Origin of the sequence: Actinomadura rugatobispora, from assembly GCF_042656285.1 — a bacterium.
In the GTDB taxonomy this organism is placed as follows: Bacteria; Actinomycetota; Actinomycetes; order Streptosporangiales; family Streptosporangiaceae; genus Spirillospora; species Spirillospora rugatobispora.
On sequence record NZ_JBHSON010000023.1, the window covers coordinates 1 to 54789 of the forward strand.

The following is a 54789-nucleotide window of genomic DNA, read 5'->3' on the forward strand; positions in this document are numbered from 1 at the left end:
GTGCGGGCCGGCCGGCGGCCGGGTCCGAGGGCGTGCCGGCGGCGGCGCCGGGGCCGGTGGTGGTCAACGGGCGGGCGCAGCCGCCGCGGGTGCTGGTGCCGCGGGCGGCCACGGGCCGGTACTGGATGGTGCCGGTGGCCGCGGCGCCGCCGGCCGGCACGGGCATGCTGGTGCCGTACGCGGTGGAGGTGGAGCGGGGGCTGCCGTTCCGTTCGGGGCGGTTCGCGGCCGAGGTGCACCGGGTGCTGAACGATCCGCGCGGGTGGGGCAGGGGCGGCCGGCTCAGGTTCGCGCGGGTGGCGCGGGGGCCGGTGCGGTTCACGGTGTCGCTGTCGAGCCCGGCGCTGACCGACCGGATGTGCCTGCCGGCGCGCACGCACGGGTGGCTGTCGTGCCACAACGGGGGGCGCGCGGTGATCAACGCGCGGCGCTGGGGGCTGGGCGCGGCGCCCTACGGCGGTGATCTGGCCGGGTACCGGGAGTATCTGATCAATCATGAGGTGGGGCACGCGCTGGGGCACGGGCACCGGGGGTGCCCGGGGCCGGGGCGGGCGGCGCCGGTGATGGTGCAGCAGACCATGTCGCTGTACGGGTGCCGGGCCAATCCCTGGCCGTTCCCGCGGGGCTGACCGCGCCGTCGCCCGGGGGCCTAGACTCGGGGCCACACCATGCGCATGATCAAGAGGGCGGGCTCCCACGAGCTGGAGGTCCGCAGGTCCCGGTTCGTCTGCACGCTGGCGCGCGTCCCCGACGAGGGCGCGGCGGCGCGGTTCATCGCCGATCATCGCCGGGCCCACCGCGACGCGACGCACAACTGCACGGCCTACGTGGTGGGCGAGCACGGGGAGATCACCAAGAGCAGCGATGACGGGGAGCCGGCGGGGACGGCGGGGGTCCCGATGCTGGAGGTGCTGGTCCGGCGGGGGCTGACGGGCGTGGTGGCGGTGGTGACGCGGTATTTCGGCGGGGTGAAGCTGGGCGCGGGCGGGCTGGTGCGCGCCTACGGGCAGGCGGTGTCGGCGGCGGTGGACGCGGTGGGCGTGGTGGAGCTGCGGCCGGTGGTGACGGTGACGGTGCGGGTGGAGCACGCGGTGGCGGGCCGGTTGCTGGGGGATCTGCACGGTGCGGGCCGGGTGCCGTCCGATGTGCGCTACGCCGGCGAGGTGGAGCTGGACGTGGCGGTCGAGGTGGCGGAGGCGGCGGCGTTCGAGGCGTGGGTGGCGGAGGTGACGGCGGGGCGTGCCCGGACCCGCCGTGGCGCGCTGGGTCATGTCGAGGTCCCGGTCCCCTGACGGGCCGCGCGGGCGGGGGAGCGGCGGCCGAGGGCGAGGCCGGCGACCAGGACGCCGGCCAGGGTCACGGCGGCGGCCAGGTGGTAGGCGGTGCCGAGGCCCTCGGTGAGTTCGCCGCGCAGGGCGTCGCCGTCGAACCCGGCCGTTCCGGCGGCGGACACGGCGACCATGAGGGCGGTGCCGACGGCCAGCCCGGTCTGGTGGGTGACCGAGGCCATGCCGGAGGCGACGCCCTGGCGGCCGGGGGCGACGCCGGTGCCGGCGGCGATCCACATGCAGGTCCAGACGATGCCCATGCCCAGGCCGGTCACCATGATCGCGGGCAGGACGGCGGTGAAGGGCGCGCCGGGGGAGAGGGTCAGGCCGAGCAGGGCCAGTCCCGCGGTTCCGGTGAGCAGCCCGGCGGCCAGGGCGGTGCGCATGCCGGTGCGGGCGATGAGGCGTTCGGCGGCCTTGGTGCCGGCGATGTTGAGCAGGGTGAGGGGCAGGTAGGCCAGTCCCGCGCGCAGGGGGTCGTAGCGCAGGACGTCCTGCAGGTAGACGGTGAGCAGGTAGTAGTGGGCGCCCAGTCCCGCGCCGAACACCGCGGTGATGGCCATGGCGGCGACCAGGCTGGGGTTGGCGAACATGCGCGGCGGCATGAGCGGGTCGCGGCCGCGGGCCTCGATGACCGCGAAGGACGCCAGCAGGGCCAGGCCCGCGCCGGTGGCGGCCAGGACGGGCGCGGAGGTCCATCCCCAGGCGGGGCCCTGGGCCAAGGCCAGGACCAGCAGGGTGATCCCGGCGGTCGCGGTCAGCGCGCCGGGCAGGTCGAAGCGCCGCGGCCGCTCCTCGCCGTGGGCCTCGTCGGGCGGCAGCAGCGCGAACGCGGCGGCGAGGGCGGCCAGGGCCAGCACGACGAAGATGTAGAAGGTCGACTCCCAGCCGAATGCGTCGGTGAGGACGCCGCCCAGCAGCGCCCCGGCGGCCAGGCCGCTGCCGCCCATGGCGGCCCAGACGGCCATGGCGCGGTTGCGTTCGGGGCCCTCTGCGAACAGGGTGCCGACCAGGGCCAGGGTGGCGGGGAACAGCAGCGCGGCGCCCAGTCCCTGCACGGCGCGCACGGCGACCAGGAGGGCGGGGGTCTGGGCGAGCCCGCCGACCAGTGAGGACACCGCGTACAGCAGCAGGGCCAGGACGAACATGCGGCGCCGTCCCAGCAGGTCGGCGGCCCGTCCGCCCAGCAGCATGAAGCCGCCCAGGGTGATGGCGTAGGCGCTGACCACCCACTGGAGGGTGTGGCCGGGGAAGTGCAACTCCTGCCCGATGTCGGGCAGGGCGACGTAGACGATGTTGTAGTCGATGGCGATGATGAACTGGGCGAAGGCCAGCAGGGCCAGTGTCCATCCGGGGCGTGCGGGCGTCGGTGAGCCGGGCATGGGTTCCTCGCGGCGGGTCGGTCGGCGGTCCGCGCGGGGGGCGCGTCCGTCACGCCGCGAGGGTAGAAGCTGACATCAGTGTCAGATTCAAGCCGCGGACAGGCGGGGGCGGTCGGCGTTGATCCCGATCCCCTTGGAGCGGGCGCGCGCACGCCCAGGTCCAGCGCGGCGCGGCGGAACCAGATGCTCGACCACATTCCCGTGTTGCCGCGGTCGCCGATCAGGTTGAGACCAGCCTGCGTTCCTGGGTGCAGGAGCTTCTCCAGCGAGGAATGGCAACGGTGCGGTGGCCGCGTTCGGCGCCGGACGCACCGGCCCTATCGGAGCCGTGTCGTTGGTGCAGTGACCCCCGAGGCCAGGCGTCGTCGTTCACGGCGGCCTCGGCGGCCAGGTCGGACCGGACGGTGTCGGGCACGTGTGCCGTCGGTCATCTGCCTGGCGATCGTGGTGAGCGTGTCGGCGCGGTCACCGGCCGGGTGTCGAAAGGACAGCAGCTCATGTAGGAGAACACACCGTGACGGCGCTCTCGCAGGGCTGCGGCGCGGACGCGAACGGTGGGCCGTCAGGCTTCAAAGGACCTTGAGAAACCGTTCGGCCAGGACGGACGCCGAGGCGGGGTTCTGCCCGGTGTACAGGTTGCGGTCGACGACGGTGTAGGGCTTCCAGGGTTCGCCCTTGGTGAAGTCGACGCCTAGGTCGACGAGTGCGTCCTCCAGCAGCCAGGGGGCCCTGGGGCCGAGATCGAGCGCGTTCTCCTCCTCGTTGGTGAAGGCGCTGACCCGGTAGCCGGCGAACGGCGACTCGCCGCGGACCCTGGTCGCCAGCATCGCGGCCGGTGCGTGGCAGACGATCGCCAGGGGCTTGCCGGAGGCCAGCGCCGCGGTCAGCAGCCGGCCGGCGTCGGCGTCGGCGGACAGATCCTCCATGGGGCCGTGCCCGCCCGGCAAGTAGACGGCGTCGTAGTCCTCCAGGCGGGCGTCCGCGAGCTTGATCGGCCGCCGCATCTCCTCCGCGGAGCGGATGGTCGCCTCCAGGTCCAGGGCGGTCTGCGCGTTGCCGGCCATCTCCGGCCGCAGGCTCATCATGTCCACGTTCGGGACGACTCCCCCGGGAGTGGCGACCTCGATCTGGTGGCCGGCCTGCGTGAGCGCCTTGTAAGGGGCCGCGAACTCTTCGGCCCAGTAGCCGGTGGCCCACCTGGTGCCGTCCTTGAGCGTCCAGTACGCCGTGCCGGTCATCACGAACAGCAGCTTCGCCATCGAAAAGCCCGCCTTCCTCTCGCATTGTCGCTTCAAGTCATACCTTGATTACTTGGAGTTATGTCTGTGCTGGCTGCGGGCGGGAGCTGGAGCGGCGGGATTGCGCCGCGACGGTGTTGGGGGCCGACATCGGCGGGCCGCGTATCGTCACCGATCCGACCTTCGACGACCCCGGCCCCCACGGCTACCTCGGCAAGACGCTCGGCCCGGCAGTGCCCGAGAACCGGCTGGGGCCGGTCGGCGTCGTGCTGGTCAGCCACGACGCGCATCCCGACAACCTCGACGCCGGGGACGCGCCTTCGCCCGGGCGCGTCTCTGGCGGTCCCGGCCGTGCACGGGCCCGAGGACGGCGAGCGTGACGCCGACAGCAACATCAACTGCGAGGTCACCGGGTTCGTCGTGTCCGGCCAGGACCTGCCCAGCGCGCCGTGGCAGCCCGCGTCACGGGCAAGTTCCGCAAGCGCCCGGTGTCGATGGTCGGCCGCGGGGCCGCGGCCGCCGTCACGGTGCTCGGGGTCAGTGTCGTCGTCCCGGCCCACTACGACGGATGGACGCATTTCCCCGAGGGACGAGCCGGGTTGGAGACCGCGTTCGACGAGGCCTGTCGTTCCGCGCTGCTCCGCCTGGCCGACCACGGAGCCTGGACGGCACTGCGCGACCGAAACCGCTCCAGCGGCGGCGTCGGCCACCGCGAGAACTTCTTCAGTTCACCCGGTGACGGCTCCGCCGCGAACGGCGTCGGTACGAGAAGTCGCGTCAGGTGGGTCACCAGATGAGGGTGGCGGCCAGGCCGAGGGCGGCGCAGGCGCCGAGGGTGCGCAGGACGCTCCAGCGGAGCAGGAAGATCATGGCGAGGGCGGCCAGGGTGATGGCCAGGGCGGTGGGCCGCCAGGTGGCGGGATCGGGTACCAGGAGGTGGACGGGGCCCCGGTCGGTGGTGCGGGTGTCGCGGAAGAGGGTGTGGGTGGCGAAGTAGACGGCGAGGTTGGCGATGACGCCGACGACGGCGGCGGTGATGCCGGTCAGGGCGGCGGAGATGGCGGCGTTGCCGCGCAGCCGTTCGACGTAGGGGGCGCCCAGGAAGATGAAGATGAAGCAGGGGACGAAGGTGACCCAGGTGGTCAGGAGCGCGCCGAGCAGGGCGGCGGCCCAGGGGTCCAGGTCGCCGGGGGCGCGGTAGGCGCCGACGAACGCCACGAACTGCACGACCATGATGAGCGGTCCGGGGGTGGTCTCGGCGAGGGCGAGGCCGCGGACCATCTCGCCGGGGTTGAGCCATCCGTAGGTGGTCACGGCCTGCTGGGCGACGTAGGACAGGACGGCGTAGGCGCCGCCGAAGGTGACCAGGGCGGTGCCGGAGAAGAACAGGCCCTGGTCGGTGAAGACGCTGCCGGTGCCGGTGAGGGCGGCGACGGCGGCCAGCGGCACTCCCCACAGAAGGAGCCCGGCGGCCAGCACCTTGGCCCCGCGGCGCAGGCCGGGCGGTTCGTGGTGCAGGGTGTCGTCGGAGATCAGCGGTTCGGGACCACCGTCGCCGTGCCGCGTCCCGGTGGTGAAGGCGTGCGGGCGCAGGCGTGCCAGCAGCCATCCGGCCGCCGCGGCGGCGGCGATGACGACCGGGAACGGCACGGCGAAGGCCGCGAGTGCGGCGAACGCGGTGACGGCCAGGGCGATCAGTGCGGGGTGGGTGAGGGAGCGGCGGCCGACCCGGATGACGGCTTGGGCGACGATGGCCAGGACGGCCGGGGCCAGCCCGGCGAACAGCCCGGTGACCACGGCGGCCGTCCCCCAGCCGACGTAGATCGCCGAGAGCGCGAGCAGGGCGAGCACGCCGGGCAGCACGAACAGGGTGCCGGCGACCAGGCCGCCGCGGGTGCCGTTGAGCAGCCAGCCGATGTAGACGGCCAGTTGCTGGGCCTCGGGGCCGGGTAGCAGCATGCAGTAGGACAGGGCGTGGTTGAAGCGCTGCTGGCCGATCCAGCGTTTCTCCTCGACGAGGGCGCGCTGCATGACCGCGATCTGCCCGGCGGGTCCGCCGAAGGTCTGCAGGGAGATGGCGAACCAGGTCCGCACCGCTTGGCGCAAGGGCACCACATCGCGTGGCGTATGGGCGTGCCGCGGATCGGCTGGGGCGGTGTCGGGCGTGTGTGCGGGCTCGGCGGCCTGGCGCTGGTCGGGGTCGGCTTGGGTCACGGGGGCTCCCTGGGGGAAGGTCAGGCGGGCTCGTGGCCGAGCAGCAGTTCGCGCCGGTAGAACTCGTACAGTCCGTCGAACAGCGGGCGGGTGAGGGCGAGGATGTTGTCGTCGTCAGCGACCATGGACAGGCCGCGCAGTGCGGTGTCCAGGCCTGGGGCTTCGGGGGCGTCGTAGCGTTCGTCGTCCAGGTCGGCCTCGTGGACGATCTCGGCGATCCGCCACAGCACCGGGTCGGTCAGCTCGTAGCGGCGAAGGATGGTCTCGAAGCTGCAGTCGCCGCCGTGGTGGCCCAGCTCCACTCCGCGCATGTCGAAGCCGGTGGCCTCGTCCGGCACTTGGGCGGGGTCGGCCACGAACACGAACTCGGCGCCGGTGTCGATCTCGCGGCGGATCAGCCAGGCGCAGGCGGCCCGGTCGATGTGGATCCCCTGGCGGGTGGCCCATTTCATGACGGTTCCTCGGTGATGGTGGTGCCGGGTGGCTGGGCGAGTCGTTCCACGGCGGTGCGTGCCTGGTCGCGTTCGGGCGGGGGGAAGTGGTCGCGGCGGGTGATGCGCCGCAGTTCGCCGCGCAGCCGCCGCAGGCTCGCGGCCCGTGCGGCAGCCGGGAGGTCGAGGGCGGCCAGGGCCTCGTCCCGCACGGTGCGGTACTCGGCGGCCCGCGCGTCCCGCATGGCGGAGGCGAGCTGGTTCTCCTGCGCCTGGGTGGTGGGCCGGGCCAGCCAGACCCCGGCGGTGCCGCCGGCGTCGGTGACGTCTTCGGCCACCCATTCCAGCTGCTCGCGGGTACGCGCGTCGGCCGGCAGCGCCACCAGGCCGTCTCCGAGCTGGGCCACGCCGAGCCGTTTCAGCTTGCGCCACACCGCGATCCGCGGCGCCGACGGCTCCCGCGGGACCCGGTAGGACAGCAGCACCCACGCGCCGGGGGGCTGCACCACATCGTTCACCGAGCGTCTCCAGAGGTATGACGACCAACGCCTTCTATGTAACCATGGTTACACCAACCTGGCGTGAACTGGGGAGAGGCGAGCATGAAGTCATCAGGGGTGTTCGTTCTCGACCGGTCGGCGTCCGGCGGGCCCGTGCCGGCCGGTGTGTCGGCGCGGATCCCGCTGGGGAAGTGCACCGCGGTGGTGGGGACGAGCGCCGCAGGGAAGACGACCCTGCTCCGCCCGCTCAACCGGCTGGAGGAACCATCCGAGGGGCGAGTGTCGCTGGACGGCGTGTCCCTGCACGAGACCTGGGCGGCCTTCTGCCGTTCGACAACGGCGCGTTCGACGACGTGGTCGCGTCGGTGAGCCACCCTTTCACGGCCTACGCGCACAGGGATCCCCAGCCCGACCACCATGCGACCACCAGTTACACCTTCGACTGGGCCTTCAATGGGCAGTCGGTCCCGGTGAGGTTGTGGCGCAGGCCGTTTCAGGGGAGCGGCCGGAATACGCCAGAAAGGGATCACGGCCTGACGGTTGATCGTTAGGGTGATCGGGGTCGGGTTGGCGGCGGTCCTGGGGGTTGCGGGTGACCTCGATCGATCGGACCGCGTATCCGCAGTTTGCGCGGGTGTTGTCGGCCCGAGAGTTGGCGGAGGCGTTCACGCCGACCGGGGCCGAGGTGGAGTGGGCGCGGTCGTGCACCGATGATGAGCATCATCTGCTGGCGCTGGTGGTGTGGCTGAAGTCCTACCAGCGGTTGGGGTACTTCCCGAAGCTGGCGGAGGTCCCGGCGGCGGTGGCGGCGCATGTCCGTGGGGTGCTGGGGCTGGCCGGCGATGAGGTGGGATTGCGGCAGGCGGCTTCGGCGTCGGCCAAGCGGCACCGCGCGCTGGTGCGCAAACGGCTGGGGGTGTCCTACGAGGCGGCCCGGGTCCGGCAGGTGGCCGAGGCCACGATCCGCAAGGCGGTGCAGTCCAAGGACAACCCGGCCGATCTGATCAACGTGGCGTTGGAGGAGTTGGTCCGCGCGCGGTGCGAGTTGCCGGGCTACACCACCTTGGACGCGCTGGCCGCCTCGATCCGCGCCGAGGTCAACACCGGGTTCTTCGGGTTGGTCGCCGGGCGGCTGGACCGGACGGCCAGGGCGCGGCTGGCGCGGTTGCTGGTGGTGGATCCGGCGAGTCGGCGCAGCGAGTTCGACCGGTTGAAGGACGTGGCCAAGGCGGCGTCGCTAGGCAAGTTCAAGCAGCGTTTGGCGCTGCTGGCCGACCTGGATGCGATCGGCCCGACCGGGGTCTGGCTGGAGGGTGTGCCGGCGGGGAAGGTCGCGCACTTCGCCGGGGAGGCGCGGGTCACCGACGCCTCCGACATGCGCAAGGTCGGCACCGACAAGCAGTTGACGTTGCTGGCCGGTTTCGTGCATACGGTCGCGACCGAGGTCCGCGACGACGTGGTGACGATGTTCTGCAAGCGGATCGCGGCGATCCACAAGCGGGGCCGTGACCACCTGGAGGCGCTGCGCGAGGCGCACCGCGCCGAGTCCGAGCGGCTGCTGGGAGTGTTCGGCGAGGTGCTGGCAGCGGCCCGGGAGGCGAGCTCTGACGCAGCGCCGCCGGACGGCGCGGTGCCGGACGCTGCGAGGTCGGGTGCGGGGGGCGACGAGCGGCAGGCCGCCGAGCACGCGGGCCGGCTGGTGCTCAAGACGCTGGAGCAGGCGGGTGGGGTGGAGGCGTTGACGGCCGCGCACGAGGCGGTGTCGGCGCATCATGGCAACAACTACTTCCCGCTGCTGGAACAGCATTACCGCTCGCACCGCTCGGCGCTGTTCACCCTGGTGGAGGCGGTGGAGCTGGAGGCCACCAGCGCTGATCGCAGTGTGCTGGACGCGGTGGAGTTCCTGACCGCGCTGCGCAGCGCCAAGGCCGCGCTGGTGCCCGAGCAGATCGTGGTGCAACGGCAGGGCCCGGGCGGGGAGCCGGTGTCGGTGACGTTGTCGATCGACGTCGACGCCTTCACCTCGCTGCAATGGCGCAAGACCGTCCGGGACCCGGCGCGGCCCGGCATGCTGGTGCGCCGCCATCTGGAGGTGTGCGTGTTCTCCTACCTGGCGGCCGAGCTGCGCTCGGGCGACATCGCAGTGGCCGGGTCGGACTCCTACGCCAACCTGCACGACCAGCTGATGTCGTGGGAGGAGTGTCGGCCGCTGGTGCCCGCGTTCTGCGCGCAGGCCGGGATCCCGACCGAGGCGGCCGCGCTGACCCGGCACTACCGCGACGAGCTCGCCGCCGTCGCCGCGGCGGTGGACGCCGGCTATCCAGGCAACACCGATCTGCTGCTGGAGGGCGGCCGTCCGGTGCTGCGCCGCCGCAAGGGCGCCGAGCGGCGCCCCTCGGCGCAGGAACTGGAGGCGGCGATCCACGAGCGGCTGCCGCAGCGGGCGTTGCTGGACATCCTCACCCGCACCGCCTACCTGCTGAAATGGCACCGCCACTTCGGGCCCGCGTCCGGCTCGGACCCCAAGATCCGGGGAGACGTGATGGGCCGGTACGTGCTGACCGCGTTCGCGCACGGCACCCTGCTCGGGCCGACCCAGGTCGCCGCGCATATGCGCGGCACGGTGAGCGTGCACGAACTGTCGCTGGCGGGCAACAAGCACACCACCGCGACCAAGATCGACGCGGCGTCGGTCGATGTCATCGACCACTTCAACCGGCTGGACGTCGCGTCGGTATGGGGTGACGGGAAGTCGGCGGCGGCCGACGGCACCCAGATCGACACCTGGGAGGACAACCTGCTGGCCGAGACCTCCATCCGGTACGGCGGGTACGGCGGGATCGCCTACCGGCATGTCTCCAACACCTACATCGCGTTGTTCTCCCACTTCATCCCGTGCGGGGTGTGGGAGGCGGTCTACATCATCGAGGGGCTGCTGAAGAACGCCTCACAGATCCAGCCCGACACCGTCCACGCCGACACCCAAGGCCAGTCGCTGCCGGTCTTCGGTCTCGGCGCCCTTTTGGGCTTCGACCTTTTGCCGCGCATCCGCAACTGGCACGACCTGGTGTTCTTCCGTCCCGGCCCGACGGTCCGCTACAGCCACATCGACTCGCTGTTCGGCGAGGCGGCGGTGGACTGGAAGCTGATCGAGACGCACTGGAGCGACCTGCTGCGCACCGCGATCTCCATCCGGGAGAACAAGCTGTCGTCGGTGACGCTGCTGCGTCGGCTGGGCAACCACTCGCGCAAGAACCGCCTGTACCGGGCCTTCCGCGAGCTGGGCCGCGCGATCCGCACCATCACGCTGCTGCGCTACCTGTCCGAGCCGGAGCTGCGCGAGCAGATCACCGCGATCACCAACCGGACCGAGGCCTTCCACGGGTTCGCCGACTGGCTGATGTTCGGCGGCAAGCTCATCGGCCACAACGACCCCGACCACCAGGAGAAGGTGGTGAAGTTCAACGAGCTGATCGCCAACTGCGTCATCTACTCCAACGCCTGCGACATCACCGACGCCGCCAACGCCCTGGCCGCCGAGGGCCACCCGGTCGACACCGACGACCTGGCCACCGTCTCGCCCTACATCACCCACACCATCCGCCGGTTCGGCAACTGGACCCTCAACCTCACCCCGCCCGACCAGACCCCCACCACCCGGCTGGACCTGGAACCCCGCGTGCTGTTCGGTACACCGCCCGCCTGACACCCGGCCCGGCGCTGTTCCGTAAGGGATCCTCTACCGGAACACCGGCCAGCCGGGATGGAGCCCCAGGTCGAGGTGTTCCGTAAGAGTGTTCCGCGAACTGTCCCGGTGACGGGGGGCTATCCGGAACACTTGAGCGCGTGAACGCCGTGAACGCCCCGACGCCCGGCGCGGCCCCCGGCGTCGTCCGGGTCGGGTACGCCCGCTGCTCCACCGACGAGCAGGACGTCGTCGTCCAGACCGAGCAGCTGCTCGCGCTCGGCGTCCCGGCCGATCGGATCTACATCGACCGGGGCTTCTCCGGTACTACCCGCCGCAACCGCGGCGGCCTGGACCAGGCCCTCGCGGCGGTGTGGCCGGCCAGCGTGTTCACCGTGACCAAGTTCGACCGGTTCGCTCGCAACATGGGCGAGGCCAACCAGATCCTCACCGACCTGTCCGACCGGGAGGTGCTGTTCGGGCTGGGGGGATCGGTCTACGACTGGAACGACCCGTTCGGCCGGCTGTTCCTGCAGACCCTGGCGATGGTGGCGGAGTTCGAGGCGAACCTGGGCCACCTGCGCACCCGCGAGGGCATGGCGCTGGCCAAGAGGAACGGCAAGCTCAAAGGCAAGCAGCCCAAACTGCCCGAGTCCGCGCGGCGTTCCATCCGCCGCCGCTACGCAGAGGGCGAGGTGTCGCTGGCCGACCTGGCCACCGAGTACAGCGTCGGGCGGTCCACCATCCACCGCATCATCCATGGCCAGGAAACACCCAGCTAAGCGACGGTCTCATCCCCTGCTTGCGGCTCGTCGTAGCTGGAGGAGTTCGGGCCTCTTCGAGGACCGGGGTTCCGACGCGCCTCGTCGCGGGTTGGTGTTCCCGGCGGCGGGGCGCCGCCGGGAACACCGCTGCGCTGACGAGGGTGGAGGGCTGACTTGGGTTCAGGTGGGCGGGGTGTTCCAGTCCTGCTGCGCCGCCCACTGCTGGAGGGTGGTGGTGGTCAGGCCGTAGCGGGCGGCGTGGTGGGGGCGTGCGGGGTAGCCGACGAGATCGTTCCAGACATTGCTGTACGCCGAGGGCGCGCCGAGGCGCTGCTCCTGCTCCTGCGGGGTGATGTGGACGGCGGTGATCTCGCGGCCGAAGGCCTTGGAGAGGGTGTCGGCGATCTGGGCGTGGGTCAGCGCGTCGCCGGCGAGATCGATCTCGGCCTGATGGAACTTGGCGGGGTCGGCCACGGCGGCGGCGACGGCTGGTCCGAAGTCGTGCGCGCAGGTGAGCGCCAGCACGGTCTGCGGGCTCGTGGCGGTGAACAGCTTGCCCTCGGCCAGGCCGGGGAACTGTGTGTCCCGCTTGGGCGGGAGGAAGTTGTCCATGTAGAAGGCGGGCTTGAAGATGGTCCACCGGTCGATGCCCGACTGCCGGATCGCCTCTTCGGCGGCCTCCTTCTCGTCCCAGTAGGCCTTCATCACCGGGTCGGTCACCTCGACGTCGGGGTACCGGCTGCGCCACCCGGTCGCCGACACGGAGGTGTGGATGATCTGGGCGACGCCGGCGCGCTTGGCCGCGGTGGCGATGTTGGCCGCCTGGCGCCGCTCGGCGCCGGGATCGGCCGGGTCGACGCCCGCCATCTGCATGGAGAAGACCACGTCGTGCCCGGCGCTGGCGGCGTCCAGGGACGCGGTGTCGTCCATGTGCCCGGTCGCCAGGGCGACGCCCTGCCCGGCGAGCGCCCGGGCGGCGGCCGACGAGGGGTTGCGCACGAACGCGGTCACGGGGTGACCCGCGCGCAGCAGCGCCCGGACGGCCGCGCCGCCCTGCATCCCTGTCGCCCCAGTGACCAGCACTTTCGCCTTGTCGTTGGGTGTCACAGCACGCCCTGCTTTCGATTGATCGTGTTCTTTCCGGCACGCGGGCACGAACACCCGCCAACTAGAGACTACTCGGTATCGAGTCATGGTCGTATCGGGTTGACGGTCTGCTGGGTGCAAGGCTGGCCGGTGACCGGCCGGAAGGGTTTCAAGCGGTGGCGGTGCCGCCGACCAGGGGCAGCAGCACCTGGTCCACCAGGCGGGCTATCCCCTCGACGTCGAGGAGCTCACCGAGCAGGTCCTCCTGCCAGACCAGCACCCCGACGGCCGCGGCGATCTCCAGCCTGCCCGGCGCCAACAGACGCGCCACCCTCTCCGCGGTGATCTCGCCGCGCTTTTCAGCGCGGTACAGGCAGGCGGCGATCCCCTCGCGCTGCCCGGCGATGTACCGCTCGCGCAGGGTGTCGGTGATCTGAGGGTGCGAGCCGGCGACGCCGGCCAGCACAGCCGAGAAGCGACGCCCCTGGGGGTGCAGGCACGCCGAACTGTGGGTCAGCGTGGCGATGAGGTCCTCGCGCAGCGTCCCGGCCATCGCCCCGGCCGGGACGGCGGGGAGCATGAGGCTTTCCAAGGCGTCGGCGACCAGATCCTCGCGCGAGGCCCAGCGACGATAGACCGTGGCCTTGGCCACCCCCGCGCGCGCGGCCACCGCACCCATGGTGAGATCCCCGTACCCGCTCTCGACGATCAGGTCCAGCACCGCGTCGATGATGCGGGCGTCCCGCGCCTCATCACGGGCAGGCCCGAAGGCTCCACTGGGACGCTGACGCCCAGCGGGGCGGGTCGACCTGGTCATGTACACGACGGTATCCCCTGCCATCGGGCCCTTTCGCCCTGTCCACGGGAAGCCGCGGGGCGGGCCATCGCAGCGTCTGCATATGCAGGTTCGACGGCTACTTCGCCCTGGTCGTAGCTGTAGGAGTTCTCACCAACCAGCTATAACGCGACCTGACGATCCCTTTCTGGCGTATTCCGGCTGTCCCCCGACATGAGACACGCATCCGGACCTGGTCGGACTTGGCCACCCGTATCAACCAAATCAACGATGGGAGCGCCCGATGACCCGCACGCAGACCACCGAACCGCCCACCGGCTGGCCGCTTACCGCCGCGGCGGTCTTCCGGGCGCTCTCCGCGTTCCAGACGACCGCGGACGACCTCGGCTCGCTGAACTCCCTCGAGGACGAGTCCTACAAGCTGCGCCGCTCGGAGCTGGTCCGGCTGCTGGAGGCGCTCGATCAGTCCCGGGCCGTGCACGTCGAGATCCTGTCCAGCCTTGAGGGGGTTCGGGACTGGGTGCCCGGCGGCGAGGAGACCTTGTACGAGGCGGTCAACGCGATGCGGGTCGCTGGTGAGTCGCTCCACGAGCTCCTGCGCGACTTGGCCCCTGACCAGAGAGCCTGAGAGGAACTGATGAGCACCGAACAGACCAGCCCACCAACCGGGAAGAAGAGCGCCCGGACGGTGCTGCAGCCTGAACAGATCCGTGCCCTGGAGGCCCGCGCCGCTCGGGCCCGTCCCGATGAGCCGGTCGCCACGGGTCGCGAGGTCCAAGGGGGGCAGCCAAGGTAAGCCGGAAAGGGGCAACGAGCAGGCTGGCCGGGTGGTTGGGGGTCCAGCCCACATAAGCCCAAAACCCGCATTGGGATGATCTTGAAAGCTGCGGGATGCGTTCGACCTCGAACTCGCCGGGATCGACTTCGACGTCCTGCAGGAGGCGGCGTAACCCCGCGCCCTGGACCTGGTTGCCTGACGACTACGGCCGGGCGGGCGGGGACGATCTCGGGCGGCGGGCAACGGCCGTGCCGGTCAGCTCCCCGCCGGGTGCACCAGCAGCACCGGGCCGGCCGGGCCGGGCCGATGTCGTCATCGCCGGTCGGTGGTGATGGTGTCGGGCTGCCACCAGGTGAAGGCGTGGGTGTACCAGGTGGTGGTGCCGTTGCGTGCGGGTCGGTGTCCATAGGTGAGGGCGATGATGCCGCGGCCGCTCTGGCCGGTGGGTGTCTGATCGCCGGGTCCGGGCCGGCCGGGGGTGGTGCTCTGAATTTCACCCAGCAGCAGCCGGTCGGCTGCGCGCAGTTCCAGGCGCAGATCGATCGGGCCGGGGTCTCGCGCGGCGGTGCGGGCGCAGAGTTCTTGGATCAGTGCGGCGACCTGGTGGGTGAGGGCGTCGGCGGCCGGGCCCAGTCCCCACCGCTTGAGGGTGGTGTGGATCGCGTGGCGGGCGTGGGCGGCGGCCGGTCGTCCGCTGGGCAGTCGCCATCGGCCGGCGGGCGGCGCCGGTGGTGTGGGCCCGTCGGCGTGGTCGTGGCGGGACACGGTGGTCACGGAAGCCTCCCATCACGGGCAGGTCCGCCGCGAGTGCTTGCTCGGTCGGCGGCGCCGGGCCGGGTCGGGTTGCGTTGCCGGTCTGATGCCCGGCGTTCAGGTGCTCATGCGGCCGGTTCGGCCTGGGCCTGCGGGCTGGAGTGCGGGCTGGGGGTAGAGGTTGGGGTGGAGGGTGAGACTGCGGTCCAGGCCGGTGATGCGCAGCAGCTTGGCGATCTGGGGTCGGGGGTTGGCCAGGTGCAGGGTGATGCCGAGTCCGGTGGCGCGGCGTTGGGTGCCGATGAGCACGGCCAGGCCGGTGGCGTCGCAGAACGACACCTCGCCCAGATCGATGATCAGCAGGCGGGCGCTGTGGTGCAGGGTGGCGAGCAGATGCTCACGCAGCGCCGGGGCGGAGGCGATGTCGAGGTCGCCGTGCAGGGCGACGATGGTGTGGCCGGGGCGCCCGTGGGTGGGCAGGCTCGTCTTGGCCGCGGCCTGGGAGCGGCGCACGGCGGTGAACCCGGCGTGTCCGGCGTACCAGCTGGACGCGGTGGATGCGGTGGTGCTGGAGGTGATGATGGTCATGGCGATCTCCGATCGCAGGTGGGCGGGCCCCGGCCGTGCCGGCCGGGGTGGCGGGCGGGTCACTGTGCCGCTCACCGCGGCGCCGGGTGTTCGCGTAGTCGGCCGCCCTCGGTTTCCCACGCGCTGTGGGATGCGGTCTGGGTCCCGGCCGGGTTGCGCGCACTGGCCGGTGCGGTGGGCATGGTGAGCGCGGCCAGCAGGCCGGGGGTGCGCAGATGGTTGGCGGTGAGGGCGGCCAGTTCCATGGCCGCGTAGGCCTCCGCGTGGCCGGTGAGTGCCGGGACGGTGAGCAGGTCGACGCGCCGGCCGTCGGCGTAGATCGCGGTGAGCAGCCCGGCGGGCAGGGTGTCGAACCAGCTCAGGCGCACCATCCGGGCGCCGTCTGAGCCGTCGACGCGCAGCTTGCGGGGATGGCTGTCCCAGTCGGACGCCCGCAGCATGATGTGGGTGATGGGCCGATGATCGTCGGGCGGGCCGTGGGCTTGCAGGGCCAGGGCCAGCCCGGGCAGTTCGGCGGCCGGGTCGGCCGAGCGGGGCCACCAGCCGCCGTCCAGCAGCGTCTGGGGCGAGCCCGAAGGAGGCGGCGGCCGCAGGCACAGCCGCGGTGTCGAGGGCGGCGGAAGACCGATCGTTGTTCCTCGTTCAGTCAGGGTCCACATGGGGTCATCGCCCCTTTCCCCCGAGCCGCGGTGGCGGCCCGGGGACAGAAGGTGATCGCGATGGGTCAGCCGGATGGTCAGTGGTGTCCCCGCAGATGCGGGGCGAGGCGGCGTAGCCGGGTGATCCAGGCGGTCCCGGTCACCAGCGTGACCAGGATCGCGCCGGCCACCACGGTCGTCAGCGCCATGACCAGTGCCATCAACAGGCCGGCCTGTACCAGGTACACGATGAACACGATCACCGCGGCCAGCGCGATCACAGCGGGCCAGACCTGGTTCATCCGGGAAGCCGACCTGGCCGGGGTCACCCCGGGTCGGCCGGGTCGACGAGCACGATTCGAGATCGGCATGAACATCCCCCTTGTCGGGGTGAGCCGGTGTGGCGGTTCAGCCTCAGGATGGGGATGTCGTCGTTGCCGGATATCTCTGACTCTACACGCTGCAACTTCCGATACCTAGAAATATCTGAAGTAATATCCGGGTATGGCTTCCGATACTTCGCCCCTGGCCGGTTCCCAGCCCCCACCATCGGCTTCCGCTACTTCGCGGCGCCTGCCCGGCGGGGCGACCCCGCAGGCCCAGCAGCAGCGTGAGGAGCGGCGTGAGCGGCGGCGCGGCGCCCGGCCGACCCCGCTTCCCCAAGCCCTGCAGGCGGTGTTCGCCGCCTACGAACGCGACCTCGCCCAGCCGGGCGGGCCACTGGACGCCGACACCGTCCGCGTCTACGCCTCCCGGGTCCGCCAGTACCTGGCCTGGCTGGCCGCCGCTCTGGCCGACGGGACGGTCGCCGGTGACCCGCTCACCGATCCCGGCGCCCGCGACCGGGCCGCCCGCGGCTACCGCACCCACCTGCAGACGGTGCTCAAGCGCAAACCCGCCACCATCAACGCGCACCTGACCGCGGTCGATGACTTCTACCGCCGCCGCGGCCTGGGCCCGGCCGCCGCCGAACGCGCCGACGTCCCCCCGGCCGCCCCCCGCGCCCTGGACGAACGCGACCAGCTCCGGCTGCTGCGCGAGGCCGGCCGCGCCCCGCTGCGCGACAAGGCGATCGCCTTCACCGCCTTCTACGCCGGCACCCGGATCAGCGAGACCACCAACCTCGACACCGGCGATGTCCGCCTGCCGGCCCGCAACGGGCAGCTGATCGTCCGCCACGGCAAGAACGGCAGATACCGCGAGGTGCCGCTGCACCCCAGGCTCCGCACCGTGCTGGAGGAATGGCTCCGCGAACGGGCCGGCTGGAGGGGCGCCGACACCGAACCCGCACTGTTCCTCAACCGTCGCGGCGGCCGCCTGTCGACCCGCTCGGCGCACACCGCGCTGCGCGCCATCGCCGACGCGGCCGGCCTGCCCCTGGGCCGCGACGGCGCCTTCACCCCGCGCGTCCTGCGGCACACCGCCGGCACCGTCATGACCCGCCAGGGCACCGACATCGTCATCGTCGCCGAACTCCTCGGCCACACCCTCGAAACCGCCCGCCGCTACGGTCTGCCGACCCACCACGACCGCCAGAAGGCCATCGAACGACTCACCACCGACGAATAACCCGACCGACCACACCCCACGCCCCCGGCCCCTCTCCCCGCCCAACCTGACAACCCACAAGATCATCCCAATGTGGGTTTTGGGCTTATGTGGGCTGGACCCCATTGGGGGCCGGGGACTTGGGGAACGGCGGTGGTTCGGGAATGGGGTCGCGAGGGCTGTCTCGTCCCGGTGAATCTGTCGGAAGGCTGGTGCGGCGGCCCGCTCCGACTGCCACGCTGGACCTATCGCCCGTTGAACAGGAGTCCGCCGATGGCCGGACGACGTCGCCCTCCGGAACCAGCCGTGCTCTCCGCCACGGCGCTGCAGCAGATCCCGGCCGTGTTCGCGGCCGCCCCGCCGCTGGAGGACGCCCCCGGCCGCGAAGTCCTGTACGTCTCGATGCCGATCACGCTCCGCGCCGGCGGCAGCGAGTGGCACGACGGGCCCCAGAGCCGAACTGCCCGCGCGGGTCTGCGTGACGACAAGCGGGACGAGTTCATCGCGCACATCGAAGCGGGCCGCCTCGTAGAGGCCGTGCACATGGTCTTCAACGACTACTGGCCCGACCCCGAAACAGCCGATATCGAAGGTATCCACAGCATCACCTGGTGACCGGCTCGGCCGTCCGCGCGTTCATCAAACGACCGTTAAACGAACGCGACGAACGCCCCGCAAGGCCCACACTCGACACCCGCCACCCCAGACCGTCACTCCGACCTGGCCGCTACCGGCCGTTCCGACCTGCGGATCAGTCCTACCCAGGTTGAACGCGTAGGGTCCGACGTTCACCAGCGGAGCGACGTACGGCGACACCCGCAGGTCTGGATCGTCGAGGGGGCGTCCGGTATCGACTTGGTTCTGGCCAGTCGTGCATGAAGGCGGGGTGGGACAGATGGATGCTGTGGCGTCGGTCTTGTTTGCGGGATGTTGCAGAATGCACGCGACCTGCGCATCAGGTTGTCGCCGACCAGGCCGTGTCCGTCGACTTCGAGGAGGATGGTGCGGGCGTCGATGCCGTGCTGGCGGGATTGGCCTCGGGTGGCGGGGAGTCGGAGCAGACGTCAGGGTGGCCGAGGGCAAGGGGTTCGATCTGGACGGGGCGGTCCCGACGGCGGACACGATCAAGGGGTCTGGTCGTCGTGGTGACGATCAAGTCCATGACCCGTGCCTTCTGCTGGGGATGACGGGGTGAACCCACGACCCCATACGCGCGGCGATCGCCTCTCGCGCGTGGGAAGTGCGCGGCAGGGACTCCTTGAGTTCGTTCCAGTGGCTCGGTAACACTCCGGTCGGTCTCGACACGTAGGGGGTGTCCGCCTCCAGAGTGAAGGAGATCGCCGATGTGCCGCCAAAGACACCGGGCCGCAGATGGCTGACCGCGAGACCGCCTTCGAGATGATGTACGCCGCGGCGTATGAGCCGATCCTGGGGTATGCGCTGCGCCGCTGCTCGTCTCCGGAGGACGCCGCCGACGTCGTCGCGGAGACCTTCACCGTCGCCTGGCGCCGCTTTGAGGAGATACCGTCCGGCGACCGGGCACGGCTGTGGCTGTACGGCGTCGCCCGCCGTGTCCTGGCCAACCACCGTCGTTCGCAGGAACGGCATCGGCTACGGATCACGAGCCTGCGCGACGAGATCGCCACGGCGGCCGTCGATCCCACCGACACCGCCGCGATCTCCCAGGCGTTCGGCCGCCTGTCCGAGAGCGACCGCGAAGTGCTGAGCCTGGTCGCCTGGGAGGGGCTGGACCACACCGGCCTGGCCATGGTGCTGGGCTGCTCGACCGCAGCCGCGCGCGTCCGGCTGCACCGCGCGCGCAAGCGTCTGTCCCGCGCACTGCGCTCGGCGGGTGTCGAATACCGGCCCGTGACCCGCCCCATGAAGAACGGAGCTCGCTGACATGAAGCCTCACCCCACCGACGACCTGGTTCGTGCGATGGCCCGCGTCGACGACGCCTCCCTGGCCGGGTACGCCGGCCGGCCCGCCGCGCGCGCTCTGCTGAACGACGTCATGACCGTCCCCGAACCGCCGGCCGTGTCGGCCCGCCGTTTCCGGCTGCCCGGCCTGCGGCTCGCGGTGGCCGCCGCGGCGGCGCTCGCGATCACGGCGGGGGTCGGCGTCGCCGGCCAGATCGGCGGCGACGCCGTGCCGCCCGGACCGGTCCTGCCCGAGATCCGGCTGGCATCGGCCGCCGAGACGGGCCGGGTGCTCGACCGCGCCGCCGCGGCCGCCGAGAGCCGCCCGGTCACCGCCCCCAAGGCCCAGCAGTGGGTCTACACCAAGATGCGGCTGACCACCGGAGCCAAACCGGCCGGGGCGGTCGCCGGCGGCCCCTATCGGACCGACGAATGGGAGCTCTGGCGGCGAGCCGACGGCAAGCAGTTCGCCGCGTACAAGAACGGCGAGATCGAGGTCAACCACGAGATGGTCTCGTCGGTCATCGCAGCCAGGTACAACCCCATCCCCACCGATCCCGCAGCGCTGCTGCGCAAGGTCGGCGGCGACCGGCCAAAGGGCCGCGAGATGGCCTACCTGACGCTCATCACGCTGCTCCGGGACAACGTCTACCCGCCGGCGACGGAGGCGACGATCTTCCGTGCCATCAAGCTGATCCCGGGCGTGACCCTCCTCAAGGACAGGGCCGATGCGGCCGGCCGTCCGGCCCTGGCCCTCGGCCTGACGACGGGCTGGGTGCGCGAGGAAGTGCTGCTCGATCCCCGGACCTACAGCTACCTCGGCGAACGTGCCATCGCCATCAAGGACCGCACGCTGCGGTCAGAGGGCGAACCCGCCCTCCAGATACCGAAGGGAACCCTGCAGCGCCTCATGGTCCGCGTCACCACCAAGATCGTGGACAAGCCCGGCCAGCGTTCCTGACCTCGCCCGGACAGGGCCCGGCGAGCCGACCCGCATACCGCTCGCCGCGCCCTGTCCGGCATCACCCGTGGGTGAGTGCCCCCGGCGCCGGGCGGTCGGGCAGGTCACCACAACTGGTCGTCTTCGCCGCCCCGCCCCTGAAGCACCTGGTCCACATGTCAAACGCAAACTGAAGAAGATCCGGTACCGGCCCGGCCATCGACCCCTGGTGAACATCGGACCCTACACGTTCAACCTGGTTAGCGTTACTACCGGTCAGTAGAGTTCCGTACCCCCGGATCCACGACGAGACCAACCGAGGCGTGTGGGGCCATCTCGACCTGCACACCGGCGAGCACGTCCCGGTCCGCCGCGACGCCGACGAACAGGAACGGTTCCGGCACCGGCTCCACCGCATCAACCCCCAGCACGTCGCGGCCTAGGAGTCGGCCTGCTCAGGGCGTCGGCTGCCCGGAGGCAAGGGTCGCGGGTCCTCGCGGCCCCTTTCTGCCGTATTCCGGCCGTCCCCCTTTCACGCGATGACCGATGCCTTCACCGGCGCCGGCTTCCGCCTCGCCGCCATCAGCGAGCCGCAGCCCGACCCGGCCGCCCGTGAGCTGTTCCCGGACGGCTTCCAGGACCTTTCGACCAATACCAACCCCCTGTTCTTCGTCGTCGAGGTCCCGCCGTCGGCTAACGGCTCGGGCTGCCAGCCCTCGCGGATGATGAGCGGAGCGAGTCGGCGCCTGGCCCCAGTACTGTCGCGTCGTATGACCGACTCCGAGATCGAGATCACCGCGGATCTGGTCCATGAGTTGCTGCAGGAGCAGCATCCAGACCTTGCGGGGCTGGCCATGCGCGAGGTGGCGGGCGGTTGGGACAACCAGCAGTGGCGCCTCGGGGAGGAGTTGGCCGTGCGCATGCCGCGTACAGAGCATGCCCCGGACCTGCAGCGCAAGGAGCGCCGGTGGTTGCCCGTCCTGGCCCCGCGCCTGCCGCTCCCGGTCCCGAACCCGGTACGGACTGGTGAGCCGTCCGCGCGTTTCCCAAAGCCCTGGACCGTCATGACGTGGGTTCCCGGCGAGCCACTGGACCACGCCTCGATCAGCCGCGGCGACCACGCGGCCGACACTCTGGCGGGTTTCCTCAGGGCGCTGCACGTGGAGGCGCCCGCCGAGGCGCCGATCAGTTCGGACCGCGGCGCTCACCCCAGCAAGTACACGGAGGGCTTCGACCACTTCTTCCACGCCGTCGTCCCCGACGGCATCGCCGACGATGTCCGGGACGTCTGGGATGACGCCGTCGCGGCGCCAGAGTGGAAGGGCCCACCGGTCTGGGTGCACGGTGACCTCCATCCCGCCAATGTCATCGTCTCGGACGGGACACTCTCAGGCGTGATCGACTTCGGTGACATGTGCGCCGGCGACCCGGCCTGGGACCTCGCGGCCGCATGGGTGATCCTTCCCGCCGGCGCCGCCTCACGCTTCTTCGACGTGTACGCGCACGCCGACGAGGCGACGATCCGGCGCGCCCGCGGGCTGGCCGCTCTGAAAAGCCTGATCCTCATGCTGATAGGCCAGAACGGAGACCGAGGCATTCCCGGCGGCAAGCCGACATGGGGACCCGCAGGCCGCGCAGCACTCGATCGCGTTCTGAGAGGCGCTCTGCCGTAGGCACGCAGTGACGCTGTTACCTGGTGGCCTCAGTCAGCTGAGCAGGGAGAACCGCACGCTGAGCAGCGCTTCGATCCGCTGCAGGGGCTTCGTCGAAGGGGAGCGGGCCCAGGTCGGACGGCCGACCGGTGTCGAGTCCTTGGCGGTCAGCCGGATCGCGTAGGCGTTCTCTTCGCCGACTTCCAGATCAGCTCTTGCCGGATGCGGGCGAGTTCGGGGTCGGTGTCCGCGGGCTTGCGTCACCACTCGCTCGCCGTCGCGGGCGAGGTCGCCGCCGGGCCCCTCGGCACCAGGCTGACGCTCACCGCCCTGGCCGTCTTCGAACTGGAAGCGCATGTGCTCGTCCCGGCCGGGGAATGGTGGTGGCCATCGCGATGCAGGCCACCGCCCTCACCCTGGTCCGGCTACGTGACGATGCGGCCGCCTCCCGGCTCGCCGTGGAGGCGCGGCTCAGTCTCGGGCTGAGCGCGCGCGTGGCGTTCGCCCCCACACCGTCGGGGCCCTGCGCACCGCGCTGATCCTGGAGGGCGTCGACCCGGTGACGGCGACCCGCTACCAGATCGTGGTGATGTACATGCTGCTCGCCGCCGGGGCGCTGGCGGCCTTCACCGCCGCCCGCCCCGTCCTCTTCGACGACACCCAACGCCTGTGCGACCTCACCAAGGCCCTGCCCTGACCTGCACATAGTGTTTGTGGACACCACGATCCTCACCTGCGCTGCCATTATCGGCGCCGGGGTCACGGAGTTCGCAGGCGCCGGTCGGTGCGGTTGAGGTGCTTGCGGCCGAACGGCGATAGCAGCGGGCGGCGGTTAGCCTCCGGCGCGCAGGTGGTCCAGGGGCCGGTCGATCGGGCCTGAACGTGAACCGGCCGCTCGGGCCGTCGGACCAACGGGTCAGGCGGGTTGGGGGTTGCCAGGGCGGCAGTGCCGGCAGGGGCGGTAACCGGCGGCCTGGGCGGCGGCCAGGGTGGCGAAGCCGCGCCGGTGCTCGGCGGTGATGCGGCGGGCGTCGGCGCAGGTGGGGAAGCACACGATGCCGGTGGTGTCGCTGCCCAGGTACTGCACGCCCCGGCGGGCCAGGGCGGCCAGCTGGTCCAGGTCGACGTCCTCGGCGCGCAGCAGGTGTTCCTTGGCCTGGGCGCCGAACACGTACTGCCCGATCGTCCCGTCGGAACGGGTGACGCGGTGGCAGGGGATCAGCAGCGGCACCGGGTTGCGGCCCAGGGCCGATCCGGCGGCCCGGACGGCCTTGGGGTTGCCCGCCTGCCGCGCGACCCAGGCGTAGGGGCGGGTCTGGCCGCGGGGGATGGTGGCGGTGGCGCGCAGCACGGCGGCCTCGAAGTCGCTGAGGCCGCGCAGGTCCAGGCGCAGCCCGCCCGGCCGCCCGGTGCGCAAAGCGGGCACCAGGCCGGCGGGCGGGCGGTCGGCGGGCAGCAGGGGACGGGCGAAGCGGCGGCGGAAGGCCTCGGCGAACGCGCGCTCGTCCAGCCCGGCGCGCAGGAACGCCACGCCCTGGTCGGTGAAGGCCACCTGCAGGTCGCGGTGGGGGCCCTCCAGCGGTCCGGGCACGTGCACGCGGCGCGCGGCGACGCGGTCCAGCAGGGTGGGCGGGGCGTCGGCGGCCAGCGCGGCCAGGGCCGCCTCCAGACCGTCGGCGGCGTGCGGGTCGTGGTGGGTCATGGGGTGCCCCCTTGCCAAGAGCCGAGCGGGTGGAGCGCGCGGAGCCTGGACAGGCCCCGGGAGATGTGCGACTTGACGGTGCCCTCGGGCAGGTCCAGCACGGCGGCGATCTCGGTGACGGGCAGGTCGGCGACGTGCCGCAGCACCACGGCGGCGCGCTGGGCGGGGCTGAGCCGGGCCAGCAGCCCGGCCAGTTCCCGGCCGGTCTCGTGCCGGGCGGCGGCGGCCTCCACGCCCTCGGCCGGGTCGGCGGGATCGGCGGCCTCCTCCAGCGGGGAGGTCGCGGGCCTGCGCGCCGCGGTGCGCAGGCTGTTGCGCCACAGGTTCATCAGGATCGTCAGCAGCCAGGCGCGGGGACGCAGCTCGGCCAGCCGCTGCGGGGCGTACCCGCACAGGGCGCGGTAGGCGCGCAGGAACGTCTCGGCGGCCAGGTCCTCGGCCTCGGCCCACCGCCCGCACAGGCGCAGCGCGGTGGAGAACACGGTGCCGCGGTAGGCCTGGTAGAGGGCGGCGAATCCGGTGTCCAGGTCCTCGCCCAGCGCCGCGACGACGCGCGCGGCCGCCGCCTCGGCCGCAGCGGCTTGGCCGGCCGGTCCGGCGGCGGGTTGGAGCTGTTCGTCCGTTACCGTCACCTCCCTGTCAACACCGCGGCGTGCGGCTGCGTTGCGCCCACCGGACCCGAAAGGGGGCGGCCAGGTGCGGGGAGAGGACGGGGGCGGCGTCAGCCGAGCCAGCCGGGACGGATCATCCCCGTCTCATAGGCCAGGACCACCAGCTGGGCGCGGTCGCGGGCGCCGAGCTTGGCCAGGATCCGGCTGACGTGGGTCTTGGCGGTGGCGGGACTGAGCACCAGCCGCCCCGCGATCTCCTCGTTGGACAGCCCCGCCGCGACCAGCTCCAGGACCTCGCGTTCCCGGTCGGTCAGCGCGTTGAGCTCGGCGGCCGGCGGCGGCGCGGAGATCCGGGAGGCGAACTCGGCGATCAGCCGCCGGGTCACGGTCGGCGCCAGCAGCGCGTCCCCGCGCGCCACCACCCGCACCCCGTGGATCAGCTCGGGCGGCTCGGTGTCCTTGACCAGGAACCCGCTGGCCCCCGCCTTGATCGCGCCGTAGACGTAGTCGTCCAGATCGAACGTCGTCAAGATCACAACCTTGACGTCGGCCAGCCGGGGATCGGTGACGATCCTGCGGGTGGCCTCCAGGCCGTCCAGCACCGGCATCCGGATGTCCATCAGCACCACATGCGGCCGCAGCTGCGACGCCAGCCGCACCGCCTGCTCCCCGTCCCCGGCCTCGGCGACGATCTCGATGTCGTCCTCGCCCTCCAGGATCGACCGGAACCCGGCCCGTACCAGCGTCTGGTCGTCGGCCAGCACCACCCGGATCACGCGTCGTCTCCCGCCCGGTCCGCCATCGGCCCCCGCTCCATCCGTTCCCGCATCGCCTGCCCGTCCGTTGTGCCCGTCCCGCCGGCCCCGCCTGCGACCGCGTCCGTGGCGAGGCCGCCACCGGCCAGCGGCAGCCGCGCCCGGACGCGGAACCCGCCGCCGGGCCGGGGCCCGGCGGTCACCTCGCCGCCCACCGCGACGGCACGCTCGCGCATGCCGCGCAGCCCGTTGCCGCGTTCCAGGGCCGACACGTCGACCGGCCCGGGACCGTCGTCGTCGATCTGCACGATCACCGCGCCGTCCGCGCACCGTATCGTGACCGTGGCCTCCGCCGCGCCCGCATGCCGCACCGCGTTGGTCAGCGCCTCCTGCACGATCCGGTACCCGGCGAGCGATACCGGCGGCGGCAGCATACCGGCCAGAGCCGCATCGGTGATCTTCCCGGCGCGGCGGACCCGCAGCCCCGACGCCGAGGTCCGCTCCAGCAGCCCCGCCAGCCGGGCCAGGGACGGCGCCGGCTCGACCGCACCGCCGCCCTCCTCGTCCTGGTCGACCTGCCGCAGCACCCCCAGCACCCCGCGCAGCTCCCGCAACGTCTGCTTGCTGGCCTGCTTGATGGCCTCCAGCGAGGCGTAGGCCTGCTCGGGGTCGTCGCGGCGGTGCAGCGCGGCACCCGCCTGCACGTTGATCAGCGAGATCTGGTGGGCCAGCACATCGTGCAGCTCCCGGGCGATCCGCAGCCGCTCCTCGGTCGCGCGGCGGCGGGCCTCCTGCTCACGGTCGCGCACCGCCTCGGCGGCCCGCCGCTCGGCATCGGCCAGTTGCGCCCGCCGGCTGCGGACGTACTGTCCCATCCCCACCACCAGCAGCAGCAGCACCCCGACGCCGGCCACGTCCTCGGCACCGACGATCGCGCTGGGATCGGCCTCCGCGCTCCCGCCGCGCACCGCGCCCACCACCACGAACCCCGCGTTGATCACGATGACCGCGGCCAGCGAGACGTGCAGCCGGCACTCCACGGCCGCGGTGAGCAGCGCGATCACGAACACGAACGCAACAGGCCCGTCCGGGTACCCCAGCGGGTAGTACAGCGGCGTCAGCAGGGTCGTGACCACCAGCGTCAGCACCGGATGGCGGCGCCGCGCCGCCAGCGCGCCCGACACGGCCACGATCAGGATCACCCCGCCCGGCCACAGCGGGCGGTCGGAGGGCCCGGCGGCCGCGACGGACATCACCAGGGTGACCACCGTCGCGGCGATCGCCAGCACGAGGTCGGCGGCCTGGCCCCGCGGCCAGCGGATCGCGTTCACGGCACCACCGTAGTTCAGCCGCCCGCCCCGCCCGCCCCGCCCGCCCCGCCCGCCCGCGCGCCTGGTCAGCGGCGTCACGACCGGGGCGGACCCCTGACTTTCGTCAGTACCGGCAAGGTCGAGCGACTTGTACCGTGGCCAGGGTGAACGGCCTGAACACCCCCGCCATCGGCACGCCCCCCGCCCCTCCAAGCCCCGTTCCAAGCCCCGCTCCAGGCCCGGGGCACGGCGGCGGCGACGGGCTCGAGCGCGGCCGCCCCGGCCATGGCGGACCCCATCGGGACGGGACGCGCCGGGCACCGTCGGCGCCCGCACGGCGCACCGCGCTGCTGGACGCGGCGCTCTGGGCGATCCTGGCCCTCCCCGTCATGATCGGAATGATGACGCCCCAGCCCCAGGACCTGGGCTGGTGGGCGCAGGGCGCGGGCCTGGCCGCGCTGGCCGCCGCGATCGTGCTCGGCCGGACCCGCCCGCTGATCATGCTGCCGGTCGTGGTCACACTGATCCTGGTACACCCCAACTTCGTGTTCGGCATGCCGGTCGCGGCCTACCTGACCGGCCGACGCCTGGACCGCGCCCGCCCCCTGCTGTGGACGTTCACCGCGATCTTCGTGGCCGGCACCGCCATCAACATCGTCCGCGGCATCGACGTCACCACCTGGTTCCCGCTCACGATCTACCTGGTCCTGCTGGGCGTGCTGCCCTGGCTGGTGGGCCGCTACTGGCGCCAGTACCAGGAACTGCTGCACGCCGGATGGGAGCGGGCCGAGCGACTGGAACGCGAACAGCGCATCGTCACCGAACGCGAACGGCTGCGCGAACGGGCCCGCATCGCCCAGGACATGCACGACTCCCTGGGCCACGAACTGGCCCTCATCGCCGTGCGGGCGGGCGCGCTGCAGGTCGCGCCCGGCCTGGCCGAACAGCACCGCGCGGCCGCCGCGCAACTGCGCGCGGGCGCCGCCGAGGCCACCGAGCACCTGCGCGAGATCATCGGCGTGCTCCGCGAGAGCGGCCCCGGCGGCCCGGCCCCGGCCGCCGCTGCGCACCCTTCCGCCGGAACGTCCCTGGACGATCCCGGCCTCCACGACGCGGCCCTGACGCGCCCGGCCCGCGAGAGCATCGCCGAACTGGTCGAACGCGCCCGCGCCTCCGGCATCCCGGTCCGCCTGGCCGCCCCCGCCGTGACCGGGGCAGGCGGGGGAGCGGGGGGAGAGGCGGACGTCCTGCCGGAGACCACCGCGATGGTGGCGCTGGCGGCGCACCGGGTCGTCCAGGAGGCCCTGACCAACGCGGCCAAGCACGCCCCGGGCGCCCCCGTCACCGTCCACCTGGCCCACACCACCGACACCCCCGGCGGGATCGCGGTGTCGGTCATCAACCAGGCGCCACCCGACGGGCCCCCGCTGCTGCCCCCCGCCACCTCCAACGGCGGCGGCACGGGCGGGGGACACGGCCTGGCGGGCCTGGCCGAACGGGTCCGGCTGGCGGGCGGGACGCTGCACACCGGCCCCACCCCCGAGGGCGGGTTCGAGGTCGCCGCACGACTGCCCGCCACACCACCGGCCACCACCGCGGCTTCGGATGCCACGCCGCCCGCCGCACGGCACGACGCCCACACCCACGGCGCCCCTGAACCCGGCGGGGACGAGCAGGCGGCGATGTCGGAATCGGCGCGGCGGCTCGCGCGCGAACGCCGCCAGGTTCGCCGCGAACTGGTCACCGCGATCGCCGTCCCGGCCGCCCTGGTGGCGGTCCTGTCGGGGATCATGGTCGGCTACTACGTCTACGCGACCCTGAACTCGGTCCTGCGGCCCGCCCAGTACGCGGCGCTGCAAACCGGAACCCCCCAGGACAAGGTGGAACCGGCGCTGCCCCGCATGCAGACCCTGGACACCGGCGCCCGCCGCGCCCAGTACCCCGAGCCCGGCGGCGCCCTCTGCCGCTACTACCGCTCCAGCGCCAACGTGCTCGGAGTGGGCGACATCTACCGGCTGTGCTTCACCTCCGGCCGACTGGCCTCCAAAGAGGTCCTGCGCGCGCCCGCCCCCGCGCAGCCCGGCGACGGCGGCCCCCAGGACGACCACGCCCCCACCGGGGAAACCGGGCCCGGGGGAGCGGGGCAGTGATCCGCGTCCTGCTCGCCGACGACGAGGCCATGATCCGCGCGGGCGTCCGCGCGATCCTGTCCGCCGACCCCGCGATCGAGGTCGTCGCCGAAGCCGGCGACGGACGGGAGGCCGTCGAGCGGTCCCTCGCGCACCGCCCCGACGTCGTCCTGCTCGACATCCGCATGCCCCGCCTGGACGGCCTGGCCGCCGCCGCCGAACTGCGGCGGGTGCTCCCCGAGACCTCGGTGGTCATGCTCACCACCTTCGGCGAGGACGAGTACATCGCCCGCGCCCTGTCCGACGGCGCCAGCGGCTTCCTGCTGAAATCGGGGGACCCCCACGAACTGATCGCCGGCGTGCACGCCGTCGCCCAAGGCGCCGCCTACCTCTCGCCCAAGGTCGCCCACCGCGTCATCACCGAACTGGGCGGCGGCCGGATGTCGCACGGCTCGGCGGCACGGCGCCGCACCGACACCCTCACCCCCCGCGAACGCGAGGTCCTCGCCCTGGTCGGGGCCGGACTGTCCAACGCCGAGATCGCACGGCGGCTGCACGTGGTCGAGGGGACCGTCAAGGCGTACGTGAGCGCGATCCTCACCCGCCTGGAGGTCCGCAACCGCGTCCAGGCCGCCATCATCGCCTACGAGGCCGGACTGATCAGCCAGACCTGACTCCACCCGCCCCCGGCCCCGCCTCCCGACGGCCGAAGGCCCCGCGGCGACACCGGCACCGGCACGCCACGGGGCCCTCGAACGCACCCGCCCCTCACACGGCTCAGGTCCGCGGGGGAGCGGGGGAGGAGTGCCTACCGGCCATCACATCGGGAGTGGTCACCGCCGGCGCGGCAGACGGACCCACCGGCTCCGGCGGACCCACCCGCCGGTGCACACCGGCACCGGCCGCCCGCGGCCCCACGGCACCCGGGAAGCCACCCGGCACGACGCTCGCCGCGGCCGCGACCGCCGGCGGCGGCCCGAGCAGCACCGCACCCGCGCCCACCCCGCGCAACGACCTCACCAGCGGCGCAACCGCACGCACCAGCACCAGCGCCACCAGCGGCGCCACCACCACACCCACCACGAAACCCGCCGCCACGTCATGCGGGTAGTGCACCCCGACGAACACCCGCGAGAACGCCATCAGCACCGCCAGCGGCAGCACCAGCGGCGCCATCACCCGCCAGGCCACCACGATCGCCGCCGCCGAGGCCGCCGCGATCGTCGCGTGGTTGCTGGGGAAGGACCAGTCACCCGGAGCGGGGCACTCGGCGATGTTCATCGCCCCCGCCACCGCCCGGCACGGCCGCTCCTCCTGCAGGAACGACTTGGACACCTCGCTGACCAGGTACGCCGCCACCACGGCCACCGGCGCCAGCAGCGCCAGCCCCATCTCCCGCTCGCCGAGCCCGCGGGCGCGCCACCAGCCCGCCACGAACAGCACGGCGAACACCAGCAGCCCCGCGTCGGTCCCGACCTCGGCCACCGGATGCACCCAGGAGGGCAGCCCGTGGGCGAACTCGGTCACGGCGCGATACCAGTCGGCGCTGAAGCCAGGCGCTTGCATGCTCTCCCTCACGCTCGAAGACGGCCCGTACACAGGAATGAGATCCCGCGCCGGACCGTCTTTGTTCACTTCGCGTTCACGAACATGTAGAGAATGTCACGCCATAGACCACCTTTGCCCCGACAATCGCACAGTCACCGCCACCACTTCGCCCACCCCGGCGCCACCCCCGCACCCCTCGCCACCGCCGACACCGGCCAGCCCCGGGGAGCGCCTCACACCGGCGTCACACGCTCCTGCGAACCGGCCCCGGCACCCTCCGCGCCACCCTCACGACCCGCAACGGCGCCGACCCGCCCACCTGCACCGGCATCCGCGGCACCGCCCTGCGACCCCGCCCCGACCCGCGCACGCCGGCGCAGATAACGCACCGCCTCCACCACCACCGTCAACGCGATCGCCAACCCGATCCCCAGCGCCACACCCTTGATCGGATCGTGCTCGAACGCCCTGCCGCCCACGAACCCCAGCAGCGCCCCGTACAACGCCCAGCTCACCGCCGCCACCGCCGCGAAGAACGAGAACGACCGCAGCCGGAACCCCACCGCACCCATCGTCAGCGTCACCGCCGTACGCCCACCGGGCACATACCGCGCCACCACCAGGATCAGCCCGCCGCGCTCGTCCATCACCCGCCGCGCCCACGCGAACGCCCCATACCGCCGCGACCCCGGCCGCAACCGCCCCGTCAACCGCCCACCCGACCCCCGCCCCACCAGATACGACACGTGATCACCCGCGAACGCCCCCAGCGCCGCCAACACGATCACCAGCACCAGATCGGGCTCACCCGACGCCGCGTACACCCCACCCGTGATCACCATGCTCTCGCTCGGCACCACCGGGAAGAACCCGTCGATCATCGCGACCGCGAACAACGCCACGTAGAACCACGGCGAGGTCACCGCCGCGTGCAGTACATCCAGCACTCCGTCCATGCCACGACGCTAGAAAACGACCACCACCCCGCACATCGCACCTACGTCCCCGCCCACCCCCTACTTCCGGCAGTGGTCACGACGGCATCCTGCGAACGATGTACCACCGATTCCTCACCCTGGAGGACGACCCCGCCCACCCGCGGCGGCCATCCTGGAACCACCGCAACCTCACGGGGAGCCACGATGGAGACACCACACGCCACACACCCGCCCGCACCCGACCTCCGCGCCTCCGACGACGACCGCAACACCACCATCGAACGACTCGGCGACGCCCTGGCCGAAGGCGCCCTCGACACCGCCGAATACAACAAACGGCTCGAGCAGGCCGCCACCGCCACCACCCAGCGACAGCTCCAACCGCTCACCGCCGACCTGCCCCCCTCCCGCACCGCCCACGCCAAGGCCGCCGCAGCCCGCAGAACCGCCAAAACCCAAGCCGACAAACGCGAGTGGCTCAACGAATGGAGCTACTGGACCGGCGGCGCCCTCATCATGACCACCATCTGGGCCGTCAACGCCGTCCGCGAGGGGGAGTGGACCTTCTACTGGCCCATGGTCCCCCTCGGCATCTGGGCCGCCATCCTCCTGTCCTACGCCATCTGGCCCGAACGCGACGACGACTGACCCCCGCGGCACCGGCCCGCCCAACAAAACGACTCGCCCACCACCAACCAGATCCGACAGAATTCCCCACTTGTGGGAACCCTGCACATCTTCGACATGGACGGCACCCTCCTCACCGGCACCACCGCCAACCTCGAGGTCGCCCGCCAACTCGGCACCCTCCCCGAACTCCACGCCCTCGAAGCCCGCTTCTCCGCCGGCGACATCGACACCCGCGCCTTCTCCGCCGAAATCCACCGCCTCTGGCGCCACCTCACCCCCGACCACGTCACCGCCGCCTACACCGCCGGCCCCTGGCTGAACGGCATCCGCGACGTCTGCGCCGACATCCGCGCCCGCGGCGAACACTCCGCCGTCATCACCATGTCACCCGACTTCTTCGCCCGGAACCTCCTCGAACTCGGCTTCGACGACGTCATCGCCTCCAGGTTCCCGCCCCTGCCCTTCACCGCACCGCTCGACCCCGACGACGTCCTCACTCCCGCCGACAAAGTCCGCATCACCGAACAACTCCGCACCCGCCACCGACTGCCCCTCAACCGCTGCCTGGCCTACGGCGACTCCATGTCCGACGCCCCCCTCTTCCGCCACCTCCCCAACACCGTCGCCGTCAACGCCGACCACCACCTCGCCGACCTCGCCGCCCTCGACTACCGTGGCAACGACCTCACCGAGGCCTACCACCTGGCCCGCACCCTCCTCGCCACCCCCTGATCCCCGCCACCGCCCACCCGCCCCGCGCCATGATGGAACCCACCACCCCCGACCCCGGAGGGCGCGCCCATGGCCCCGACCGACGCCACCGCACACCCCTCCGACACCCGCACCGACACCAGTACCCGCCCCCGCACCGGCCCCCTGCCCTGGCTCGCCCTCACCGCCATCGCCTACGCCCTCACCCACCACGTCGGCGTCGGCCTGGCCTGGCTCGGAGACATCGGCGACACCCGCTGGGCCGACTGGATCGACATCCTCACCCCCTACGCCGTCCTCCTGCCCGCGGCCGCGGCCCTACGCGCCGCACACGCCCGCCCGCGCACCTGGACCCTCTACCTCGTGGGCGCCCTCACCTACGTCGAAGGCCACGGCATCCACCTGGCCGCCAACTCCGTCGGCAACCGCGCCCCCAGCGACATCGCCCACCTCTGGGACGAATACGTCGGCCACTACCTCTGGTACGGCGGCCTCACCCTCGTCCTCATCGCCCTGGCCACCACCCTCGCCCACCACCAACCCGCACGCGGCCCGCTCCCCATCGCCCTGGCCCTCCTCACCGGCCTCACCTACACCACCAACGCCCTCGAAGGCCAGACCGCCCTACCCTCCATCGCCATCACCGCCGCGTTCGCCGCCTGGGGCTGGACCACCCGCCACCGCTTGGGCCGCCTCATGCTCATCGCCTTCGCCCCCGCCCTCCTCATGCTGATCATCTACGGCATCTGGCACCGCGGCTTCCCCGAACCCACCGACCTCGGCTGGGTGTGACCACCCACCCCTCCCGAGAGATCAGGCGTCCTCGCGCCGCAGCAGCGGATGCACCCGCATCGCCGCCTCCAGCTCACCCGGCAGCTCATCGCGGTACCGCCCCAGCGTCGACAGATCCGAATGCCCCAGCACCCTGCGCACCGCGTCCATGTCCGTCGCCGCCGCCAGCAGATGCGTCGCCGTCGTATGCCGCAGCCCATGCGGCGTCACCCCGCGCCGATGCTCCGGATCCACCCGCGCCAGCACCCGATCGATCACCCCCTGCACATCACCGCGCGCCAGCCGGTGACCGCGCCACGACAGCAGCAGCGCCTTGGGCTCACGCCCCCGATCCAGCGCACCGCGCCCCTCGGCCAGGTAGGCGTCCAGCACCTCCGCCACGGGCCGGGGGAGAGGCACATCCCGCGTCCGCCCGCCCTTGCCGAAGATCCGCCAGTACCGCACACCCCCGTTGACGAAGAAGTCCTCCACATCGGCCCGCGTCAACTCCGACACCCGCGGCCCCACCGCCGCCAGCAGCAGCACGATCAGCGCGTCCCGCAACTCGGTCCGCTGATCGGCCCGCCGCCCCGGATCCGCCGGAGCCGCCACCAGCCCCCGCGCCGCACCCACCAGCCCGTCGGCCTGCTCCACCGTCAGCGCACGCCGCCGCGCCCGCAACCCGCCCCGCTCCTTGGGCTTGAGCGTCACCGCCCGCATCGGATCCAGCTGCACCCACCCCACGATCGCCGCATACCGGAAGAACGCCGACAACGACCTGCGGAAACGCGCCTGCGACGACGCCGACTGCCGCGGCACCGCACCCCCCGTCCCGGCACCGCCGGCCGCCACGCGGCGCCGCCCGTCGGGCTTGTGCGCGAACTTCAGCAGCACCTCGTCGACGTCCGCGCCGCCCAGATCGTCCAGCACCCGATCGGGCCCCGCCAGCTCGGCGAAGGTGTGCACGTCACGCGTGTACACCTCGGCCGTGCCCGGCGCCAGAGCACCGGTCGCGGCCTTGGCCCGGATCATCTCGGCATAACGGTCGGCGGTCTCGTGAACGGTGAGGCGCTGGACATCGCTGGGACGCACCCCGCGGACGTTACCGTCCCGCGCCGACAGAACGCCCCCGCATCCCGATCATCACTCTGCGTGATCACGCGACAAGGCGGGCGCGACGGCGGGGGGAGAGGGCGATGGCTTCGCCGCGTGCGGAAGGCCCATCCGGGGGAGTACCTCGAGAGGAGAGCCTCATGGACTGGATTCTCGAAGTGGTGTCGGTGCCCGTCACTGACACGGACCGCACGAAGCGTATCTCCGGCGCGCATCGTCCGGCTGCGTCGGCTCGCTCGACCGTCGTCGGCACCGGCGCCGTCCAAGGTGGAGCCGGGCATCCGGCAAGTTGGCCGTCCACGCCATCGAGACCGCTCGCGCCCGACGCCAACCCGCGGATCCTGCAGGAACGCCCCAGAGCCCGCCGAGAATCCTCTCGATCAGACCCGACAGAATCCAGCTTCTGTCTGGTTTGCTCCATTTTGTCGGTTTCCAGTTCTCGGCTCGAGCGCCACAGCACAGCGCGGACACCGCACAAAACACCATCTGACCTGCCCGAGCGCCCACAGCGATGACTCCCGCGCCCGGTTATCACTTGACCCGAGCAAGAAGCCTCAGGCGCCAACCAAGATTCACCCCGGAGCGCCGAACCCGAAACCCTGGACATACGGCCGACCGCACGCCGCCACGGCGACATGCCGAGGCGTACCCCAGGCGGACGATCGACTTGTGCGCGGTTCCGCGTGCCGCCGTCCTGCATTCGCACATCGCGCGGGCAGCGCGGACAGTCGCGCGCCGACGCCGTAGGAGGCGAGTGCGCGGTGCGATGAGCATTCCTCACTGGACGGCGTTCAGCCCGTTTCGCCCCTCTTCTGGGCCGTGAAACCGATGGTCGATAATGAACATTATGTTAAGTAGAGCCTGAATCGGCCCCCTGGCCACCCCCCGGGCTCTCAGGGGTGCTCACGAGAACGTCCGGGGCAGGCCCCTTGCGCCCACGCCGAGGCCTACCAGAACTTCCGACCGGCACCCCGACGGCACCGGGCACGGGCTGCTTCGATCGCGGCGTGCATGTGGGTGAGCACGTACGCCCGAGCCAGAAGAGCAGGCGCGCGGCGACTCGCTCCTCGTTTGTCCTGGCGCCGTTAGAGGTAGGCGGGGCCGGCCCAGCGTTGGTCAGATCCACGTGGTTGGGGCAACGACTTCCAGGGGCGGCCAGGCGCAGTTCACCCCGAATCGCAGCGTGTTCTCGCTCCGCTCGAGCTGGAACCACGCCGACCCGGCACCAGCCCCCCGCGCATGGTGCGGCCCGTCCAAAGCGCGATCCCGACCCTGAGGGCGACGACCAGTAAGCCCAGGCCTGGGGAGGTGCTCCGGCCAGGTATGCGCGCGGGTACGTGCGACCGACCAGCCTTCCTCGTCGTGATGCGACTGCGGCGTACACGTTCCTCGTAATGCTCAGCCGCTTGCGCAGCCTGACTCCCCCCATCGCACCAGCCGACACGACCCGGTCGCGTACAGGGGCCGAGCAGATCAGGCCCGCGCAGGTTTGGCTTTGGGGCACCAGCCGGGTCTACCCGAGGGCCTTCCCGCGCGCCACGTACAGCAGGGAGTTCACGTGCGGGCTCCCGTCGTAGTGCCGCACGCCCGGCCGAACATCACGGGCACCACCGCCTGTCCACCTCTCCCCCGCCGCGTGCCGGGCGACGGTCACGGCCAGGCGTGGTGGGCGTGGAAGCGGACGACCACGAGGTAGCGGCCCTGCCCGGTTTGCCAATTGCCCCCGGGCTGGTCGGGGCGCAGGCCAGCCGGTGGTGCCATTCAGCAGCGGTGGCTGGATCGGACCCGCTCCACCTCGTGGGATCTGCGGGCCTGTGACGGGGGCGCAAACACGCCCGGCCCAGTGGCCTGCCAGCCGGGTACCTCAGCGGCACGATTGGGTTCGTCGGCTCGAGCGGGTTTCACCATCGAGTGGCGAAGCGGGTGCGGGTGGACGTGCGGTGCTCTCGTCCCCTCCCCTGCTCCCAGCGGCATCGGCGTGGGCATGGGCGGCGCGGCGGGTGGAGTCGGTGCCTTGCCCTGTGTGAGGGGGTGTCGCCGCTGTTCATGGTGCTCCCCCGCTGGTGGTGCGGGGGTCGGGTGGTTGCGGGTCTTGGTCGGCGGGGGTCATGCCGGTGTTGTGGTGGGTTGGCGGGTGTGTACATCCCGGGATGTAGGCGGTGGGGTGGGTGTGCGCGAAAGATGTAGGGCGGGTGCATGCTCGGGCACGATTCGCCGGTGGGGGTGGTGGGCCCAGGATCGGTGGGACCGATCGAGGGTTGAGGGTGAGTGATGGACGACCCGTTGATGCTGGCCCGGTTGCAGTTCGCGCTGACGGCGGGGTCGCATTTCCTGTTCGTGGCGTTGACGCTGGGGTTGGCGACGCTGGTGGCGTTGATGCAGACGCGGGCGACGCTGTCGGGGAATGCGCTGCATGCGCGGATGACGCGGTTCTGGGGCCAGCTGTATGTGATCAATTATGCGGTGGGGATCGTCACCGGGCTGGTGATGGAGTTCCAGTTCGGGATGAACTGGGGTGGGATGTCGTCGCTGGTGGGGCAGGTGTTCGGGGTTCCGCTGGCGATGGAGACGGTGGTGGCGTTCTTCGTCGAGTCGACGTTCCTGGGGTTGTGGATCTTCGGGTGGGATCGGCTGAACCGGTGGGTGCATCTGGGGTTGATCTGGGTGGTGACGCTGACGGCGTACCTGTCGGCGTATTTCATCCTGGTGGCCAACGGGTGGATGCAGCGGCCGGTGGGCTATGAGATGCGGGACGGTGTCGCGCATCTGACGGATCTGGGGGCGCTGCTGACCAATCCGACGGCGGTGCTGGCGTTCTTGCACGTGGGCTTCGGGGGGTTGCTGACGGCGGGGCTGTTCATGGCCGGGGTGAGCGGCTATCACCTGTTCCGGCGGACGGCGGAGGTGGAGTTCTTCGGCCGTTCGATGCGGATGGGGTTGCTGGCGCTGGTGGTGGCGGTGTTCCCGGTGGTGGTGTTCGGGGGGATGCAGTTCCAGTACGTGCAGCCGACCAAGCATCGGTCCTCGGATGAGGCGAAGGCGGCGGCGGCCGATTTCGCGGCGCGGTTCGGGCCGGGTGACTATCTGCCGCCGGGGTTGGCGTCGGCGGCTGAGGGCGTGATGGCCATGGTGTGGTCGCTGCTGTTCCTGCTGGCGATCGTGGCGCTGGTGAAGGCGGCGTTCGGTGGGTGGCTGGTGCGGGGCCGGATCTTCCATGTGGTGGTGATGGCGGCGGTGCCGCTGCCGTATGTGGCGATGCTGTCGGGGTGGGTGTTCCGTGAGGTGGGGCGGCAGCCGTGGGCGGTGTACGGGGTGCTGAGGACCGAGGACGCGTTGTCGGGGGTGGGCCCGGGGCTGATCACGGCGTCGTTCGTGGTGTTCACGGGGTTGTTCGCGGTGCTGGTGGCGGTGAACGCGTGGTTGCTGGCGCGGTTCGCGCGGCGGGGTCCGGAGGGTGCGCGGCTGGGGGCCGCTCCCCCGCCGGATGAGGCGTCGGGTGCGTCGGCTGCGGCGTTGACGCCGACGTTCTGACCGGGCGGGGTTCCGGGGCCGGGTCTTTTGCCTGTGGCGGGGGCCCGGTGCCCGGGTCCTCTCGCTCCTTCGATGGTTTCGTTCTGGTCGCGCGGGTGGCGCGGGCCACGGCAGTGGAGGTCGATGATGGAGTTGCTCGCGGTGGCGATGCTGGCGGTGTTCACCGCCGGGTATCTGGTGCTGGCCGGCGGTGATATCGGTGTGGGGATGCTGCTGCCGTTCCTGGGTCGGGACCAGGCGGAGCGGCGGGTGGTGATCGCTTCGATCGCGCCGTTCTTCCTGGGGAACGAGGTGTGGCTGGTGTCGGCGGCGGGGATCACCGCCGGCGCGTTCCCGGGGTTGGAGCACCATCTGCTGGAGGGGTTGTTCCCGCTGTTCGTGGTGCTGCTGGTGGCGTGGGTGGTGCGGGACATGGGGTTGTGGCTGCGGGGGCGGGTGGACGCGGCGGTGTGGCGTGGTGGTTGTGACGCGGCGATCGTGGGGGGCAGTTGGGCGCTGGCGCTGGTGTGGGGTGCGCTGCTGGGGTCGATCGCGGTGGGCGGTGGTGATGGGGATCTGGGGTTGAACGTCGGCAGTGTGCTGGGGTTGCCGCTGGCGGTGGTGTTCGCGGTGCATGGTGCGGGGTTCGCGCGGTTGCGGTCGGCGGGTGCGGTGCTGGAGCGGGCGCGGCGGGTGCCGGCGCGGTACGGGGTGTCGGCGGCGGTGCTGGTGGTGGTCGCGGTGGCGGCGGGTGCGCGGTTGCCGTGGTCGGAGTCGGCGTCGTCGGGGACGGCGTTGGCGGCGACGGCGGTGATGACGGTGGTGCTGCTGCCGTTGCTGCTGGCGGCGCAGGCGCTGGTGTGGTGGACGTTCCGGGGGCGTGTCGACTCCCCTTCCTACCTGTGAGTGTGCGGGAGTGGTGATGGGCGGTGGTGAGGCGGTGGGCCGGCGGCTGATGGGGTTGCTGTCGCGGCGCGTGGTGGTGGTGCTGGGTGCGGCGGCGGTGCTGCAGGGCGTGCTGCTGGTGGTGCAGGCGGAGTTGCTGGCGCGGGCGATCGCGGGTTTGGACGCGGCGCCGTTGCCGTATCTGGCGGGTGCGGTGGCGGCCCGGGCGCTGGTGGCGTGGTTGGTGACGGTGGTGGCGGGTCGTTCGGCCGCTGCGGTCAAGCGGGGTCTGCGTGGTGCGTTGCTGGCGGCGCCGGGGGGCGGGGCGTTGCCGGGTGGGCGGGTGACGTTGCTGACGCGGGGGTTGGACGCGGTGGATCCGTTCTTCACCGGGTACGTTCCGCAGCTGGTGGCGGCGTGCGTGGTGCCGGTGGTGGTGCTGGGGCGGCTGGTCGCGGCTGATTGGGCGTCGGCGCTGGTGGTGGCGGTGACGGTTCCGCTGGTGCCGGTGTTCGGTGCGCTGGTGGGGATGCGGACGGCGGCGCTGACGGGGCGGCAGTGGGAGTTGCTGCATCGGCTGGGCGGGCATTTCCGGGATGTGCTGGCGGGGCTGGGGACGTTGCGGGCGCATGGGCGGGTGGGGCATCAGTCGGGGGTGGTGCGGCGGCTGGCCGATGAGCATCGGCGGGCGACGGTGGCGGCGTTGCGGGTGGCGTTCCTGTCGTCGCTGGTGCTGGAGCTGGTGTGCGCGTTGTCGGTGGCGTTGGTGGCGGTGCCGGTGGGGTTGAGGTTGCTGGGCGGGGAGATGGCGTTGGCGACGGGCCTGCTGGTGTTGATCTTGACGCCGGAGGTGTATCTGCCGTTGCGGGCGCTGGGGACGCGGTTCCATGCCAGTGCGGAGGGGGTCGCGGCGGCGCGGGAGGCGTTCGCGGTGATCGACGGTGTCGCGGGCTCGTCGGCGGGCTCGTCCGGTGAGGGGCGGCCGGGTGCGGGCGGCCGTGCGGTGGTCGCTACCCGCACTCCCGCCCCTCCCCCGGGCGGTGTGGCCGGGCGGGGGCCGGAGATCGTGTTCGAGGAGGTGACGGCGCGGTATCCGGGTGCGGTGCGGCCTGCGCTGGAGGGGGTGTCGTTGCGGGTTGCGGCGGGTGAGCGAGTGGCGGTGACGGGTCCTTCGGGTGCGGGCAAGTCGACGTTGCTGCTGGTGGCGCTGGGGTTGTGCCCGGTGGAGTCGGGGCGGGTGCTGGTGGACGGGGTCGATCTGTCGGAGCTGGATCTGGGGGCGTGGCGGCGGATGGTGGGGTGGGTGCCGCAGCGGCCGCATCTGTTCGCGGCGTCGGTGGCCGACAACATCCGCCTGGGGGTGCCGGAGGCGGACGCGGCGAGTGTGGAGCGGGCGGCGGGGGCGGCGGAGTTCGTCGGGGCGTTGCCGCAGGGGTATGGGACGGTGCTGGGTGAGCGGGGTGCGGGGTTGTCGGCGGGGCAGCGGCAGCGGCTGGCGGTGGCGCGGGCGTATCTGCGGGGGGCGCCGGTGATGTTGCTGGACGAGCCGACGGCGCGGCTGGATGTGCTCAGTGAGCGGTTGCTGGTGGAGGCGGCGGGCCGGTTGCTGGAGGGGCGCACGGCGGTGGTGGTGGCGCATCGTCCGGCGTTGCTGTCGCTGGTGGATCGGGTGGTGCGGGTGGAGGGCGGCCGGGTGGTGCGGGACGCTCCCGCCGGGGCGGCTGGCGCGGACACCGGCGTCGGTGGAGGTGCGGGCCGTGGTGCGGGCCGTGGTGCTGACCGTGGGGCGGGTCGTGGGGATGAGGAGGCGGCGTGAACGCGGTCGGCGGGATGTGGGGGGCGGTGCGTCCCCATGGGGTGCGGCTGGTGGCCGCGGGGCTGGCCGGGGTCGCGGCGGAGTTGTGCGGGCTGGGGTTGATCGCGGCGGCGGCGTGGCTGATCGCGCGGGCGGCGCAGCAGCCGGGGATGGCGGCGCTGGGCTTGGCGGTCGTGGCGGTGCGCGCTTTCGCGGTGGGCAAGGGTTCGCTGCGGTATGTGGAGCGGCTGGCCGGTCATGATGTGGCGTTGCGGGCGCTGGCGGAGCTGCGGGGCCGGGTGTTCGACGCGCTGGGTCGTGCGCCTGGGGAGCGGCGGGAGCGGTTGCGGGAGGGTGAGGCGCTGACCGGGCTGGTCGCCGATGTGGACGCCGTTCAGGATCTGCTGTTGCGGTGCGTGCTTCCGGCGGTGGCGGCGGTGGTGTGCGGGCTGGCGGGTGTGGTGGTGTGCGCGGCGGCGGTTCCGGTGGCCGCGGTGGTGCTGGCGGCCGGTCTGGTGGTGGCGGGGGTGGTGCTTGCGGTGGCGGCGGCGGTGCTGGGTGGGCGGTCGGCGGCGCGGGCGGCCGAGGCGCGGCGGGTGTTGGCCGTGCGGGCGCTGGATGTGCTGGAGGGCGGGCAGGATCTGGAGGTGTTCGGCGCGCGTGAGCGGTTCGCGGGTGCGGCGGAGGATGCGGCGCGGCGGTTGGAGCGTGCGGAGCGTTCGGCGGCGCGGGTGTCGGCGCTGGTGGCCGGGGCCGGTTTCGCGGTGCAGGGGTTGACGGCGGCTGCGGTGGCGTGGGTGTCGATGCGGGCGGGGGCCGATGAGGTGGCGGTCGCGGTGGCGGCGTTGACCGCGCTGGTGGCGGTGGAGGCGGTGCTGCCGCTGGCGGCCGCGGCGCAGCGGTTGCGTGAGGTGCTTCCGGCCTCGCGGCGGGTCGCCGAGCTGCTGCGCACTCCCCCGCAGCCGGTCCCGGCGCGGCCGCGGGTGCTGCCGCCGGGTCCGTTGAGCGTGGAGCTGCTGGGCGTCCACGTCTCCTACGACGGTGGTGTGGGGTGCGGGCGGGCCGGGGCGGCGGCGTTGGACGGGTTGGATCTGCTGGTGGAGCGGGGCCGGCGGGTCGCGGTCGTGGGGGCCAGTGGTGCGGGCAAGAGCACGCTGCTGGCGGTGGCGTGCGGTGAGGTGACGCCGGGGGCGGGGTCGGTGCTGCTGGGCGGGCTGGAGGTGTCGGCGTGCGATCGGGACGCGGTGCGCGCGGCGGTGCGGGGCCTGTCGCAGGACGCGCACGTGTTCGCTGGCACGGTCCGCGCCAATCTGCTGCTGGCCCGGCCCGGGGCGAGCGGGGAGCAGATGGAGGCGGCGGCGCGGCGGGCGCGGTTCACCGAGGTGGTGGAGCGGCTGCCGGAGGGGTGGGACACGGTGGTGGGCGCGGGCGGGCACGGCCTGTCGGGCGGGCAGCGGCAGCGGCTGCTGCTGGCGCGTGCGCTGCTGGCCGATCCGCCGGTGCTGGTGCTGGACGAGCCGGCCGAGGGCCTGGATCCGGTCACCGCGGACGCGGTCGTCGGGGATCTGCTGTCGGGGGCGGGCGGTGGAACCCTGCTTTTGGTGACGCATCGTTTGGCGGCGCTGGGCGGCGCCGACGAGGTCGTCGTCATGGACGGCGGGCGGGTGGTGCAGCGCGGGGGGCACGGTGATCTTCTGGCACGGCCCGGACCGTACCGTGATCTGTGGGAGGCTGAGCTCCTGGCCGCCTGATACGGCCCTCTCCCGCCCGGGCGCCGGGTGCGCGCGGCGGTGCCGTTTCCCGGCATGGAGGGCCGTGTCGTGGGTAAAGGCGGCGACAAGGTTTGTTGAACCATGTTGAAAGGGGCGTACGTCGATGGCGGGTCTAGGGAAGGTGGGGGCGGCCGTGCGCGGCCGGTGGGCGCGGGCGCGTGCCTCGGCCGGGGAGCGTCACGGCGAGGGCACCCGGGTGTATCACGTGGCGCTGACGATGGTGGGGCCCCGGCTGGGCAAGCCCCAGGGCGCCGAGCCCGCCGAGGCGTCGGAGGACTCCAAGGCGCCCAAGGCGGTCGAGGGGTCCGCGGCGCCGGCCGAGGGTTCGGAGCCGGTGGAGTCGGCCTCGGCCTCCGGCAAGGCCGAAGTCCCGCCGAAGACGGAGCAGCCGGAGAAGCCCGAGCCCGAGAAGCCCGCGGCGTCCGAGGCCAAGCCCGAGGCCAAGCCTGAGCCTGAGCCCGCCGCCGGGTCCGAGTCTTCCGAGGCCAAGGCGGAGGCCCCCGCGCCCGAGTCCAAGCCCAAGTCCGAGGTTGCGTCTGAGGTTGCCGAGCCCGAGCCTGCGAGCGCGGAGTCCAAGCCGGTTGAGTCGCCGGTCGAGGCCAAGACCGCCGAGCCGGACAAGCCCGAGCCTGAGCCCGAGAAGCCGGAGGCGGTTGACGCTTCCAAGGCGGCGGAGGTCCCCGCCCCCTCCCCCGCTGAGCCTGCCGAGTCGAAGGCCTCCCCTGAACCCGAGTCCGAGCCCGAGTCCGAGCCGGTGGCGAAGGAAGACGTGAAGGCGGGCGCGGCCGGGGCGCCGGTGCAGGTGGATGAGTCCATGGGCAAGCAGGAGCTGTACCAGCTGGCGCGTGATCTGGACATTCCCGGGCGTTCGAAGATGAGCAAGCAGCAGCTGGTCGAGGCGATCCGGCAGGCCTCCCGTTCCACCGAGCCGGTCAAGTAGGCGGTCACATAGCCGCCCTCCCCCGCGTCCCCCGGTTTCAGATCCTCGTACAGGCCCCGGCACCGCTCCCGTGCGTGCCGGGGTCAGTCGTCGGGAAGGAGGGGGCCCAGGGGGCCGAGGTCGAGGTTGAGGTCGTGGTCGTCGAGGTCGAAGTGGTCCTTGAGTTTGGTCATGGCCTCTTCGAGGCGCATGAGGGCCAGGCCGAGGCGTTCGATCTGCTCGTCGGTGAGGTCGCCGCCTTCGGCGCGGCGCAGCGCCTGGCGTTCCATGAGCTGGCGGATCAGCTCGACGAGGGTGAGGACGAGTTTGACCAGGTCGCGTTCCACGGTCTCGGGGTCGGAGCGCAGTCGTTGCCGCAGGGCGCTGGATCCGGGGGTGGAGCGCACCGCGCGTGCCTGTACCGGTCCTTGGAGTTCTTGGAGCGGGTCGGCCTGCTGGTCGGTGGGGCGGGTGTTCCAGGGTGCGTTGGCGGGGGTGGCGTCGTGGACGGTGGCCTCGCCGGTGAGGGGGTCGCGCCTCATGGCTGCTCCTTCCTGGCGCCTGGCCGGGCTCTGCCGTCGGCGGTGAGGCCGGGCAGGATCTCTTCCTGGACGGTGGTGATCAGGGCGCGCAGGGAGACGTGCACGAGGTCGACCTCGGCGATGGAGATGACCAGGTCGCCGGTGATGACGACGCCTCCGGCCAGGAGCCGGTCGAGCAGGTCGACCAGGGCGACCCGTTCCATCGGCGCGCCGGGAGAGGGGCCGGTGCCGGTGTCGAGGGGGATGGTCATGGGGCCGCGCGCGTCCCTTCGGTGTGCGTCCCCTCGATGAAGGAGTAGGGCGGCCAGGGGCCGGTCACCTGGATCTCGATGCCGGGGAGGCGGTCGTCGAAGTCGCGTGCGGTCTGCAGGAAGTCCTGGGCGTGGTCGTCGTCGACCAGGTAGGCGACGTTGAGGACGATGGTGCCCTGGTGGCCTGACAGGCGCGGGTCCTGCGGGGGGTGCCGGCGTGTGGCGGCGGCGTGGGCGGCCAGGTCGGCGTGGAGCGTCTCGGCCTGTTCGGTGATGCGGCGGGTTGCGTCCTGGGTGCGGCGGCGTTCGTCCTGCCGCCGTTTGAGGTAGGCGGTGCCGGCACCGCCCGTGTCCGGTTCCGTCGCCGTCGCCGGTGCCGTCGGGGTGCCGGTCGGGGGGTTCTGGTAGGCCTCGGCGTGGGCGTAGGCCTTGATGCCCCATTCGGTGCGGCCGGTGATGGCGTCCAGGATCTGGGTGAAGTGGTCGTGCTGGTCGGTGAGGAGCCGGGTGACGCGGTCGTCGTCGCGGTAGAGGGTGGCGATGCGCACGGGGGCGGTGGGCGCGGTGTGCGCGGCGCGGTCGACGACCTGGTGGTGGGCGCGGGCGGTGTCCTCCAGGAAGGTCAGGTCCTCCAGGTTGGCGCGCAGCGCGTCCTCGCCGTACTGGTCGAGGCGGACGGTGCTGACCAGGGCGGTGAGGCCGGTGGGGGCGGTGAGGGCGCGGACGGGGGCGGCGGCGACTCCGGGGGTGCCGTCCAGTGCCGCCGGGTCCAGGTCGCGTGCCACGCCGTAGAGGTAGACGGCGGTGGCGGCGGTCGTGGTGGTGTCGGTGGTCACGTGCGGTCGGCCTTTCGTCGGGTGGGGGCGCCGGTCTTGCTCTGGCCGCCGGCGTCCCCGGTATCGGCGGCGGTGTCGGCGGTGTCGCTTGTTTCGTTGGGGGTGTGCGCGGCTTCGAGGGCGTCGAGGCGTTCGCGCAGTCGCCGGTTCTCCTCCAGCAGCGCCTGTTCTGAGGACAGTTCGGAGGTGGAGGAGGTCACCGCTTGGCTCTGGCGGGCGCGGGAGGACAGTGAGGGGTCGTGCTCCCACCAGTCGATGCCCATCTCCTTGGCGCGGTCGACGGAGGCGACCAGCAGCCGCAGTTTGATGGTGAGCAGTTCGATGTCCAGCAGGTTCACGCGGATGTCGCCGACGATGACGATGCCCTTGTCCAGGATGCGTTCCAGCAGGTCGGCGAGGTTGGCCGCGGGTGGGCCGCCGGGTCGTTCGGCGGTGGTGCGGGCCGGGTTGCGGGCCCCGGTCCAGGAGATCTCGCTCACATGTCCTCCAGCAGTGTCGGGTCAGTCGTGGCCGGTTCGTCCGCGCGGGTAGCGGCGGAGCCGCCGGTAGGAGACCAGCTCGCCGTCGGCGTCGACCTCGGCCTGGTAGGTGGCCAGGATGTCGGCGGAGTCGGGGATGCGGTGGGTCTCGACGACCTCGACGGTCACGCACCATCCGCCCTCTCCCCCGCCGGCGTCGCCGTCGCCGGAGGGGGCGGTGCGCTGGACGCCGATGACGCTCTCGGCGGCGCGGCCGGTCATCTCGGTGACGTGGTGAACGGCGCGTTTGGCGGCCTCGGCGGCGGAGATCATGGTCAGCCTTCTCCCGGGGGACGGCGGGCGAGCCTGCGGACCAGTTCCTCCTCGCGCTCGGCGGCCTCCTCCTCGCTCATCTCCCCGGCCGCGACCGCGTCGGCGATGTCGCGCATCTCGGCGGCGATGCGGCCGGGGTCGTAGAGCTGTGCCTCGGCCTGTTCCTGCAGGACCTCCGCGAGCCAGACGACGCCGCGGACGGGGGCCAGCGGGAGGGTGACCAGGCCGGTGAACAGTCCCATGCGGCTCAGGCCTCCGGTACGAAGTCGTAGGGCGGCAGCGGTCCGATGAGCCGCAGGGTGATGCGGTCGGCGTGGGCGGCACCCAGTTCGCGGACGGTGTTCTCGAAGTGCTCGCGGCGGGCGGCGTCGATGAGGAAGGCGGCGTCGACGACGTCGTCCTCGCGGGCGGGCTGCTTGCGGACGGTGGCCTCGGCGGCTCCGGCGAGGGGTTCCAGGAGGGCTTGGGCGTCGTGTTCGCGGCGCTGTTCGAGGGCGTGGGCGATCATTTCGCCGAGGCGGACGCGGTCGTAGTAGGCGGCGTCGGCGGCGTCCTCGGGGATCTGGCGGAGCCGGGCGTTGAGGTCGGCGATCTGCGGGTCGTCGGTGAGGAGTTCGCGCAGGACGGCGTCCTGGACGTAGGTGCCGCGGACCCGCATCTCCAGGCGGCCGTCGAGCTGGTCGAGGATCTGGGTGAGGCGGTCGGCGTTGGCGGCCAGCAGTTCCTTCTCCACCGCTTCGGGTCCGGCGAGCGCGGCGCCGAAGCGGAAGGGGACGGCGACGGTGCCGGCCTCCAGGAGGGCTTCCAGGACGTGCTGGTGGGCGAGCAGGTCGGAGCGTTCGCCCAGGGGGCGGCCGGCGGGCAGGTCGCTGGTGAGGGCGGCGCAGTCCTGGTGGGCGATGAGGGTGACGGGCCGCCCGTCCAGGCCGGTGAGCTCGCCGGGGAGGTCGCTGTCGGCGCGGGTGACGCCGTAGACGTACTGGGCGGCGGGTCCGGCGCCGGCGCCGGTGTCGGTGGGGGCGGTCACTGGTCGTCCTCCTTGTCCTCCTTGCGGGCCGAGCGGCGGCGCGCGGGTTGCTTGGCGGGCTCGGCGTCCTCGTCGTCGGAGCCGAAGGTCTCCTTGAACTTCTCCTGCGCGCCCTGCAGGGCGCCCTTGGTCTTGCGGTTGGCGGCGGACTCGGTGAGGCCGCCGACCATGTCGGGCAGGCCCTGGGCGTTGCCGGTGTTGGCGATGTCGAGCCGGTTGCAGGCCTGGGCGAAGCGCAGGTAGGTGTCGACGCTGGCGACCACGATCCGGACGTCCACGGTGAGGATTTCGATGCCGACCAGCGCGACGCGGGCGTACAGGTCGATGACCAGGCCCTTTTCGAGGATCAGGTCGACGACGTCGGCGAGGCCGCCGCCGCGTCCGCCGCTCTGCTGAGCGGGCTGGTAGGTGCTGGTGCCGGCGGTCTGTTGAGCGATGGGGCCGCTCATCTCATTCCACTCCTTGTCCTCGGGGTTTGGGGGTCGGCATCGCTGTTGCTGCCGATGCCGATGTGACTTGTGGTGGTTTGCGTGTTGTGTGCCAGGCCGGTCTAGTACCCGAGCGTGCTCGCCTAAACAGGACGCCACGATTCGGTCATACGCGTCCCAACAGGGAGGACCGGGCCCGTGCGGGCCCGGCCCTTCACACAGCGCACGCTGGAGGAACGCCCGGACCACGACGAGCACCCGGGGCGCCTGCCCTGGCCGGCGCCGATCGGCGCGGGCGGGCATGGGCGCGGATGGGCACGGGCGCGGATGGGCACGGGCGCGGATGGGCACGGCTCGGCGGTGGGTCGGCGTTGCTGTGCGCGGGGCGGCGGCCGGCAGCCGGCCGGGTGTCGTCGGCCGGGTGCGGCGGGCCGCGGTCAGCGCTTGCGGATCACACGGCGGCCCACCAGGACCGCGACGCCCGCGGCGGCGACGGCGGGAGCGGCGCGCAGCACCCGCCGCAGCGTCATCAGCTTGGTGAGCTTGGCGACCTGGCCGGGAACGGCCGTCACCGCACCGCCCACCTGCCCGGCGGCCTGGGACGCCGCATGCTGCGCGCCCTGCCCTGCACGACGGGCGGAACGGCCCGCGCTCCCGGCGGCGTCCTTGACGCCGCCCTTGGCGACGACCGCGGTGTCCTTGGCGCGGCCGGAGATACGGCCGCCATTCTCCTTGGCGGTGTCCTTGGCGGTGTCTGTGGTGTCCTTGGCCGTATCGCCGGCGGTGGCGGCGCCGCGCTTGACGCGGTCGGCGCCGCTGCGGATCGAGGGGGTCTCCATCGGGGTCTTCCTCTTCTTCTCCGGGGGCGAAGGGGCATGGGGGGCGGCCTGTATCCGGCCGTCATGCCCGGGGGGTGCTGTCAATCCCGCTGTACCCCGCCGACCAGCGGCAAACATCGCCCCCTCCACGGCCCGGCCAGCTCAGAGCAGCACCGGCCGTGCCCCGAGCCGTCCTCCAGCGACCCCCGGGGGAGGGCTGCGGCGGTCCGCTTTGGCCACGCCCGGGCCGGGACGGGGTTGATCGCGGCGCCGCGGGCACGGCACGCTGTGGTGTTCATCGGCCGGTACGGCAGCGGGAGGGCATCCATGGCGCGATCCCCCATGCGCCGCCGGTCAGGCGCCTGGCTGGCCTTCATCGCGGCCGCGGCGCTGACCGCCGTTCTCCTGACGCCCCTGCTCGGCCCCTCCACACCATCGCCGGTCACCGACGCGGCCCCGCCCTCCCGCGTCCTGTCGCGGTACGAGACCGCCGCGCCCGGCAACCGCGTCGACCGCGACTGCGGCTTCTCCGCCGAACTGCCCGGCGACCCCGGACGGGCCCTGTGGCTGTTCTGCGACACGGTCTGGTCGGGTGCGCACCGCGGCCTGTGGATGGGCGCGACCGCCGCGTCCGGGCCCTTCCGCCCCGGCCGGGTCCCCACCGCCCTCACCGAGATCCCCGCGCCTCCGGCCGCGCCACGCCCCGGCCCGTCCCCGCACCCGCCGCAGGGCATGCTGCCGACACCGCCCGGACTGATCCTCCCCGCTCCCGGCCCGGGCACAGGACCGGCCGGCCCCGGCCCCGGCGCGCAGGCTACCTACCAGCCGTGCCGCATCCCCGGCCAGGCCTACAGCGCCTCCTGGGCCTCGGGCATGGCACGCCTGCCCGGCACCCGCACGCTCCTGATCGCCTACACCGACGTGTGCGTACGCGGCCAGGTCATCAGCACCCAGGGATTCGGGCTGGTGTCCTACCGGCCGGCCGCCAACGCCCTGGGCGGTCAGGTCCGGGTGTTCACCGCGCCCCACGGCCTGCCGTTCCAGCACAACCTCGGCTCACCCGTCTTCGCGGGCGGCCACCTCTACCTGTACGCCTCGGTCTGCGACGACCAGGCGTTCGGAACCTGCCGGGGCGGCCGCGTCACCCTCGCCCGGGTCCGCGCCGACCCCGGCGCCTGGGCGACGGCCTCGGCCTACGAGTACTGGAGCGCCGGCCGGTGGACGACCGACGCCTCCCGGGCCCAGTCCGTGCTATACGGGGCGGCGCCCACCGGCGTCCACGTCGCCGACTACTCCCGCGTCGGCAAGGGGTACGCGCTCATCGAGCAGCACGGCGTCAACGGGGACTTCCGGATATGGCGCGCACCGTCCCCGGCCGGACCGTGGCGGCCCGCGCGGTCGGGACGGATGCCCTGCGGAGGGCAGTCGGGAGTGGACCTGTGCCGCGCCTACATCGGGCACCCGGAGCTGAGCACCGGCAGCGACCTGCTGATGTCGTACTACAACCCCGCCGACGACCACATCCGCGTCGCCGCCGTCCCCTGGTGACATCAGCGGCCGCCGGCGCGGCCCTCGGGCGCTCTTCCCGGTTCCCGCCGCGCGCGGGCGCGGCGGGACGAGTCTCCCCGGCAGGAATCGAACCTGCGACTTCCGGCTTCGGAGGCCGGCGCTCTGTCCGCTGAGCTACAGGGAGGAAGCGCTGGTGGGATTCGAACCCACGTAGAACGGCTTTGCAGACCGTCACCTCAACCACTCGGTCACAGCGCCACATGGCCCCGCCCTCCCCGCAGGGCGGACCCGCGACCTCGGTGGGATTCGAACCCACGACCCCCGGTGAGACAGACCGGTGCTCTCGACCACTGAGCCACGAGGCCTTCGTAGACCGGGGCGGACTCGAACCGCCGGCCGTCCCGGTGTGAACGGGATGCTCTGGCCACTGAGCTACCGGTCTTCGGCACAACAAGAAGAGAACGAGCCCCAACGAAAGGCGCGTCAAAGAGAAAGGAGGGAAGGAAAGGAACCGGGGAGTCCGCTGCGGACGCGGGACCCGGGGAAGGCGTCCGCGGTCAGAACGCCGCGGGCCGTCGCCGCCGGGGACACACCGGAGCGGTCACCGCCCGATCATCCCGACCGCCGCACCGATCATCACATCGGTCGCACCGCGTCGCCATGCCGCTCCACTCCCTCCGCGCCCTCACGCGCCCCTTTCCGGGGCGCCCGGCCTGTGGTCACTACAGTGCCCGCCCGCCGCCCCGTCCCGCAACGCATTTTCCGCCCGCCCCGCGCACCCGCCCCTTCCACTCACCGGAAGGGTTCTGCCCGGCCGCTCCCACCCGGCGGGCAGGTTGGGAGGAGCGGGCGAGCGCCGCCGGCCCAGGAGGAGGAACCAGAATGCCGCTGCTCGACACGGACACATGGTCCGGCAAGATCTTCAACGGAGCCTGGACGCCCGGCGCCGCCGGCACCTACGACGCCGTCGAACCCGCCACCGGCGCCACCCTGGGCGTCCTGGGCCGCGCCGCCGCATCCGACGCCGAGCACGCCGCCGCCACCGCGGCCCGGGCCCAGCGCGACTGGGCCGCCCGCCCCTACCCCGAACGCGCCGCCGTCCTGCGCCGCGCCGGCGCCCTCTTCGCCGAGCACGCCGCCGAGATCCAGGACTGGATCGTCCGCGAGGCCGGATCCATCCCGCCCAAGGCCGAACTGGAAACCGGCTTCGCCGCGAGCCTGTGCCACGAGGCCGCCGCCCTCCCCTCCCACCCCCAGGGCCAGGTCCTGCCCTCCGCCCAGGACCGCTGGAGCCTGGCACGGCGACGCCCCGCCGGCGTCGTCAGCGTCATCGCCCCCTTCAACTTCCCCCTGATCCTGTCGATGCGCTCGGTCGCCCCCGCCCTCGCGCTCGGCAACGCCGTCCTGCTCAAACCCGACCCCCGCACCGCCGTGTGCGGCGGCGTCGTCCTCGCCCGCGTCTTCCAGGAGGCGGGCCTGCCCGAAGGCCTGCTGCACCTGCTGCCCGGCGGCGCCGACGTCGGCGAGGCCGTCGTGACCGCCCCCCAGGTCCGCGTGGTCTCCTTCACCGGATCCACCGCCGCCGGACGCCGGATCGGCGAAACCTGCGGACGCCTCCTCAAACGCGCCCACCTGGAACTGGGCGGCAACAACGCCCTCATCGTGCTGCCCGGCGCCGACATCGACAAGGCCGTCTCCGCCGCCGCCTGGGGCTCCTTCCTGCACCAGGGCCAGATCTGCATGACCACCGGACGCCACCTGGTCCACCACAGCCTCCACGAGGACTACGTCGACGCCCTGGCCGCCAAGGCCGACAAACTCCCCGTCGGCGACCCCGCCACCGCGCAGGTCGCCCTCGGCCCCATCATCGACCGCAACCAGCTCGACCACATCGACACCCTGGTCCGCGACACCGTCTCCGCCGGCGCCCGCCTGGCCGCGGGCGGCACCCACCACGACCTGTTCTACCGGCCCACCGTCCTGGCCGAGGTCACCCCCGCCATGCCCGCCTACGCCCAGGAGGTCTTCGGCCCCGTCGCCCCGGTCCTGGCCTTCGGCACCCTCCAGGAGGCGGTCGAGCTGGCCACCGACAGCGAGTACGGCCTGTCCCTGGGCGTCCTCGGCGACGTCGGCCAGGCCATGCGGATCGCCGACGCCGTCCCCACCGGCCTGGTCCACATCAACGACCAGACCGTCAACGACGAACCCTTCGTCCCCTTCGGCGGCCTGGCCGCCTCGGGCAACGGCGCCCGCTTCGGCGGCGCCGACGCCAACATCGAGGCCTTCACCGAAACCCAGTGGCTCACCATGCGCGGCGACATCGCCCCCCACCCCTTCTGACCCCTCCCCGCTCCCCCGGGGGAGAGGCCCCGCCCCCGGCCGCGACCATCCCCAGCGGCCGGGGGCAGGACCCGTTAGGGTCGGCCAAGTGAACCGACGGGTGGACCGACACCACGCCCCGCAGGCGCCCGCACTGAGCACTGCCCGCCTGCTGCTGCGCCCCTGGCTACCCTCCGATCGCGCCCCCTTCGCCGCCCTCAACGCCGACCCCGACGTCATGGAGCACTTCCCCGCCCGCCTCACCCCCGCCCAGAGCGACGCGCTCGCCGACCGCATCCAGGACGGCTTCGACCGCAACGGCTTCGGCCTCTGGGCGGTCGAGATCACCGCCACCGGCGAGTTCATCGGCTTCACCGGACTGTCGGTGCCCTCCTTCACCGCCCACTTCACCCCCGCCGTGGAGATCGGCTGGCGGCTGGCCCGCCACGCCTGGGGCCACGGCTACGCCACCGAAGCCGCCCGCCGCGCCCTGGCCCACGGCTTCCAGGACCTCGGCCTTGGGGAGATCGTCTCCTTCACCACACCCGCCAACCTCCGCTCCCAGGCCGTCATGACGCGCATCGGAATGACCCGCGACCCCGACGGCGACTTCGAGCACCCGCTCGTCCCGGTCGGCAGCCCCGTCCGCCCCGGCGTCCTGTACCGCCTCGACGCCGCCACCTGGAAACGCCAGGCCGCCGCCTCCCAGCCGCCACCGACCTGAACCCGCGCCCGACCGGGACGCCGCGTCCCCCTTGAAGCCGGCGCTCAGGCGTCGGGGGACGCCGGCAGCAGGAACCGGCCCTCGGCGATGCCCTCCCGCACCGCCGCCGCCGTCCCCACCGCGTCCAGGCCGCCGTTGTCCAGCACGTGCGCCTCCAACGGCCCCAGATCCGCGAACTGCGCGTACATCCCCCGCAGCACCTCCGGATCGGTCAGCTCACCCTCCCCGCGACCGGCCCCGCGTGCCACCGTGGTCTCCTCGTCGGCCCGCAGCACCACATAGTGCAACCCCAACCCCGCCTCACCGGCCGCGCGCGAGAACCGATCCAGGAACCAGGGGCCCACGACACCGTCCACCACCACGTGGAACCCGCCGCCCGCATACCCGCACGCCGCGCCCGCCAGAACCTCCATCACCACCGCGTTCTGCCGCCTCGCCCCAGGCAGATACGGCATGATCCCGCCACGCCGGATGAAACGCCAGAAATCATCGGCATGCAGATGCACACTCGACGACATCTCATCGGCCAGCAACCGCGCCACCGTCGTCTTCCCCGTACCCGGCGACCCCGTCAACACCACCAGCTCGCCCGCCTCCACCACGTCCTCCACGCGCTCCGCTCCCCCTCCTTCTCCCGAACACGACCCAAAGTAGCGACGCGGCAGGCGACCCAACTGGAGACCGGGGCCGCAAGACGCGGAAACGGCGAGCGCTCTGGACGGACCGGCGGAGCCGCCAGTCAGGTCGGTGCCGCCTCCGATCACCCGGTGTACCCCGGGTTCTGCCGCCGGGCGAAGACCCCACACGAGCGCGCCCCAAAGGCCGGTCGCAGTGGCGGTGCGTCTCCACGTCCAGAGCGGTGAATGCGACAAGGAGGACGTCAAACCTGGTCGCCCGACCGGCCTACGGTGGGCGCATGGCGACGCTCATCCCGCGCGAACGCTCCGAACCGGCACCAGGCGCCGTCCACATCCCCGACTGGCTCGACGGCGGCGAGCAACGCCACCTGGTCCAGGCAAGCCGCGAGTGGGCGCGCCCACCGGCGGGAATGCGCCACACCCGCCTGCCGGGCGGCGGCGTCATGTCGGTGCAGACCGTCTGCCTGGGCTGGCACTGGGAGCCCTACCGCTACCTCCGCCACGTCGACGGCGCACCGGTCAAACCCTTCCCCGGCTGGCTCGCCGAGCTCGGCCGCCGCGCACTCGCCGACGCCTACGGACCCGGCGCCCCCGACTACCGGCCGGACGTCGCGCTGGTGAACTTCTACGACGACGCCGCCAAGATGGGCCTGCACCAGGACCGCGACGAACGCAGCCGCGCGCCCGTGGTCTCCTTCAGCCTCGGCGACACCGGACGCTTCCGCCTCGGCAACACCGACAACCGGGGCCGGCCGTGGCGCGACATCGAACTCGAATCCGGAGACCTGTTCGTCTTCGGCGGCCCGTCACGCCTGGCCTACCACGGCGTCACCGGCATCCTCCCCGGTACCGGACCCCGCGACATCGGCCTCCCCCGTGGGCGACTCAACATCACCCTCCGCGAGTTCGGTTTGCGCTAGGTGCTGTGATTTTTGGGGTTTGGGTGGTGGTGAATCTGCCACCACCCAGCAGCTTGACGGCGTAAGGTTTTGCTCGATGGGTGTGGAGGTGAAGAAGGTGCTGGTCAGGGGGTTCTGTTCCGCGGGGTGATGCTCCCCTCGGCGAACGGGCGTGGCCGCGGGCGCCCTCACTCCCCCGATCGCGGAAGGGCCGCCACTCCTCGCAGGAGTCGCTCGGCCTCCCCCAGCACGGCCTGCAGGGTCTTCTCCGGGGCGTCGGAACGCGCCAGCATCATCCCCGCCTCGCACAGTCCCCCGAAGATCATCTGGGCGCGGACGTCCAGCGGCCCCTCCACCATCGACTCCTCGGCCGCCGCCTGCCGGATCCCCGCCTCCAGCACCCGCAGGGTGTGCTCGTACTCAATCGCGCGGACGGCGTCCCAGCCCAGCACCGCCGGCCCGTCCAGCAGCACGATCCGCCGGAAACGCGGGTCCAGGCAGTGCTCCAGGAAGGTCCGGCAGCCCCGGCGCAGCGCCGACCACGCGTCGGGCTCGGCGGCGGCCGCCTGCTCCAGCCGCGCGGCGATCAGTTCCTGCTCGCGCACGAACACCGCGCGGAACAGCGCGGCCTTGCCCTGGAAGTGGTGGTAGGCCGCGCCCTTGGTCA

At 72.5% G+C, this 54789-nt stretch carries 59 protein-coding genes and 4 tRNA genes (1 of these 63 only partly in view); 29 read left to right on the plus strand and 34 right to left on the minus strand.

Features of this window, described 5'->3' with window-relative positions; all coding sequences use genetic code 11:
• Together ACFPZN_RS18010 and ACFPZN_RS18015 are read left to right on the plus strand one after the other, a co-directional pair.
• The coding region (locus ACFPZN_RS18010; RefSeq protein WP_378283148.1) for a DUF3152 domain-containing protein at positions 1–629 on the plus strand (629 nt) is incomplete at its 5' end.
• A gap of 39 nt (positions 630–668) precedes the next feature.
• Positions 669–1292, plus strand: coding sequence for a YigZ family protein (locus ACFPZN_RS18015; RefSeq protein WP_378283149.1), 624 nt, complete (start codon positions 669–671; stop codon positions 1290–1292).
• Here the strand turns inward: ACFPZN_RS18015 and ACFPZN_RS18020 are convergent.
• Positions 1268–2710: an MFS transporter gene (locus ACFPZN_RS18020; RefSeq protein WP_378283150.1), complete on the minus strand. Its 1443-nt coding sequence runs from the start codon at positions 2708–2710 to the stop codon at positions 1268–1270. The genes ACFPZN_RS18015 and ACFPZN_RS18020 overlap by 25 nt on opposite strands.
• 569 nt (positions 2711–3279) lie before the next feature.
• Complete coding sequence (locus ACFPZN_RS18025) at positions 3280–3969, minus strand: type 1 glutamine amidotransferase domain-containing protein (RefSeq protein WP_378283151.1); 690 nt, start codon at positions 3967–3969, stop codon at positions 3280–3282.
• Between the two features lie 113 nt (positions 3970–4082).
• On the opposite strand from ACFPZN_RS18025, the gene ACFPZN_RS18030 reads away from it, so the two are divergent.
• Together ACFPZN_RS18030 and ACFPZN_RS18035 are read left to right on the plus strand one after the other, a co-directional pair.
• Entirely contained in the window at positions 4083–4328 is a 246-nt protein-coding gene (locus tag ACFPZN_RS18030) for an MBL fold metallo-hydrolase (protein WP_378283152.1), read from the plus strand.
• A gap of 69 nt (positions 4329–4397) precedes the next feature.
• Complete coding sequence (locus ACFPZN_RS18035) at positions 4398–4745, plus strand: hypothetical protein (protein WP_378283153.1); 348 nt, start codon at positions 4398–4400, stop codon at positions 4743–4745.
• Here ACFPZN_RS18035 and chrA read toward each other — a convergent pair.
• Genes chrA through ACFPZN_RS18050 form a run of 3 tightly spaced genes read right to left on the minus strand, consistent with a single transcriptional unit; the run spans position 4735 to position 7111 of the window.
• Positions 4735–6162: a chromate efflux transporter gene (gene chrA, locus ACFPZN_RS18040; RefSeq protein WP_378283154.1), complete on the minus strand. Its 1428-nt coding sequence runs from the start codon at positions 6160–6162 to the stop codon at positions 4735–4737. The two genes, ACFPZN_RS18035 and chrA, sit on opposite strands and share 11 nt — an antisense overlap.
• A 20-nt stretch (positions 6163–6182) precedes the next feature.
• Entirely contained in the window at positions 6183–6614 is a 432-nt protein-coding gene (locus tag ACFPZN_RS18045) for a chromate resistance protein ChrB domain-containing protein (RefSeq protein WP_378283155.1), read from the minus strand.
• On the minus strand, positions 6611–7111 hold the full coding sequence (locus ACFPZN_RS18050) for a Chromate resistance protein ChrB (RefSeq protein WP_378283156.1): 501 nt from the start codon (positions 7109–7111) through the stop codon (positions 6611–6613). The genes ACFPZN_RS18045 and ACFPZN_RS18050 overlap by 4 nt, the downstream gene beginning before the upstream one ends.
• A gap of 84 nt (positions 7112–7195) precedes the next feature.
• On the opposite strand from ACFPZN_RS18050, the gene ACFPZN_RS18055 reads away from it, so the two are divergent.
• The 3 genes from ACFPZN_RS18055 (at position 7196) to ACFPZN_RS18065 (ending at position 11560) form a co-directional block, all read left to right on the plus strand.
• A complete protein-coding gene (locus ACFPZN_RS18055; RefSeq protein ID WP_378283157.1) occupies positions 7196–7462 on the plus strand; it encodes an ATP-binding cassette domain-containing protein in 267 nt (88 codons plus the stop codon).
• A gap of 223 nt (positions 7463–7685) precedes the next feature.
• Complete coding sequence (locus ACFPZN_RS18060; RefSeq protein ID WP_378283158.1) at positions 7686–10799, plus strand: Tn3 family transposase; 3114 nt, start codon at positions 7686–7688, stop codon at positions 10797–10799.
• 140 nt (positions 10800–10939) lie between these two features.
• Entirely contained in the window at positions 10940–11560 is a 621-nt protein-coding gene (locus ACFPZN_RS18065; protein ID WP_378283159.1) for a recombinase family protein, read from the plus strand.
• 162 nt (positions 11561–11722) lie between these two features.
• On the opposite strand, the gene ACFPZN_RS18070 is transcribed toward ACFPZN_RS18065, so the two are convergent.
• Both ACFPZN_RS18070 and ACFPZN_RS18075 read right to left on the minus strand, forming a co-directional pair.
• On the minus strand, positions 11723–12649 hold the full coding sequence (locus ACFPZN_RS18070; protein WP_378283160.1) for an NmrA family NAD(P)-binding protein: 927 nt from the start codon (positions 12647–12649) through the stop codon (positions 11723–11725).
• Positions 12650–12797: 148 nt separating this feature from the next.
• Positions 12798–13445: a TetR-like C-terminal domain-containing protein gene (locus ACFPZN_RS18075; RefSeq protein WP_378283161.1), complete on the minus strand. Its 648-nt coding sequence runs from the start codon at positions 13443–13445 to the stop codon at positions 12798–12800.
• Between the two features lie 262 nt (positions 13446–13707).
• Between ACFPZN_RS18075 and ACFPZN_RS18080 the strand changes: the two genes are divergently transcribed.
• Positions 13708–14052, plus strand: coding sequence for a hypothetical protein (locus tag ACFPZN_RS18080; protein WP_378283162.1), 345 nt, complete (start codon positions 13708–13710; stop codon positions 14050–14052).
• Between the two features lie 462 nt (positions 14053–14514).
• On the opposite strand, the gene ACFPZN_RS18085 is transcribed toward ACFPZN_RS18080, so the two are convergent.
• From ACFPZN_RS18085 to ACFPZN_RS18100, 4 genes are all read right to left on the minus strand, one after another.
• The gene (locus ACFPZN_RS18085) at positions 14515–14976 is read right to left on the minus strand and encodes a hypothetical protein (protein WP_378283163.1); all 462 of its coding nucleotides are present in this window, start codon (positions 14974–14976) and stop codon (positions 14515–14517) included.
• Positions 14977–15072: 96 nt separating this feature from the next.
• Positions 15073–15543, minus strand: coding sequence for an STAS domain-containing protein (locus ACFPZN_RS18090; protein WP_378283164.1), 471 nt, complete (start codon positions 15541–15543; stop codon positions 15073–15075).
• Between the two features lie 71 nt (positions 15544–15614).
• Positions 15615–16202 (minus strand): DUF5994 family protein, encoded by a 588-nt coding sequence (locus ACFPZN_RS18095; RefSeq protein WP_378283165.1) that lies wholly within the window; start codon positions 16200–16202, stop codon positions 15615–15617.
• 77 nt (positions 16203–16279) lie between these two features.
• The gene (locus tag ACFPZN_RS18100) at positions 16280–16483 is read right to left on the minus strand and encodes a hypothetical protein (RefSeq protein WP_378283166.1); all 204 of its coding nucleotides are present in this window, start codon (positions 16481–16483) and stop codon (positions 16280–16282) included.
• Positions 16484–16685: 202 nt separating this feature from the next.
• Between ACFPZN_RS18100 and ACFPZN_RS18105 the strand changes: the two genes are divergently transcribed.
• From ACFPZN_RS18105 to ACFPZN_RS18125, 5 genes are all read left to right on the plus strand, one after another.
• A complete protein-coding gene (locus tag ACFPZN_RS18105; RefSeq protein WP_378283167.1) occupies positions 16686–17750 on the plus strand; it encodes a tyrosine-type recombinase/integrase in 1065 nt (354 codons plus the stop codon).
• 252 nt (positions 17751–18002) lie between these two features.
• Positions 18003–18344, plus strand: coding sequence for a hypothetical protein (locus ACFPZN_RS18110; RefSeq protein ID WP_378283168.1), 342 nt, complete (start codon positions 18003–18005; stop codon positions 18342–18344).
• Between the two features lie 756 nt (positions 18345–19100).
• On the plus strand, positions 19101–19631 hold the full coding sequence (locus ACFPZN_RS18115) for an RNA polymerase sigma factor (RefSeq protein ID WP_378283169.1): 531 nt from the start codon (positions 19101–19103) through the stop codon (positions 19629–19631).
• Position 19632: 1 nt separating this feature from the next.
• The gene (locus ACFPZN_RS18120) at positions 19633–20610 is read left to right on the plus strand and encodes a CU044_5270 family protein (RefSeq protein WP_378283170.1); all 978 of its coding nucleotides are present in this window, start codon (positions 19633–19635) and stop codon (positions 20608–20610) included.
• Between the two features lie 749 nt (positions 20611–21359).
• Positions 21360–22262, plus strand: coding sequence for an aminoglycoside phosphotransferase family protein (locus tag ACFPZN_RS18125; protein ID WP_378283270.1), 903 nt, complete (start codon positions 21360–21362; stop codon positions 22260–22262).
• Between the two features lie 33 nt (positions 22263–22295).
• Here ACFPZN_RS18125 and ACFPZN_RS18130 read toward each other — a convergent pair whose 3' ends face one another.
• The gene (locus tag ACFPZN_RS18130; RefSeq protein WP_378283171.1) at positions 22296–22598 is read right to left on the minus strand and encodes a hypothetical protein; all 303 of its coding nucleotides are present in this window, start codon (positions 22596–22598) and stop codon (positions 22296–22298) included.
• A 20-nt stretch (positions 22599–22618) separates the two neighbouring features.
• On the opposite strand from ACFPZN_RS18130, the gene ACFPZN_RS18135 reads away from it, so the two are divergent.
• A complete protein-coding gene (locus ACFPZN_RS18135; RefSeq protein ID WP_464042068.1) occupies positions 22619–22780 on the plus strand; it encodes an ABC transporter permease in 162 nt (53 codons plus the stop codon).
• A 20-nt stretch (positions 22781–22800) separates the two neighbouring features.
• The gene (locus tag ACFPZN_RS18140; RefSeq protein ID WP_378283173.1) at positions 22801–22938 is read left to right on the plus strand and encodes a hypothetical protein; all 138 of its coding nucleotides are present in this window, start codon (positions 22801–22803) and stop codon (positions 22936–22938) included.
• 219 nt (positions 22939–23157) lie between these two features.
• Here the strand turns inward: ACFPZN_RS18140 and ACFPZN_RS18145 are convergent, their stop codons facing one another.
• The 4 genes from ACFPZN_RS18145 to ACFPZN_RS18160 all read right to left on the minus strand — a co-directional run bounded on the left by ACFPZN_RS18145 (position 23158) and on the right by ACFPZN_RS18160 (position 26640).
• The gene (locus ACFPZN_RS18145; RefSeq protein WP_378283174.1) at positions 23158–23943 is read right to left on the minus strand and encodes a methylated-DNA--[protein]-cysteine S-methyltransferase; all 786 of its coding nucleotides are present in this window, start codon (positions 23941–23943) and stop codon (positions 23158–23160) included.
• Positions 23940–24575: an RNA polymerase sigma factor gene (locus ACFPZN_RS18150; RefSeq protein ID WP_378283175.1), complete on the minus strand. Its 636-nt coding sequence runs from the start codon at positions 24573–24575 to the stop codon at positions 23940–23942. Before ACFPZN_RS18150 ends, ACFPZN_RS18145 begins: the two co-directional genes overlap by 4 nt.
• A gap of 89 nt (positions 24576–24664) precedes the next feature.
• A complete protein-coding gene (locus ACFPZN_RS18155; RefSeq protein WP_378283176.1) occupies positions 24665–25330 on the minus strand; it encodes a response regulator in 666 nt (221 codons plus the stop codon).
• A complete protein-coding gene (locus tag ACFPZN_RS18160) occupies positions 25327–26640 on the minus strand; it encodes a sensor histidine kinase (RefSeq protein WP_378283177.1) in 1314 nt (437 codons plus the stop codon). The genes ACFPZN_RS18155 and ACFPZN_RS18160 overlap by 4 nt, the downstream gene beginning before the upstream one ends.
• Positions 26641–26783: 143 nt before the next feature.
• On the opposite strand from ACFPZN_RS18160, the gene ACFPZN_RS18165 reads away from it, so the two are divergent.
• A complete protein-coding gene (locus ACFPZN_RS18165; RefSeq protein WP_378283178.1) occupies positions 26784–28769 on the plus strand; it encodes a sensor histidine kinase in 1986 nt (661 codons plus the stop codon).
• A complete protein-coding gene (locus tag ACFPZN_RS18170; protein WP_378283179.1) occupies positions 28766–29422 on the plus strand; it encodes a response regulator in 657 nt (218 codons plus the stop codon). The genes ACFPZN_RS18165 and ACFPZN_RS18170 overlap by 4 nt, the downstream gene beginning before the upstream one ends.
• A 103-nt stretch (positions 29423–29525) precedes the next feature.
• Here the strand turns inward: ACFPZN_RS18170 and ACFPZN_RS18175 are convergent, their stop codons facing one another.
• Positions 29526–30314 carry a phosphatase PAP2 family protein gene (locus tag ACFPZN_RS18175; protein ID WP_378283180.1) on the minus strand — a complete coding sequence of 263 codons (789 nt, stop codon included), beginning with the start codon at positions 30312–30314 and terminating at the stop codon, positions 29526–29528.
• 215 nt (positions 30315–30529) lie between these two features.
• Entirely contained in the window at positions 30530–31252 is a 723-nt protein-coding gene (locus tag ACFPZN_RS18180; protein WP_378283181.1) for a DedA family protein, read from the minus strand.
• 186 nt (positions 31253–31438) lie between these two features.
• On the opposite strand from ACFPZN_RS18180, the gene ACFPZN_RS18185 reads away from it, so the two are divergent.
• The 3 genes from ACFPZN_RS18185 to ACFPZN_RS18195 all read left to right on the plus strand — a co-directional run bounded on the left by ACFPZN_RS18185 (position 31439) and on the right by ACFPZN_RS18195 (position 33367).
• Entirely contained in the window at positions 31439–31882 is a 444-nt protein-coding gene (locus tag ACFPZN_RS18185; RefSeq protein WP_378283182.1) for a DUF1707 SHOCT-like domain-containing protein, read from the plus strand.
• Positions 31883–31954: 72 nt separating this feature from the next.
• Positions 31955–32596 carry an HAD family hydrolase gene (locus ACFPZN_RS18190; protein ID WP_378283183.1) on the plus strand — a complete coding sequence of 214 codons (642 nt, stop codon included), beginning with the start codon at positions 31955–31957 and terminating at the stop codon, positions 32594–32596.
• A gap of 69 nt (positions 32597–32665) precedes the next feature.
• On the plus strand, positions 32666–33367 hold the full coding sequence (locus tag ACFPZN_RS18195) for a hypothetical protein (RefSeq protein ID WP_378283184.1): 702 nt from the start codon (positions 32666–32668) through the stop codon (positions 33365–33367).
• A 21-nt stretch (positions 33368–33388) separates the two neighbouring features.
• Here the strand turns inward: ACFPZN_RS18195 and ACFPZN_RS18200 are convergent, their stop codons facing one another.
• Positions 33389–34438, minus strand: a complete 1050-nt coding sequence (locus ACFPZN_RS18200; RefSeq protein ID WP_378283185.1) for a tyrosine-type recombinase/integrase — start codon at positions 34436–34438, stop codon at positions 33389–33391.
• 2292 nt (positions 34439–36730) lie between these two features.
• Here ACFPZN_RS18200 and ACFPZN_RS18205 point away from each other — a divergent pair.
• The 5 genes from ACFPZN_RS18205 (at position 36731) to ACFPZN_RS18225 (ending at position 43361) form a co-directional block, all read left to right on the plus strand.
• A complete protein-coding gene (locus tag ACFPZN_RS18205; RefSeq protein ID WP_378283186.1) occupies positions 36731–37990 on the plus strand; it encodes a cytochrome ubiquinol oxidase subunit I in 1260 nt (419 codons plus the stop codon).
• A gap of 123 nt (positions 37991–38113) precedes the next feature.
• Positions 38114–38875, plus strand: a complete 762-nt coding sequence (locus tag ACFPZN_RS18210; RefSeq protein WP_378283187.1) for a cytochrome d ubiquinol oxidase subunit II — start codon at positions 38114–38116, stop codon at positions 38873–38875.
• 16 nt (positions 38876–38891) lie between these two features.
• Positions 38892–40670 carry a thiol reductant ABC exporter subunit CydD gene (gene cydD / locus ACFPZN_RS18215; protein WP_378283188.1) on the plus strand — a complete coding sequence of 593 codons (1779 nt, stop codon included), beginning with the start codon at positions 38892–38894 and terminating at the stop codon, positions 40668–40670.
• The gene (cydC, locus tag ACFPZN_RS18220; RefSeq protein WP_378283189.1) at positions 40667–42400 is read left to right on the plus strand and encodes a thiol reductant ABC exporter subunit CydC; all 1734 of its coding nucleotides are present in this window, start codon (positions 40667–40669) and stop codon (positions 42398–42400) included. Before cydD ends, cydC begins: the two co-directional genes overlap by 4 nt.
• A 226-nt stretch (positions 42401–42626) precedes the next feature.
• The gene (locus tag ACFPZN_RS18225; protein WP_378283190.1) at positions 42627–43361 is read left to right on the plus strand and encodes a Rho termination factor N-terminal domain-containing protein; all 735 of its coding nucleotides are present in this window, start codon (positions 42627–42629) and stop codon (positions 43359–43361) included.
• An 83-nt stretch (positions 43362–43444) separates the two neighbouring features.
• Here the strand turns inward: ACFPZN_RS18225 and ACFPZN_RS18230 are convergent, their stop codons facing one another.
• From ACFPZN_RS18230 to ACFPZN_RS18270, 9 genes are all read right to left on the minus strand, one after another.
• Positions 43445–43882, minus strand: a complete 438-nt coding sequence (locus tag ACFPZN_RS18230) for a gas vesicle protein K (protein WP_378283191.1) — start codon at positions 43880–43882, stop codon at positions 43445–43447.
• Positions 43879–44133, minus strand: a complete 255-nt coding sequence (locus ACFPZN_RS18235) for a gas vesicle protein (RefSeq protein WP_378283192.1) — start codon at positions 44131–44133, stop codon at positions 43879–43881. The genes ACFPZN_RS18230 and ACFPZN_RS18235 overlap by 4 nt, the downstream gene beginning before the upstream one ends.
• The gene (locus ACFPZN_RS18240) at positions 44130–44969 is read right to left on the minus strand and encodes a GvpL/GvpF family gas vesicle protein (RefSeq protein ID WP_378283193.1); all 840 of its coding nucleotides are present in this window, start codon (positions 44967–44969) and stop codon (positions 44130–44132) included. The genes ACFPZN_RS18235 and ACFPZN_RS18240 overlap by 4 nt, the downstream gene beginning before the upstream one ends.
• A complete protein-coding gene (locus ACFPZN_RS18245) occupies positions 44966–45448 on the minus strand; it encodes a gas vesicle protein (RefSeq protein WP_378283194.1) in 483 nt (160 codons plus the stop codon). The genes ACFPZN_RS18240 and ACFPZN_RS18245 overlap by 4 nt, the downstream gene beginning before the upstream one ends.
• 21 nt (positions 45449–45469) lie before the next feature.
• Positions 45470–45760: a gas vesicle protein GvpO gene (gene gvpO / locus ACFPZN_RS18250; protein ID WP_378283195.1), complete on the minus strand. Its 291-nt coding sequence runs from the start codon at positions 45758–45760 to the stop codon at positions 45470–45472.
• A gap of 2 nt (positions 45761–45762) precedes the next feature.
• On the minus strand, positions 45763–46002 hold the full coding sequence (locus ACFPZN_RS18255; protein WP_378283196.1) for a gas vesicle protein GvpG: 240 nt from the start codon (positions 46000–46002) through the stop codon (positions 45763–45765).
• A 5-nt stretch (positions 46003–46007) separates the two neighbouring features.
• Positions 46008–46787 carry a GvpL/GvpF family gas vesicle protein gene (locus ACFPZN_RS18260; protein ID WP_378283197.1) on the minus strand — a complete coding sequence of 260 codons (780 nt, stop codon included), beginning with the start codon at positions 46785–46787 and terminating at the stop codon, positions 46008–46010.
• The gene (gene gvpJ, locus ACFPZN_RS56770) at positions 46784–47236 is read right to left on the minus strand and encodes a gas vesicle protein GvpJ (protein ID WP_464042058.1); all 453 of its coding nucleotides are present in this window, start codon (positions 47234–47236) and stop codon (positions 46784–46786) included. The genes ACFPZN_RS18260 and gvpJ overlap by 4 nt, the downstream gene beginning before the upstream one ends.
• A gap of 416 nt (positions 47237–47652) precedes the next feature.
• Positions 47653–48054 (minus strand): hypothetical protein, encoded by a 402-nt coding sequence (locus tag ACFPZN_RS18270; RefSeq protein WP_378283199.1) that lies wholly within the window; start codon positions 48052–48054, stop codon positions 47653–47655.
• A gap of 306 nt (positions 48055–48360) precedes the next feature.
• Here ACFPZN_RS18270 and ACFPZN_RS18275 point away from each other — a divergent pair, with 306 nt between their 5' ends.
• Positions 48361–49581 (plus strand): hypothetical protein, encoded by a 1221-nt coding sequence (locus ACFPZN_RS18275; protein ID WP_378283200.1) that lies wholly within the window; start codon positions 48361–48363, stop codon positions 49579–49581.
• A gap of 72 nt (positions 49582–49653) precedes the next feature.
• Here the strand turns inward: ACFPZN_RS18275 and ACFPZN_RS18280 are convergent.
• The 4 genes from ACFPZN_RS18280 to ACFPZN_RS18295 all read right to left on the minus strand — a co-directional run bounded on the left by ACFPZN_RS18280 (position 49654) and on the right by ACFPZN_RS18295 (position 49984).
• Positions 49654–49726, minus strand: a tRNA-Arg gene (locus ACFPZN_RS18280).
• A 1-nt stretch (position 49727) separates the two neighbouring features.
• A tRNA-Cys gene (locus ACFPZN_RS18285) sits at positions 49728–49800 on the minus strand.
• Between the two features lie 33 nt (positions 49801–49833).
• Positions 49834–49907: transfer RNA gene (locus tag ACFPZN_RS18290), tRNA-Asp, on the minus strand.
• Positions 49908–49911: 4 nt separating this feature from the next.
• A tRNA-Val gene (locus ACFPZN_RS18295) sits at positions 49912–49984 on the minus strand.
• Between the two features lie 440 nt (positions 49985–50424).
• On the opposite strand from ACFPZN_RS18295, the gene ACFPZN_RS18300 reads away from it, so the two are divergent.
• Positions 50425–51882, plus strand: a complete 1458-nt coding sequence (locus ACFPZN_RS18300) for a benzaldehyde dehydrogenase (protein WP_378283201.1) — start codon at positions 50425–50427, stop codon at positions 51880–51882.
• An 88-nt stretch (positions 51883–51970) separates the two neighbouring features.
• Positions 51971–52585, plus strand: a complete 615-nt coding sequence (locus ACFPZN_RS18305) for a GNAT family N-acetyltransferase (protein WP_378283202.1) — start codon at positions 51971–51973, stop codon at positions 52583–52585.
• Between the two features lie 44 nt (positions 52586–52629).
• Here ACFPZN_RS18305 and ACFPZN_RS18310 read toward each other — a convergent pair whose 3' ends face one another.
• Complete coding sequence (locus ACFPZN_RS18310) at positions 52630–53196, minus strand: AAA family ATPase (protein WP_378283203.1); 567 nt, start codon at positions 53194–53196, stop codon at positions 52630–52632.
• A gap of 305 nt (positions 53197–53501) precedes the next feature.
• On the opposite strand from ACFPZN_RS18310, the gene ACFPZN_RS18315 reads away from it, so the two are divergent.
• The gene (locus ACFPZN_RS18315; protein WP_378283204.1) at positions 53502–54143 is read left to right on the plus strand and encodes an alpha-ketoglutarate-dependent dioxygenase AlkB family protein; all 642 of its coding nucleotides are present in this window, start codon (positions 53502–53504) and stop codon (positions 54141–54143) included.
• A gap of 167 nt (positions 54144–54310) precedes the next feature.
• Here ACFPZN_RS18315 and ACFPZN_RS18320 read toward each other — a convergent pair whose 3' ends face one another.
• On the minus strand, positions 54311–54789 hold the 3' portion of the coding sequence (locus tag ACFPZN_RS18320; RefSeq protein ID WP_378283205.1) for a TetR/AcrR family transcriptional regulator. 130 nt of this gene lie beyond the right edge of the window; the window shows 479 of its 609 coding nt (coding positions 131–609); the start codon falls outside the window, past its right edge — the gene reads right to left on this strand; its stop codon occupies positions 54311–54313.

Coding starts and splice junctions, on each gene's coding strand:
- ACFPZN_RS18015 (WP_378283149.1), top strand. CDS start 669: ATGCGCATGATCAAGAGGGCGGGCTCCCACGAGCTGGAGGTCCGCAGG.
- ACFPZN_RS18020 (WP_378283150.1), bottom strand. CDS start 2,710: ATGCCCGGCTCACCGACGCCCGCACGCCCCGGATGGACACTGGCCCTG.
- ACFPZN_RS18025 (WP_378283151.1), bottom strand. CDS start 3,969: ATGGCGAAGCTGCTGTTCGTGATGACCGGCACGGCGTACTGGACGCTC.
- ACFPZN_RS18045 (WP_378283155.1), bottom strand. CDS start 6,614: ATGAAATGGGCCACCCGCCAGGGGATCCACATCGACCGGGCCGCCTGC.
- ACFPZN_RS18055 (WP_378283157.1), top strand. CDS start 7,196: ATGAAGTCATCAGGGGTGTTCGTTCTCGACCGGTCGGCGTCCGGCGGG.
- ACFPZN_RS18075 (WP_378283161.1), bottom strand. CDS start 13,445: ATGACCAGGTCGACCCGCCCCGCTGGGCGTCAGCGTCCCAGTGGAGCC.
- ACFPZN_RS18080 (WP_378283162.1), top strand. CDS start 13,708: ATGACCCGCACGCAGACCACCGAACCGCCCACCGGCTGGCCGCTTACC.
- ACFPZN_RS18090 (WP_378283164.1), bottom strand. CDS start 15,543: ATGACCATCATCACCTCCAGCACCACCGCATCCACCGCGTCCAGCTGG.
- ACFPZN_RS18095 (WP_378283165.1), bottom strand. CDS start 16,202: ATGTGGACCCTGACTGAACGAGGAACAACGATCGGTCTTCCGCCGCCC.
- ACFPZN_RS18100 (WP_378283166.1), bottom strand. CDS start 16,483: ATGAACCAGGTCTGGCCCGCTGTGATCGCGCTGGCCGCGGTGATCGTG.
- ACFPZN_RS18105 (WP_378283167.1), top strand. CDS start 16,686: ATGGCTTCCGATACTTCGCCCCTGGCCGGTTCCCAGCCCCCACCATCG.
- ACFPZN_RS18110 (WP_378283168.1), top strand. CDS start 18,003: ATGGCCGGACGACGTCGCCCTCCGGAACCAGCCGTGCTCTCCGCCACG.
- ACFPZN_RS18115 (WP_378283169.1), top strand. CDS start 19,101: ATGGCTGACCGCGAGACCGCCTTCGAGATGATGTACGCCGCGGCGTAT.
- ACFPZN_RS18120 (WP_378283170.1), top strand. CDS start 19,633: ATGAAGCCTCACCCCACCGACGACCTGGTTCGTGCGATGGCCCGCGTC.
- ACFPZN_RS18125 (WP_378283270.1), top strand. CDS start 21,360: ATGACCGACTCCGAGATCGAGATCACCGCGGATCTGGTCCATGAGTTG.
- ACFPZN_RS18130 (WP_378283171.1), bottom strand. CDS start 22,598: ATGCGCTTCCAGTTCGAAGACGGCCAGGGCGGTGAGCGTCAGCCTGGT.
- ACFPZN_RS18135 (WP_464042068.1), top strand. CDS start 22,619: ATGGTGGTGGCCATCGCGATGCAGGCCACCGCCCTCACCCTGGTCCGG.
- ACFPZN_RS18145 (WP_378283174.1), bottom strand. CDS start 23,943: ATGACCCACCACGACCCGCACGCCGCCGACGGTCTGGAGGCGGCCCTG.
- ACFPZN_RS18175 (WP_378283180.1), bottom strand. CDS start 30,314: ATGCAAGCGCCTGGCTTCAGCGCCGACTGGTATCGCGCCGTGACCGAG.
- ACFPZN_RS18180 (WP_378283181.1), bottom strand. CDS start 31,252: ATGGACGGAGTGCTGGATGTACTGCACGCGGCGGTGACCTCGCCGTGG.
- ACFPZN_RS18185 (WP_378283182.1), top strand. CDS start 31,439: ATGGAGACACCACACGCCACACACCCGCCCGCACCCGACCTCCGCGCC.
- ACFPZN_RS18195 (WP_378283184.1), top strand. CDS start 32,666: ATGGCCCCGACCGACGCCACCGCACACCCCTCCGACACCCGCACCGAC.
- ACFPZN_RS18205 (WP_378283186.1), top strand. CDS start 36,731: ATGGACGACCCGTTGATGCTGGCCCGGTTGCAGTTCGCGCTGACGGCG.
- ACFPZN_RS18210 (WP_378283187.1), top strand. CDS start 38,114: ATGATGGAGTTGCTCGCGGTGGCGATGCTGGCGGTGTTCACCGCCGGG.
- cydD (WP_378283188.1), top strand. CDS start 38,892: ATGGGCGGTGGTGAGGCGGTGGGCCGGCGGCTGATGGGGTTGCTGTCG.
- ACFPZN_RS18230 (WP_378283191.1), bottom strand. CDS start 43,882: ATGAGGCGCGACCCCCTCACCGGCGAGGCCACCGTCCACGACGCCACC.
- ACFPZN_RS18235 (WP_378283192.1), bottom strand. CDS start 44,133: ATGACCATCCCCCTCGACACCGGCACCGGCCCCTCTCCCGGCGCGCCG.
- gvpO (WP_378283195.1), bottom strand. CDS start 45,760: ATGATCTCCGCCGCCGAGGCCGCCAAACGCGCCGTTCACCACGTCACC.
- ACFPZN_RS18255 (WP_378283196.1), bottom strand. CDS start 46,002: ATGGGACTGTTCACCGGCCTGGTCACCCTCCCGCTGGCCCCCGTCCGC.
- gvpJ (WP_464042058.1), bottom strand. CDS start 47,236: ATGAGCGGCCCCATCGCTCAACAGACCGCCGGCACCAGCACCTACCAG.
- ACFPZN_RS18270 (WP_378283199.1), bottom strand. CDS start 48,054: ATGGAGACCCCCTCGATCCGCAGCGGCGCCGACCGCGTCAAGCGCGGC.
- ACFPZN_RS18275 (WP_378283200.1), top strand. CDS start 48,361: ATGGCGCGATCCCCCATGCGCCGCCGGTCAGGCGCCTGGCTGGCCTTC.
- ACFPZN_RS18300 (WP_378283201.1), top strand. CDS start 50,425: ATGCCGCTGCTCGACACGGACACATGGTCCGGCAAGATCTTCAACGGA.
- ACFPZN_RS18315 (WP_378283204.1), top strand. CDS start 53,502: ATGGCGACGCTCATCCCGCGCGAACGCTCCGAACCGGCACCAGGCGCC.